The following is a 48,373-nucleotide window of genomic DNA, read 5'->3' as shown; positions in this document are numbered from 1 at the left end:
GCAGGGATAACAAAATCCATGACGGACCTTTCCCCGCCGATGCATCAAACTGATGCGACAGCAACCTGTCACACAACAGCCTGACACACACGGAGGTTCCCTGCGAAAGGGCGGTGTTCCGGCGAATTCAGCGCTCCAAGCGGAACGGGGCGGGCTAGGCTTGCACGCATGGGGGATAACAACACACTTGGGGAACACAACTCACCGCAGCCTGCACGCAAAGCCCGTGCCGCCGTCGTGCCTTTGTTGGCGCTGATCGCCGTGATTGTGGGGCTGATCGTGGCGTGGAACGGGAAGGACGAGCCGATTGGTTGGTTCGCCTACGCTCCACTCAGCGACACGGTCTTTCAACCAACCGGCGGGGCATTCGTCAGCCAAGGAACGCAGATCGGCCTCCTCATCGCTGTGCTGGGCCTGCTTTCCCTGACGTTCTGGTCCGGCTTCACCCTCGGACGCCGACGCCGCTCAGCAGCGGGCAGCTAAGCCCTGCGCCGAAACCGCCCGAAAACGACGAAATCGCCGGAACGTTCCCTGCGAACGGGTAGCGTTCCGGCGATCTCGGCGGCAGACTAGGTGAGCTTCACCTGGCGGTTCATGTCCTTGTACAGCAGGTACCGGAACTCGCCCGGCCCACCCGCGTAGCAGGCCTGCGGGCAGAACGCGCGCAGCCACATGAAGTCGCCGGCCTCCACCTCAACCCAATCGTTGTTGAGCAGGTACATGGCCTTGCCTTCAAGGACGTACAGGCCGTGCTCCATGACGTGGGTCTCCGGGAAGGGGATCACGCCGCCGGGCTGGAAGGTGACGATGTTGACCTGCATGTCGTGGGCGAGGTCGCTGGAGTCCGTGAACCGCGTGGTCTTCCAGACGTCGTCCGTGTCCGGCATGGAGGTGGGCTCCACGTCCTTCTCGTTGGTCACGAAGGACTTGGCCTCGTAGCCCTCGAGCCGCTCGTAGGCCTTGCGGATCCAGTGGTAGGAAACGATGTCGTCGGAGACGTTTTCCACGCCCCACTCGGCACCGGCCGCGAGGTAGGCGTAGCCGCCCTCTTCGAGGTGGTGCAGTTCGCCGTCGAGGGTCAGGTTCAGCTTGCCTTTGGTCACGAAGACCACGCCTTCGACGCCGGACTCGAACTCGGCCTTCGGAGCACCGCCGCCCGGAGCGATCTCCACGATCAGCTGCGAGAACGTGGTGGCGAAGCCGGAGATCGGACGGGCGATGATCCAGGAACGCGTGTTGGTGAAGCCCGGCAGGTTGCTGGTCACGATGTCCGTCAGGACGCCCTTGGGGATCACGGTGTAGGCCTCGGTGACGATGGCCCGTTCGGTGGTCAGGTGGGTCTGCGGCGGCAGCCCGCCCTGCGGGTAGTAATAGTTGCCCATACGGTGCTCCTAATCAGTGCGAAGTTGGTTGTGCGAGCCGCGGGTGCGCCAGCGCGGTCAGCTGGGAAAGTTCGACGCCGGCCAGCGCCTTGACCTCGTCGGTCCCCACCGCGCCGCACTGGACGCCGCGCAGGACGAATCCGGCCAGGGCACGCGCCGTGGCGGGCTCGTCCATGACGCCGCCTTCGGTGCGTTCGACGTAGTTGCGGAGGCGCAGCGCCGCGGCCGGCAGGCCTTCGCGGTAGAAAGCGTACGACGCCGAGAAGCGGCTGGGGAGCTGGGCGGCGTGGAGATCCCAGCCCTGGTAGTAGCCGTTCTCCAGGGAGCGGCGGACCAATCGACCGTGCAGCTTCCAGGCGTCTTCCACGGCGTCACCCACAGGGATGATGTTGGTGGAACCGTCGGAGAGACGGATGCCCGTGCCGGCAACGGCGAGCTGCATGACTTCCTTGGCGAAGTCAGCCACGGGGTGTTCCATGGACTGGTATTCCGCGGAAATTCCCAGCGAAGCGCTGTAATCGTACGTGCCGTAGTGCAGGGCGCTGATCCGGCCGGGAACAACGTGCGGGAGCTGGGCCACCGGCGAGGTACCGTCGGCGCCGAGGATGAGCTGCGGGGTTTCCACCTGCACTTCAAAGCGGAGCCGGCCAGCGGGGAGCCCGTGGACTTCCTCGAGCCGTGAGACCGCGTAATCCATGGCCTGCACCTGCGCCACCGTGGTGACCTTCGGCAGGGTGAGGATCAGCCCGGCCGGGAGTTCACCGGAAGCAGCGAGCGTAGACACAAACAAATCCAGGGTGCGGAGACCGCGTGCCCGGGTGGGAGCTTCGAAGCACTTGAAGCGGATGCCGATGAAGGGCGGAGCCGTTCCGGCAGCCACGGCGGCAGAAACCGCCTTGGCGGCAGCAACGACGTCGGCATCTTCCGCCTCATCGCCGCGGTCGCCGTAGCCGTCCTCGAAGTCCAGGCGGAGATCCTCGATGGGCTCTGACTGCAATTTGGCAGCAACCCGGGCCGCGACAGCGGCAGCGAGGTCGGGCTCCTGGCCCAAAAGCTGACCGAGCTTTTCGAGGCCGCCGTGGGTTTCCGCCGTCGCGAGTGCCTGGGCGCCCCAGTCCGCCACGAACGTGGGCGTGAAGCGGTCGGCCGGGACGTAGACGGTGTGGATGGGCTGGCGGGAGCCGTCGTCGCCGGGGTAGTTGCGGTCAAGCAACTGGTCAGTGGCGGCGAGCTGTGACTCGATGTGGGCCAGATCGGAAGACGAAAGTGAACCCATCTCAGCCCACCAGCTCATACGCGGGCGTGGTGAGGAAGTCCGTGTAGTCGTCGGAGAGACAAATGTCCTCGATGAGCTTGGAAGCCGGCTCGTAGTACTTGGTGAAGTTCTCGTCGCCGAATTCGATGCGCAGGCGTTCGGTTTCTTCGCCGAGGATGCGGGTCACGAGTTCGCGGGTGACTGTGTTGCCGGTGTCCGCGAGGATGGACTTGTTGCGCAGCTGCTGCCACACCTGGGAGCGGGAGATTTCCGCCGTCGCGGCGTCCTCCATGAGGTTGTGGATGGCTACTGCACCGCTGCCGGAGATCCAGACGCCCGTGTAGGCGACGGCGACGTAGAGGTTCAGGCGCAGGCCGGCTTCGGTGACGGTTCCGCCAGCGGAGGCGACGTCGATCAGTTGCTCAGCGGTGACGTTCACCTCGGGGCGCTGTTTGTCGGTCTGGTTCGGGCGGTCGCCCAGCACGGAATCGAACACTTCGCGGCAGGTGGAGACCAGGTCCGGGTGGGCAACCCAGGAGCCGTCGAAGCCGTCGTTCGCTTCGCGGGTCTTGTCGGCGCGGACCTTGTCGAACGCTGCGGCCGTGACATCGGGCTGCTTGCGGTTGGGGATCACTGCGGCCATGCCACCCATGGCGAAGGCACCGCGCTTGTGGCAGGTCTTGACCAGGAGTTCGGTGTAGGCGCGCATGAACGGAGCGGTCATGGCAACGGTGGCGCGGTCCGGGAGGACGAACTCTTCGCCGGCATCGCGGAAGTACTTGATGATGCTGAAGAGGTAGTCCCAACGTCCGGCGTTCAATCCGGAGGCGTGGTCGCGGAGTTCGTAGAGGATCTCGTCCATCTCGAAAGCGGCGGGGATGGTCTCGATCAGGACCGTGGCGCGGATGCTGCCCTGCGGGATGCCGAGGTAGTCCTGGGCGAAGACGAACACGTCGTTCCACAGGCGGGCCTCGAGGTGGCTCTCCATCTTGGGCAGGTAGTAGTACGGGCCATGGCCGTTGAGCAGGAGCTGCTTGGCGATGTGGAAGAAGTGCAGGCCGAAGTCGACGAGGCCGCCCACGGTGGGTTCGCCGTCGATCAGGAGGTGGCTTTCCTCCATATGCCAGCCGCGGGGGCGGGCCACCACGACGGCGAGGGGAGCGTCCGTGCGGAGCCGGTACTCCTTACCCTCGGGGGAGGTGTAGGCAAGGGTGCCCTGTGCCGCGTCGCGGAGATTGAGGATCGCGTCGATGACGTTGGGCCACGTGGGCGTGCTGGCGTCTTCGAGGTCGGCAAGCCACACCTTGGCGCCGGAGTTCAAGGCGTTGATGGCCATCTTGGCGGGGGTGGCCGGGCCGGTCATTTCAACGCGGCGGTCCTGCAGGGCGGTCGGTGCTTCGGCAACCTTCCAGTCGCCGTCGCGGATTTCCCGGGTTTCCGGAAGGAAGTCCAGGTGGCTGGTCTCGGCGACCTTCTGCCGCTTGGCCTTGCGGGCCTGGAGCAGTTCGTTGCGGGTGCCGGCGAAGCGCTTGTGCAGTTCCTCGATAAAGGCCAGGGCTTTGGGGGTGAGGATTTCCTCGGCGCGTTCGATCGGCCGGGGATCAGTGACTGTAATAGCCATGGGAGCGGATTCCTTTGTCTATAGTGCGCTGGTGCTAGCTGGCTGCGTTTGCGAGGGCTGCGGCTGCAACAGCGGCGGCCACATCTCCGGCAACGTGGGGATCGAAGACGCTGGGGATAATGTAGCTCGCGTTGAGCTCGTCGTCAGCCACCCGGTTGGCAATAGCCTCGGCTGCGGCCACCAGCATGTTCGGCGTGATGTCCGAGGCTCCGGCGTCCAGCAGGCCCCGGAAGAAGCCCGGGAAGGCCAACACGTTGTTGATCTGGTTCGGGAAGTCGCTGCGACCGGTAGCCACAACCGCTGCGTGCTTGGAGGCGATGGCGGGGTCGATTTCCGGAGTCGGGTTGGCCATGGCGAACACAATCGCGTTCTCGGCCATGGAAGCAACCTGTTCTTCGCCGATCACGTGCGGGGCGCTGACGCCGATGAACACGTCGGCTCCCTTGAGGGCGTCGTGGAGGCTGCCGGAGAAGCCTTCCTGGTTGGTGTTCGCGGCAATCCAGCTACGGTGCTCGTCGTCGTACTTTTCACCCGAGTGGATGGCGCCGGAACGTCCCGCGGCGACGATGTGCTGCGCGCCCTGCGCCTTGAGGAGCTGAATGATGGCGGAGCCGGCAGCGCCGACGCCGGAGACCACGATCTTGACCTCGGACAGCTTCTTGTCCACTACGCGGAGTGCGTTGACCAGGGCCGCGAGCGTGACGATCGCGGTGCCGTGCTGGTCGTCGTGGAACACCGGGATGTCCAGTTCTTCGCGGAGGCGGTTCTCGATCTCGAAGCAGCGCGGGGCTGCGATGTCTTCGAGGTTGATGCCGCCGTACACGGGGGCCATGGCCTTGGCGATCTTGATGATCTCTTCGGTGTCCTGGGTGTCCAGGCAGACGGGCCAGGCGTCGACGTTGGCGAACTGCTTGAACAGTGCGGCCTTGCCTTCCATGACGGGAAGCGCTGCGGCGGGACCGATGTTGCCGAGGCCCAGGACAGCGGAACCGTCGGTGAGGACGGCGATGGTGTTGCGCTTGACCGTCAGGTTGCGGGCAGCGGCCGGGTCTTCTGCGATGGCAAGGCAAACACGCGCGACGCCGGGAGTGTAGGCGCGGGACAGATCGTCGCGGTTGCGCAGGGCTACTTTCGGGACGACCTCGAGCTTGCCGCCCAGGTGCATCAGGAACGTGCGGTCGGAGACGTGCTGGACCTTGACGCCTTCGAGGGCGTTCAGGGCGTCCTTCACGCGTGCAGCGTGGTCATCGTCGGTGGTGTTGCAGGTGACGTCCACGACGATGGTCTCGTGGTGGGATTCCGTGACGTCCAGTGCGGTGATCGCGGCACCGGCTGCGCCTACCGCTGCTGCCAGTTCACTGGTCGCGGTGAAGCTCGACGGCGCGGAGACGCGCAGGGTGATCGAGTTACCGGGGCTCGGATTCGCCATTGAAATTCCTCCTGTTAGGCCCGTTCCCGGGCCGCCGTTCCAAACTGAATGTTTTCGTATTATGGATATTATTATCTACAAAGTGGAAACACAACCCCTTGCCGGGTCATGTTCGGTGTCGTCGCGCACCGCTGCCACGTGCTGTATCTTGGGTGTTCAAAGCAATTCTTTTCACGATGCGGATAAGAGTTGTCGGAATCTGAGTCATTGGAGACAAGGGAATGGCTGAAAAAGCCTCCGGAGGCGTGCAGTCCGTTGAGCGCGTCTTTGAACTGCTGGAACTGATCACGGATGCAGGCGGAGATGTCACGCTCAGTGAGCTGTCGTCGTCCACCGACTTGCCCCTGCCCACAATCCACCGCCTCCTGCGTACCCTTGTTGCGCTCGGCTACATCCGCCAGCTGCCCAACCGCCGCTACGCGCTGGGCCCCCGGCTCATCCGCCTCGGCGAGGCCGCCAGCAAGCAACTCGGTGCCGTGGCCCGCCCGCAGCTGAAGACCTTGGTTGAACGCCTGGGAGAGACGTCCAACATGGCCGTTCTCGATTCCGACATGGTGATCTACGTAGCCCAGGTCCCGTCCATGCACTCCATGCGCATGTTCACCGAAGTAGGCCGCCGCGCGCACACCCATGACACGGGCGTGGGCAAGGCCATCCTGGCGCAGCTCGACGACGAGGTGGTCCGCGGCATCGTGGCCCGCACCGGCATGCCCACGCCCACGGCCAAGAGTATCGGGGACATCGACTCGCTCCTGGCCGACCTGAAGCTCATCCGTGAACGCGGCTACTCCATCGACGAGGAAGAGCAGGAGCTCGGCGTACGCTGCTTCGCCATGGCCGTGCCGAACGCACCCACCCCCACGGCGATCTCCGTTTCCGGCCCGATCACGCGTGTGGACCAGACCTTCGCCGACCGCGCAGTTCCCATGCTGCGGGAGGCGGCTCTCGCGATCTCCGCGGAGCTCAACCAGAACTAGCGTTCCCCTCCCGGCCCTGCGCCGAGTTGGCATTTGATGGCAATGTTCCCCGCGAACATTGCCATCTTTTGTCATCTCGGCGTTGGGAGTTCGACGGCGGTAGTCACCCTGATGATCCGGCTCGCCGCATCCACGCCCACACCTACGGCGAAGTCCAAGTGCTTGTCCGGAAAATAGATCAGGGCCTCGTCGCCTTGCCGGTCCGACACTGCGAAGGTGTTCCTTGGTGCTTTGGGAACGCCGATCAGGGGGACCAGCGCCTGTCGAAGCATCAGCGCTCCGGCAACCCACTTGGGCATGGATTCCAGAGCGAACAGCCGGTTCGCCCATAAGGTGGGATCCGTGTCCGAACCCTCGGGAAGGGTGGCCAGGCAAACGTCCGCGTAATCCGGTTTCGGGATCTCTCGGAGGGCAAGTGAGCGGAAGCAGGGTAGCTCGGTCATGAGCCGAGCCTAGCGGCAGCGGATCCCGGTGGCGTGCGCCGCCGTCGTATGTTCTGCCCAAAGCGCTTTAACCCGGCGAAAGACGGCAGTGCCCCCAAGGAAACACTGCCGTCTTGCCGATCGGTCGTGAGCTAGTGCTCGGAAGCCGTGGTGTTCTTGAGCGGGACCTCGTTGCCTTCGGCATCGATCAGCTTGCCGTTCTCGAAGCGGTCGCCATGTTCCAGGCACTTGATGTCTTCGGGAGTGACCACGCGCTCCGTGCCTGCCACGAACACCGATTGGTTGTCCGAGTTGCCGGCCTTGAAGTGGTTGAACAGGATGTTCAGGATGATCGCCATGACGGCGGCCGAGCTGATGCCGGAGTGGAAGATCGTGGAGAACCAGGACGGGAACTGGTCGTAGAACTTCGGGGCGGCGATCGGGATCATGCCGAATCCGATCGAGGCAGCCACGATGATCAGGTTCATGTTGTTCTTGTATTCGACCTTCGCGAGGGTGCGGATACCGCTGGCGGCAACCGTACCGAAGAGCACGACGCCGGCACCGCCCAGGACTGGCGTCGGAACCGCTGCGACCACTCGGCCGAGGATCGGCAGGAGGCCCAGGACCACCAGGATGAGGCCGCCGGCGCTGACCACGAAGCGGCTCTTGATGCCCGTGATGGCCACAAGGCCCACGTTCTGGGCGAAGGCGCTCTGGGTGAAGGAGTTGAACAAGGGGGAGATTGCGCTGGAGAGCATGTCGGCACGGAGGCCGTTGCCGATCCGTCGGGAGTCAACCTTGGTGTCCACGATCTCGCCCACGGCGATGATGTCCGCGGAGGTCTCCGTCAGCGTTACCAGGATGACGATCAGCATGGAGATGATCGCGGCGACCTCGAACGTGGGAGCACCGAAAGCGAACGGCGTGGGGAAGGCCACGATGTCGCCCTGGCCAACCTTCGAGAAGTCGGCCATGCCGGTGACGGTTGCGATGACGGTGCCAATGACCATGGCCAGCAGGATCGAAAGGCGCGAGATGGCGGCGTTGCCGATCTTGCTCAGCAGCAGGACGACGCCCATGGTCAGTGCTGCGAGGCCGATGTTGGCCATGCTGCCGTAGTTGTCAGCCTTGGCGTTGCCACCCATGGCCCAGTTGGCGGCGACCGGCATGAGGGTCAGGCCAATGGTGGTGATCACTGTGCCTGTGACAACCGGTGGGAAGAACTTGATGATCTTCGAGAACAGGGGAGTGATGGCCAGTCCGATCAGCGAGGCCACGATCACCGAGCCGAAGACCGCCTGGATACCACCGCCGCCCTGCACGATCGCCACCATGGTGGAAACGCCGGCGAAGGAGACGCCCTGGACCAGCGGCAACTGCGAGCCGAACCACGGAATGCCAACCGTCTGGAGAATGGTGGCCAGGCCGCCGACGAAGAGGCAGGCGGCGATCAGGAGGCCGATGTCCTGCGAGGACATGCCCGCGGCCGCGCCGATGATCAGTGGCGGAGCGATGATGCCGCCGTACATGGTGAGAACGTGCTGGAAGCCGTAAGCGAAGGTGCTTCCGATCGAGAGCCGCTGGTCCTCGGGACGCGCGGCGGTGGTATTGGCGGGGCGGGACTTCTTCTTGGTGTTCATGGCAGACTTTCTGGGTTCATGGCAGACGCCTTCGTCTGGCTAACTGTGTCTGGCTAACAAAAGTGTGGGTGTTTTTGGGGTCGGGTTTGGGCGCAGGTTCCGCCGTTGTGGGGGCGTCCCTCGGGCGGAACCTGCACACGAACTCCGGGTGGCCAGGCCCGCGGTTGGTTCGCGGGCCTAAAACCTTGTGGTGCTTAGCAGAAGCCGGCGATGCCGCTCCAGGCAACGGGCGCGGCCGTGGTGTTGTCGCGCTGGACGGTTGCTTCGATAAGGCCGTACGGGCGGTCCGCGGCGTAGAAGACCTCGTTGGGGTTGTCCAGGCCGAACGGGCCAAGGTCAACCAGGAAGTGGTGCTTGTTCGGCATGGAGAACTTGATCTCGGCAACTTCGCTGTGTGCCTCGAGGACCTTCTTGCCCATGTCGAACAGGGTCTGCTGCAGTGCGTGCGAGTAGTTCTCCGTGAAGCCCTCAAGGAGGAGGGCCTTGATGTCCTCGTAGCTCTTGTTGAAGTCCGTGGCCGAGGCGTCCAGGTTGGTGTTGTAGCGCCAGCGGGCGGATACGTCGGTGGCGAGGATGCGGTCCGTGGTCTCGGGGAGGGTGGTGTACTTGTCGCGCGGGTAGCCGACAAAACCGGACTGCGTGGTCTTCAGGACGGTCAGGTCCTTGAGGCCGGAAACAATGTGGGTGGTTGCGCCATCGCGAACGACGACGGCGGTACGCACCTCTTGTCCGTTGCGGACGAAGCTGTGGTCGTGGCTTTCGCCGTGGGCCTGGATGCGGTCCCAGCTGTAGGACTCGGCTTCCCAGCGTCCACCGGTGACCCAGGAGAACTCGCCGGTGAAGTGGTTGGCGAGGCGCAGCAGGAAAGCCTCAGGGGAGCCCACGCCTTCACGTGCGAAGGCGTAAACGGTGTTCTTCTGGGTGTCGGTGGCAACGACGTGGCCGTTGTCGCCCTCGAGGTGGGCTGCCTCGAAGTCACCACGGAGCTGCGAGGTGACGTTCAGGTCTTCGATCTGGTGGCGGTCCGTATCCCGGGTGACCTTGACGACGCGGACTTCTGCTTTGCCGTACTGGTTTTCGCCGAGGACGATGTTGTTGCTCATGGTCATATCCCAACTTCTGTGCGGTGGAAACTACGTTCCATCAATGAAATTAAGCGCGTGTTTCCACTGCGTTTCTGGTGGAGCCGACCCCAACAAAAAAGAGCCGGCATCCATGGATGCCAGCTCATTACGACCCTGCCTGCTGCTCTCAGGTTACGTGACCTACGCCACGAACTCATTCGAGAGTAGCTTACGAAATCGGCTTGTGTATACGGGTTCCGGAAGATCGTTATGAAGCAGCCAAATGTGACCGGGGCAACTTCTTCAGGGCGAAAGTGGGTCTTGACGCTTGCTTCGCCTCTCTCCTAGACTTTCCATATAGCAATAAGAAGTTTCCGAAATGTGGAATCTTTTGAACCGATCGATCACTGGAAAGAGGAGGAACAGATGGACTCGAAGGATACGAACAACGTCGTGGAATTCCCGGCGCCGGGCCAGGAACTGTACCTGCCCTTCGGTGCGACGGATCCGGACTTTTACATTCCGGCCGACTGCGACCGCAAAGCGAGCGGATTCTCCCGCTGGCTGCGCGCCCTCCCAGTCTTCGGCCGGCAGCGCCCCTGACCTGCAACGGGGGCGCGGACTCTGCGCAACAGAGCCAACGAGGCGGGCGGCACCTGGGGAGGTGCCGCCCGCTTTGCTGTGCCCCCGCCCTCCCGCGCCGCGGGCACCCACGCCACGCCCGCCCACCGTCGGCCGTTTCGATGCCTGGCTGCCCATTAGACGGCAGGAATCGTCTACCGCGCAGGGAAGCCATCGAAGTGGTGTTGCCTGGGCGGCGTGATCCGCCAATGGGCCTTTCCCTTACCAGTCATCTGCAAGGTCTCGAGGAGCGCCGTCCAATCTTCCGCCGTGAGTTTTCGTGGCAGGTCGTGCCGTGCGGCCGCCTTTCTCCACATAGCGAGAGTCGAGTCTTTGCGCGCCCAGGACGGTCGAAGAGGCTTGTTGCATGGCTAGCAAGGCGCTTCGCGAACTCCCGGTCGGCATGAACCTTTGGCGTACGGCTGAACTGGAAGACTCCGGGTTCAATTCCAGAAAGATCGCGGCACTGGTTCGGGGCGGTGAGCTCGTAGGACTGAGGCGAGGCTGCTACATCAGGGGGACGGTGTGGTCGGCGCAAAAACCCTGGGTTCAGAGCCGCCAACTCATTGCTGCACATGCCCATGGGACGCTATCGACGTCGGGAGGTGGCCTGGTCTACAGCCACACCTCAGCTGCCCGACTCCATCGCTTGTTCCTTTGGAACGTCGACGATCGGATCCATATCACCCAAAAGACGCCGCCATCTCCCGTATCGCATGGCAAGGATGTGGTCCCGCATACGCGGGCTCTGAAGCAGGGAGAGATCGGGCTGGTCGATGGACTTCCATGTACATCCCTGGTCCGCACGCTAGTGGACTGTTGCCGCATGTTGGACTATCGGCAGGCGTTGATCCTGATGGACCATGCGCTGCGCAAGGGTGTCGATCGCAACGAGCTGTGGGATATGTGCCATGCGCTCGCTGGGCAGAACGGAGTACATACCTTGCGGCGCGCACTCAAGTATGCGGATCCTCGTTCGGAGTCTCCCGGCGAGACCCTCACCAGGGAGCTGATCGTCAGGCTTCGCATTGAGCTGCCCGATTTGCAGGTGAAGGTCCGGACGAATGAAGGAAACCATCGGATCGATCTGGCCTGGCCGGAAAAGCTGGTGGCGGTGGAGTTTGACGGGAAGATCAAGTATTTCGACTTTGCGCCCACTGACGAGGTCATATTCCGGGAGAGGCAGCGGGAGAAAGCCCTGATTGAACAGGGCTGGACGTTCATCCGGCTCACATGGCGGGATCTGTTCCGGGAACAGGAGTTGAAGGCGCGGATTGTGACGGCTCTTCGGAAGTCCGCTTAGACGACCCGCTGCGCATTAGGCGCCTCCTCCCGTCTAGCACGCAGGAAGCCGTCTAAGCGGGACGCGCCCTATCGCAATGGGGCGAATGTGATCCACGTAACAATCGGCAGGTTGCTGAGGGCTTCGCGTAAGCTGGGCAAACGGCCACCCTTCGGGTCTTAAAGGTCGCCGTGGCCCCTTTGTTTGGGCCGCACTTGCTGGCTCGATGGCGCCGGACAGCCGTTCGCACGTGTCGTACTGCAGCAGGTCGAGCAATGGCTGACGCTCGTCATCGGGCTGTGCCGGAACCTGGGATTTCCGGCTGACAACCCCTGCCCTGGCAGGTGGAAACAAAGAGCCGGACTGGGGGTCTGGCGCCGCCCAGCAGCAGCATGAAGGCTGCTTCCCCAAAGGAAAACAATGTCATTGAAACCCACCCTCGTTACGCTGGGGGCGGTGATTGCGTTGGCGCTTGCAGGATGCACGGACCCCGGCACGCCACCGCCCACCGAAAGCCCGACTGCAACATCGACGGCGGAACCGACGTCACAGCCGACATCGAGTCCCACAGACCCTACGACGGAACCGACGGCCAGCCCTACTACGACGGCGAGCCCGAGCCCGACGTCGACAGCGTCGCCGACTGGGGAGCCGACGTCGACCGCGAGCCCGAGCCCGACATCGACAGGGTCACCAACGGCAACGCCTACACCTACGGTCACCCCGACGGCAACGCCGACCCCGACAGCGACGCCCACCACAACTGCCTCACCGACTGCCACCCCGACGGCGACGCCGACCCCGACAGCCACACCGACAGCGACGCCCACCCCCACAACAACACCAACCGCCACACCTACCCCGACGGCAACGCCTACACCTACGGTCACCCCAACGGCAACGCCGACTCCGACGGCCACGCCAACCCCAACCCCCACCACGCCCCCATCGGGCGGCAGCCTGGCCAACCTGGCCCGCATTCCGTGGGACGGCGGACCTGCGTACTGGGCTAAGTTCCCGGGTGCAGCGAAGCTTAACAATCCGAATCTGTTCCCGATTGGTGTGTGGTACGGCAAGCCCGGCCATGCGGCGCAGCTCAAGGACATCGGCGTGAACGTCTATCACAACGCCGAACACGATGGATCAACCATGAAGTCCATCACTGACACCGGCATGTTGGTCATTCCCGGCGGGGAGTGGAAGCAGTCCGAGGTTGGTACGGACCCCGGAGTGGTCGGCTGGGATACGGATGACGAATGCGAGATGGTGGGCCTGGGCTGCGGCAGTGTGTCGGCCGAGCAGAACCTGCAAATCATGAAGCAGTTGGTCGCCAACATCCGGGCCAAGAACGATGGCCGTCCGGCCTTCGCAAACTACAGCAAGGGCATCTTTGGAACGTTCTGGGCGCCGGGCCTCATGGATGACTTCATGGCCGCTGTGGATGCGAGCAGCAACGACCAGTACTTCTATACCCGGGCCGACCTGCAGTTCGAGGCGGATCGGACGCCGTCGTGGCCTGATGGGGCGAAGGCTGCGAGCAGCGCTGCGTATGGCTGGGTCGCGGACCGTATGAGGGTCTACCAGTCAAGCCCGGGAATCCAGCCGAACTGGGTGTTCGTGGAATCGGCCCGACCGTTCCTTGAGAGCAACAATGACCGGACCATCACGCCTGAGCAGATGGAAGGTGCCATGTGGTCGGCCATCATCCATGAGGCACGCGGCATCAACATCTTCCAGCACAACAACGATCCCCAGTTCGGGACGTACAGCTTGGTGGATATCCCTGCGGATCGCAAGGCAAAGATCAAGGCGGCGCTGGCCGATATCCAGTCTCTTGCTCCAGTGCTCAACACACAGAGCTATGCCTGGAACGCGGGCGCTGCGGGCGCGGACACCATGCTGAAGGCCAAGGACGGCAGTGCCTACCTGTTCGCCGGCATCGGCCTGAACGGCAGCACGGGTTCCAAGACCTTCACCCTCCCGTCAGGTATCACGGGCACGCAGGTTGAGGTTGTTGGGGAAAACCGCACCATCACCGTGCAAAACGGCAAGTTCACGGATTCCTTCGCGAACGAGTACACCCACCACATCTATAAGATCGCGATCTAGCGAAGCCGCGCCGACGCTGGAGATCGACGCGACCTAACCAAACCCGCGAAAGCGGTGGAAAGGTGCCAGAACGCCGGAACGTTCCCCGCGAAAGGGCAGCGTTCCGGCGTTCTCGCGCCACAGGGTCGAACGGCGAAACCTACCCCGCAACCAACTTCCGGGCCGCGGCCGAGTGCTCCGCGATAAGCCCGGCCACATCAAGATCGGGAATCGCCCCATCAACCACGCGCCACGTTCCGCCAACCATCACCCGGTCGGCACGGTCGGCCCCGCACAGCAAAAGTGCAGCTACGGGATCGTGGCTGCCGGAGAAGCGCAAAGAATTCAGCTTGAACAGGGCAAGGTCAGCCTGCATACCCGGAGCCAGCTGCCCGATGTCCGAACGTCCAAGAACGGCGGCGGACCCACGGGTAGCCCATCCCAACGCCCGGGAGACGGGAACCGAGGCGCCGTAACGGAGTCGCTGAAGGTACAGGGCTTGCCGTGCTTCGAGGATCATGTTGGACGCATCGTTGGAGGCGGATCCATCCACGCCCAGCCCCACGGGAACGCCCGCGTCTTCAAGTTCCAGGACCCGCGCGGTACCGGAGGCCAACCTCATGTTGGAAGTGGGGCAATGTGCGACGGCGGTGCCCGCGGCTCCCAGCCTGGCGATCTCCTCGTCGTTGAAGTGGATGCCGTGTCCCAGCCAGGTACGGGATCCGAGCCAGCCAACGGATTCCAGATAATCGACGGTCCGGAGGCCGAACATGGACCGGCAGAAGTCTTCCTCGTCGATGGTTTCCGCGAGGTGCGTGTGCAGCCGGACGTCGTAGCGCTCGGCCATGGCGGCGGATTCGGCCATGATTTCCTTCGTCACCGAGAAGGGCGAGCAAGGTGCCAGCGCGATCTGCACAGACGCCCCGGGACCGGCTTCGTGATATGTGCGGATGAGTCGTTCGCTGTCCTCAAGGATCGCCTCAGGTGACTGGACCGTGGTCCTGGGCGGCAGCCCGCCGTCGTCCTCTCCCAACGTCATGGAGCCGCGCGTCAAGGTGGCCCGCATGCCCATTGAACGCACAGCGGCCACCTCAATGTCGATGGCGTCGTCCATGCCTTCGGGGAAGAGATAGTGGTGATCCGCGGCCGTGGTGCAGCCGGACAACAAGAGTTCGGCCAGGGCAACCTGCACCGCGAGCTCCAGGCTCCGCGGAGTGAGCCGCGCCCAGACGGGGTAGAGGTTCTGTAGCCATGGGAACAGGGGTGCGTTGGCCACGGGTCCCCAGGCGCGGGTGAGGGTTTGGTAGAAGTGGTGGTGCGTGTTGATCAGGCCCGGCAGCACCACGTGGCCTGATGCATCGAATTCGGTGCAAGGCATGGACGGGCGGGCGCCGGACGGCACCAGTTCAACGATCGTTCCGGAGTCGGAAACCACCAGGCCGTTGCCGGCGTCGAGGTTGTTTGCGGTGAAGATACCCAGGGGGTTTTTGATCCAAAGCATGAAGGGCTCCTTGTCTGGTCGGCATGAATGCGTTCCAGCTCAGTTCGGCCCTGTCTGCTGATCCAGGAACCGGCCACCCAGAAAGGCGCCGGTCCACCAAGCGTAAAAGCGCCCGACGGCGGCCGTCAACGCCCGCGGGAAAGGTTGCCGGTCACATTGGCGCGCCAGCGACGAGTCAGGCACGCTGGATTCGTAATTTCGCATGACGAAATAAAGTTTTCAAAAAACTATGGCGCGGCTCACAAATCTGGTGCTACGCTCTTACTGCCAAAGGCGGGCACCCGGACCTCGGGAAGCTATCTACCAGGCGCAACTTAACCTTCATCGCACATGCTGAAGCCTGGTAACCAAGCTGACTGGAGCTCTTTTTGCAGCGCCCCCAAACAGGTCACCCGGCTTCCACAGCACTAAGGAAGTCGCAACATGAGTACAACCGTCACGGCCGAGCAATTCCTGGCCACATCCATTGAGCTGGCAACGGCCAATGTCCTGAACAGTGGAGGCCCCTTCGGTGCCGTCATTGTTACCGCGGATGGACGAGCCTTCGAAGGCGTCAACCGCGTAACCGCCACGAACGATCCCACCGCCCACGCAGAAGTCACGGCCATCCGCAACGCCTGCCGCGAACTGGGAACCTTCGACCTGAGCGGTGCAACCCTCTACACCAGCTGCGAGCCGTGCCCCATGTGCCTGGCCTCCGCACTGTGGGCACGCGTTGAGCGCGTGTTCTTTGCCGCAGACCGTCATGACGCCGCATCCGTGGGCTTCGATGACGCAGTCTTCTACGAGTACTTCGAGAACGACAACCGGGACGCGCTGATGCCGGTAGCCAAGCTGGAACTGGGCGACCCCCAGGCTCCCGCGGCCCTCCAGCCGTTCAACACCTGGAACACGCTTGATTCCAGGATTGATTACTAGGGCCCGGTGGCTGACATGGAAATCCTGGAAAACGCAGAAATGCAGACAGCAGCTGAGAAGCAGGCTGCGCTCTTCCCCAACGGGGACAAGAACGCAGAGCCCACAGCGGCAAAGCACACGGCTACGGCCCTCGCCAACGGAGGCGGCAAGAAGCCGCCGAACTTCCTGGATAAGTTCTTCCAGATCACCAAGCGCGGCTCCACGCTGGCCCGCGAATTCCGCGGCGGCTTGGTCACGTTCTTCACCATGGCGTACATCGTCATCCTCAACCCGCTCATCCTGGGAGGCTTCTCTGCCGATAATGCCCCTACGGATGTTGCCGGGGGCTGGCTCTCCGCAGCACAGGTGGGTGCAGTTACCGGCCTGACCGCGGGCGTCATGACGATTGTCTTCGGCCTCGTGGCCAACCTTCCCTTCGGACTCGCAGCGGGCTTGGGCATCAACTCGTTCCTTGCCGTCGCAGTGATCCAGGAGGTCACGTGGCCCGAAGCCATGGGCCTGGTGGTCATCAACGGCGTCCTGATTGTCCTCTTCGGCGCCACGGGTGCCCGGACGGCGATCTTCAAGGCAGTACCCAAGGAACTCAAGGCCGCCATCACTGTGGGCATCGGCCTGTTCATCGCCTTCATTGGCTTCGTCGATTCCGGCTTTGTCCGTCCCACGGCAGGCGGCCCACCAGTCCAGCTCGGCAATGACGGATCCATCACTTCCATCCCCACCCTCGTCTTCATCGTGGGACTGCTGACCATGGGTATCCTCGTGGCCCGCAAGATCCAGGGCGGACTGCTCATCGGCATCGTCGCCACCACTGTCCTCGCCGCTGTTGCCGAGGCTGTGTTCCACATCGGTCCAGGCACCGCCGACAACCCCGGCGGCTGGCACCTCAACGTCCCCATCCTGTCCAGCCAGCTGGTCTCCGTTCCGGACCTGAGCCTGGTAGGCCAGTTCGATCTCTTCGGTTCGTTCGCCCGCATCGGCGGCCTGGCCGCCACCATGCTGGTCTTCACCTTGGTGTTCACCAACTTCTTCGACGCCATGGGCACCATGACCGGCCTGGCCAAGAGCGCAGGAGTGGCCCACAAGGACGGTACGTTCCCCAAGCTGAAGTCCGCCTTCATTGTCGAAGGCATGGGCGCGGTGGTGGGGGGCGCAACCTCCGGTTCGTCCAACACCGTCTACATCGACTCCGCAGCGGGCATCGGCGAAGGCGCCCGTACCGGCTTGGCCTCTGTGGTCACCGGCTTGCTCTTCCTGGGCTCGATGTTCTTCACCCCGCTCACCTCGGTGGTCCCGCTGGAAGTTGCAGCTGCGGCCCTGGTGGTGGTTGGCGCGATGATGATGGCACAGATCCGCGAGATCAAGTTCACCAAGTTCGCCATCGCGCTGCCGGCCTTCCTGACCATCGTGACCATGCCGCTGACGTACTCCATCGCCAACGGCATCGGCGTCGGATTCATCTCCTTCGCCATCGTCAACGCGGCGTCGGGCAAGGCCAAGAAGGTCCATCCGCTCATGTGGGTGGTCACGGCAGGCTTCGTGATCTACTTCGCCCGCGGTCCGATCAACGCCCTGATGGGCATTTAGCGGCCGCGCGAAACCCCGGGCCGGCGGGCAAACCGGCACCAAGATCGGCGGTCCGTTGGATCCCACCGCACGAATAGGCGCCCGCCGTCGTCGTCCCGCTCCATACGGGAACGACGGCGGGCGGCGGCTGGGTTCCGATGCTCCGCTATGGAGCGGGGGCAGGGAGATGAAGCCCTTGCCCCCGCACCTATGACTTCTTACCGATTAATCGCGACTACCCCTCAACAACCTTCGGGAATGAGAACATGGGGCAAGATCGCGCACTGCTCCGGCCGGACCACATGGCCGGGACACCTGGAAAAAGGACGTGTAGCCATGCTGGATCTGATGCCTTCACTGGGCAGCTGGCGGCCTGCGGTCTCCGGCCAGCTCTGCGCTGTGGCCACGATCGTCGGGACAGGCGGCTCCGTGCCGCGGCCCATGGGGACCTCCATGATGGTCTCCGAAAACGGCGAAATCCTGGGCAGCCTGTCCGGCGGTTGCGTGGAAGGCGCCGTGGTTGAAGCGGCCCTGGAAGCAATGCGCGACGGAGGCCCCCGCCTTGAGTCGTTCGGCTACAGTTCCGAGGACGCGTTCGCCGTCGGACTCACCTGTGGAGGGGAACTGGAAGTCCATATCCAGCCACTCAAGGCCGGAATGCCGGAGCTCTCCGCGTTCACAGGCCCCGCGGCCAACGATGACCAAACCCCTCCTCCCTTGGCACTGATCCGCAGGCTCGACGCCCACGGAGGTGCCGTCGTCGTGCATGATCCGGTCCGGTTCCGGGCCATGGAGTCCGAGGACCTCGCCAGGCTGCTGGGGGACCATCCGGCCACGCTCTTCGCTGCCGCTGCCCAGATTGAGCCGCTGCTCCAGGGCGGCCGCGCCGGCTTGGTCCGGCTCGCTCCACCCGAAGGCTGCATTGACGGCTGGGTCACGCTGGACCGATGGGACAACCCCCGTGAAGAACCCGAGCCGCAACCCATCACGTTGTTCGTGGAAAGCCGCCTCCCCGCTGCCCGGATGCTGGTATTCGGTGCCAACGACTTCGGTGCAGCGCTGCTCCCTGCCGGCCAACTTCTTGGCTACAACGTCACGCTCTGCGACGCCCGACCCGCGTTTGCCCAGCAAAACCGCTTCGCGGGCGCGGACCAGGTAGTGACGGACTGGCCGCACCGCTACCTCGAAGGCGAGGCCGCGGCCGGACGCATCGATGCCCGCACGGTGGTGTGCGTCCTGACCCACGACCCCAAATTCGATATCCCTTTGCTGCAAACGGCGTTGAACCTGAAGCTCGCCTACGTTGGCGCGATGGGTTCGCGGCGAAGCCACCGGCAACGCATCGATGCCTTGCTGGACAAGGGGACCCCGGCCGAGGCCCTGGAGCGTTTGCATTCACCGATCGGGCTGGAGCTCGGCGCCGTGACACCGGCGGAAGTCGCGGTTTCCATCACGGCGGAAATCGTGGCCTCCCGCGGGAGCCGGCCAAGAACAGGAGCGTTCCGCTCCCTCAAAGACAGCTCGGGGCCCATCCACTCGAGCGCTAACACAGACCCTGAAACCCAGGAGGACCCATGGACATGAACACCATCGAGGCCGTGGTGCCCACCACGGACCCTGCCGAGTGGCGTGAAGGTGACGCCTGGCTGGCTGGCGGGACCGTCCTCTTCTCCTACGGAAGCACCGTCCTGCAGCGGCTCCTTGACCTGGGGAACGCGGGCTGGCCGGCCATCACGGTGAGCGATGAGGGCATCGAACTCGCCGCGACCTGCACCGTCGCGGAGCTCTACGCGCTCCCGGAAGCCGCGGAAACCGCCCACCGCGAATGGCCCGGTCTTGCCCTGATCCGTCCCAGCTGTGACTCCTTCGTGGCGTCCTTCAAGATCTGGAACATGTCCACGGTGGGCGGCAACATCTGCACGTCCCTTCCGGCGGGCCCCATGATTTCCCTCTGCGCCGGCCTGGATGGAGTGGCTACCATCCTCAGCCCGGATGGCTCCAGCCGCTCAGTAAGCGTTGCGGACTTCGTCACGGGAGAGCTGCAGAATGTCCTGGCCCCGGGCGAACTCCTCCGGAGCATCCACCTTCCCGCTGAGGCACTCTCCGCCCGCGTGGCGTTCCGGCGTCTGTCCCTGAGCAATCTTGGACGTTCCGGCGTGCTGCTGATCGGCCGGCTTGATCCCGTCTTCGGACTGGTCATCACGGTGACCGCTTCCACCAAACGGCCGGTCCAACTCAGGTTCGCCGCGGACCGGGTTCCGGACGCCGCCACGTTGGCTGCCGCCGTCGAACATTCAATTCCCGCTGACCTGTACCACGACGACATCCACGGCCTGCCCGAGTGGCGGCATGACATGACGTTGCGGCTCGCCGAGGAAATCCGGGCGGAGCTGCTGGACGAATCCATGACCGTGTCCGGCGATTTCTGGCCGCCTCACGCCACATCGCCGCAGCCGTCCGCGCAACCCGAAACCCCAGGCACCTCGAAGGAGGCCTCCCATGGCAATTGAGATCAACGGCGCTGCCTCGCAGGCCACTCCCCGTCCCGGCCAGTGCCTGCGCACCTTCCTGCGCGAGCAAGGAAACTTCGGGGTCAAGAAGGGCTGCGACGGCGGCGACTGCGGAGCGTGCACAGTGCACGTGGACGGCACGCCCGTGCACAGCTGCATCTACCCGGCAGTCCGTGCCGAGGGCAAAGCCGTCACCACCATCGAAGGCCTTGCCACTGCTGAGGGACTCCACCCTGTGCAGGAGCAGTTCATGGAGGGCCAGGGCTTCCAATGCGGTTTCTGCACCGTCGGCATGATGATGACCGCCGCAACGTTCGACGACGAGCAGCGTGCCAACCTGCCGCGGAACCTCAAGGGAAACCTGTGCCGCTGCACCGGGTACCGCTCCATCGCTGACGCGGTGTGCGGGCATTCAAACGACGGTCATAAGCACGACGCCGGAACTGACGTTTCCGGGGCCCCGGCACCTGCCGCCGTGGAAGCCAAAGTGGGACAGCTCGGCGACAACGTCCCCGCACCCGCCAGCCAGGCCGTGGTCACCGGCACTGCCCGTTACACCCTGGATGTCCCGGCGGAGCAACTCCCGGGCCTGCTGCACCTCAAGCTCCTGCGCTCCCCGCATGCCCACGCCCGGATTGTGTCCATCAACAAGGCTCCCGCCCTGGCGGTGCCCGGCGTGGTCGCCGTCTTCACGCACGAGGACGCGCCACAACAGCTGTTCTCGACGGCACAACACGAGATCTACACCGACGATCCGGACGATACCCGGCTGCTGGACACCGTGGTCCGCTTCATTGGCCAGCGCGTTGCCGCCGTCGTTGCCGAATCAGTGGGAGCTGCCGAGGCCGGCGCCCGTGCGCTGGAAGTGGAGTATGAACTCCTGGAGCCCGTCTTCACCCCGCAGGAGGCCATCCTTCCGGGTGCTCCCGCGATCCACGGGGAGAAGGATGCCGTCCAGTCCCGGATTGCCCGGCCGCTGGACAATGTGGTGGCCGAGGTCCATGCGGAACTCGGCAGCGTGGAGGAAGGGTTCGCAGCCGCTGACTTCATCCATGAGCACACGTACCAGACCCAGCGAGTGCAGCACGTGGCGATGGAAACCCACGCGTCCATCGCCTGGGTGGATGAGGACGGTCGGCTGATGGTCCGTTCCTCCAGCCAGGTTCCGTTCCTGGTGAAACGCACCCTGGTGCGGCTCTTCAAGCTCCAGCCCGACAACGTTCGCGTGGTCGCAGGCCGCGTGGGTGGCGGTTTCGGCGGCAAACAGGAAGTGCTCACGGAAGACCTCGTGGCGTTGGCGGCCCTGGTCCTGAAGCGACCCGTGCAGGTGGAGTTCACCCGTACCGAGCAGTTCACTGCCACCACCACGCGCCACCCGTTCACCATCAAGCTCAAGGCGGGAGCCAACCGGGACGGCTACCTCACCGCGCTGCAACTCGACGTGGTCACCAACACCGGCGCTTACGGCAACCACGCGCCGGGCGTCATGTTCCACGGCTGCGGCGAATCCTTGGCTGTGTACAAGTGCGCCAACAAGAAGGTGGATGCCCAGTCCGTGTATACCAACACGGTCCCGGCGGGCGCCTTCCGTGGATATGGCTTGAGCCAGATGATTTTCGCCATCGAATCCGCCATCGACGAGCTCGCCGTGGGGATCGGCATGGACCCCCTGGAGTTCAGGCTTAAGAACATGGTCCGTTCCGGCGACCACATGCTCTCCACCACGCCCGAGCCGGAAGAAGACGTGCATTATGGAAGCTACGGGCTGGACCAGTGCGTGGACTTGGTGCGCGACGCGTTGGACCGGGGCAAGGAACGCTACCGTGCCGCGGGCCTCGACGACCTCGGTCCGGAGTGGGTCACCGGTGAAGGCGCGGCACTGTCCATGATCGATACCGTTCCGCCGCGCGGCCACTTCGCCCACACCCGCGTGAGCCTGGAAGCCGACGGAAGGTTCGCCGTCGACGTTGGAACGGCGGAATTCGGGAACGGCACCACAACGGTCCACGCGCAATTGGCGGCCACGGCGCTGGCTTCCTCGGCGTACAAGATTCAGGTGCGGCAGTCGGATACGGACCTCGTTGAGCACGACACTGGCGCGTTCGGTTCGGCCGGAACGGTGGTGGCCGGAAAGGCAACGCTTGCCGCGGCACTGGAACTCGCCACCCGGATCCAAACCGTAGCGGCGTCTTTGACCGGTGTTCCGTTGGCGGACTGCCGTTTGGTGGATGGAGCCGTGGAATGCGGCGACCGTTCGGTGCCGCTCAAGGAGATTTACGACGCCGGCACTCTCCAGGGCGTCCGGCTCGCCGCCGACGGCAACTGGGGTGGGACGCCGCGCTCGGTGGCCTTCAACGTCCATGGATTCCGGGTCGCCGTCAACACGGGAACGGGGGAGTTGCGGATCCTGCAGAGCGTCCAGGCGGCCGACGCGGGCGTGGTGGTCAACCCGCGGCAATGCCGGGGGCAGATCGAAGGCGGCATTGCACAGGCACTGGGTGCCACGTTGTACGAGGAAGTGAAGGTGGATGACCACGGCCAGGTCACCACGGACATCCTGCGCCAGTACCACATTCCGTCCTTTGCGGACGTGCCCCGGAGCGAGGTGTACTTCGCCACCACCAACGACTCCACCGGCCCGCTCGGCGCCAAGTCCATGAGCGAAAGCCCGTTCAACCCCGTGGCTCCCGCATTGGCCAACGCCATCCGGAACGCCACCGGGATCCGCTTCGGTCAACTGCCCATCGCCCGGGACAAGATCTACCTGGCCCTCCGCGACCGCACCACTGCACCCGTCTAACCCACCCTGCCCAACTGGCCCAACTGGGTCGCAGATCAGGTCGTTCCCAGCGCTGGGAACGACCTGATCTGCGACCTACTTGGGTGAAAGGGGGAGCTCCATGAACACGCTGTTCGGATCCAAGGTGTAGTCGGCAAAAGGAGCGCACTCCGTGAACCCGTGCTTGGCATACAAACGCCGCGCGGGAGCGAAGTACTCCTCGGTCCCCGTTTCCAGGGCAATCCGGTCATAGCCGCGGTTTCGTGCCTCCGCCAGAATATGGTTCAGCATCAACGTGGCTACGCCGCGCCCCCGGGCCCCGGAAGTGGTCCGCATCGACTTGATCTCCGCTTCGCCCGGCACCCCCAGCACCTTCAAGGCCCCGCAACCCAGGAGCTCCCCGTTCTCGCGTGCAGTCCAGAATGTGATGGACTCGTGCCGCAACGCCGAATGATCCAGGGCATGAACGCTCTCCGCGGGCGAGGTGGCGAACATATCGGCCAGGTGCTCGCTTAGGAGGGCATGGACGTCGGGGCGTGCGGGATCGTCGGTTTCGATGCGGATCATGCCCCCAAATTTACCCTTCCAGGAGGTGCAGCTGGTCCTTGGTATCCAGGTCCTCGCCGGAGCAGAGATCGCTGCAGTCCACCAGATCCACCAGGCCCGGGTGTGCCTTCAGGAAGGATCGCGCACCGGTATCACCGCTCGCTGCCGCAGCGGCTTCGGCGCGAAGCCCGACGTCGATAATCACTGGGTGCCGCCGCTTAAGCTGGCCCGACTCATCAGGGTAGGCGGCCGCGGTGATCCGACCGGGCCGGTGGCTGCCCAGCAACCTGCTCACCGCCGTCGGGGTTAAGCCGGGCTGGTCCACCAGCGCAACCATGATGCTGTTGCCCTGCGATGCCGCCTCGATTCCCGTGCGGAATGAGCCCGCCATTCCTTTTGCCCATGTGGCGTTTTCCACCACGGTGTAACGGTCCAGGTCCGTGCTGTTCCTGATGCGTTCGGCTTCGGCACCGAGTACCACCACAACCTCACGGCAGCCGCCGTCGAACAGGGTGTCGGCCACCACTTCAACCAGTGTGCGCCCGCGGAAAGGCAGCAGGGCTTTGGGGCCGCGGCCCAAGCGTGTGCCGGCCCCGGCAGCGAGCAGGACGCCGGTGATGGGCGCCTTGCCGGATTGAGTCATAAACACACCATACGCGCGGGGTTCCATGCGGTCTCTAGCTCCTTCAAGGCTTTCCAGTACATCTACCAAAATCGGTTGCAAACTACTCATGGGTAGGGCTGTTGGCGGCGTCCGGCGGCGATTACTGTCTGAAGGGACACGTTCAAATCAGCTCTGGTGCAATGACGCGTGGAGGTCAGCAAGATGGCGGGCAGTTTCGAAATTCTCAAGGCAGGAACCAACACCTTCCGTTTCCGGCTCACGGCCGACGATGGAACCGTTGTGGCAGTGTCGCCACAGTTCCCGAGCCTGGCAGCCGTGGTTGCCGGGATCAATGCAGTCCGGGAGAACGCAGCCACCGGATTCGTCGTGGACCGGAGGAATCTGGGGACGTAGCTTGTCCGGTTGAACGCAAAGGTGGCGGCAGTGTTCGTTGGGAACACTGCCGCCACCTTTTTCATGCGCTCTTACGGGCCGACTTGTCTGGCGTCGCCTAGTTACGCGTCTCCGCCGGCGCCACCCGTGGTGCCCGCGTTGACGTCGAGCAGTTTGTAACGGTCAATCGCGTACGACGGCGCGCCCTCCTCGACCTCGCCCCTCGCCGCCAGCATCTGCAGGGTTTTGGTGACGATGGAGTGGGTGTCGTTTTTGAAGTAGCGGCGTGCGGCTTGGCGGGTGTCGGAGAAGCCGAAGCCGTCTGCTCCGAGGGAGGCGAAGTCGTTGGGGATGTATTGGCGGATTTGGTCGGGGATGGCTTTCATGTAGTCGGAGACGGCGATGACGGGTCCGTGGTGGCCGTTGAGTTGTTGTGTGATGAAGGGGGTGGGTGCGGGTTGGCCGGGGTTGAGGAAGGCGTGTTCGTCGGCGGCGAGTCCGTCGCGTCGGAGTTCGTTCCAGGAGGTGACGGACCAGACGGTCGCGGCGACGCCCCAGTCCTCGTTGAGGATGCGGGCGGCGTCGAGGGCCCAGGGGACGGAGACGCCGGAGGCGAGGATTTGGGCGGTGGGCCGGTTTGGGTCTCCGTTGGTGGCTTGGGGGGCGTCTGCGAGTTTGTAGATGCCTTTGAGGAGCCCTTGGGTGTCGAGGTTGTCGGGTTCGGCGGGTTGGGTGATGGGTTCGTTGTAGACGGTGAGGTAGTACATCACGTTTTTATCCGTGCTGTTTTCGCCGTACATGGTTTCGAGGCCGTGGCGGATGATGTGGCCGATTTCGTAGCCGTAGGCGGGGTCGTAGGTGCGTACGGCGGGGTTGGTCGCGGCGAGCAGGGGTGAGTGTCCGTCGGCGTGTTGGAGTCCTTCGCCGGTGAGGGTGGTTCGTCCTGCGGTGGCGCCGATGATGAAGCCGCGGGTCATTTGGTCCGCGGCGGCCCAGAAGGAGTCGCCGGTGCGTTGGAAGCCGAACATGGAGTAGAACACGTAGATCGGGACCAGGGGTTCGCCGTGGGTGGCGTAGGAGGTTCCGGCGGCGGTGAACGCGGCGACGGCTCCGGCTTCGTTGATGCCGGGGTGGATGAGTTGGCCGGCGGGGGATTCTTTGTAGGCCAGGACGAGGTCGCGGTCTACGGAGAGGTAGTTCTGGCCTTTGGGGTTGTAGATTTTCGCGGTGGGGAAGAACGCGTCCATGCCGAAGGTGCGGGATTCGTCCGGGACGACCGGGACGAGGCGGTTGCCGAAGTTTTTGTCCCGCATCAGGTCCTTCAACAAACGGACGAAGGCCATGGTGGTCGCGGCTTGTTGTTTGCCGGAGCCGCGTTTGGCGATCTCGTAGGACTTGGTTTCGGGCAGGGTCACGGGGGTGTGGGAGGGGCGGCGTTCGGGCAGGAACCCGCCGAGGGCTTTGCGGCGTTCCATGAGGTACTGGATTTCGGGGGCGTCCATGCCGGGGTGGTAGTACGGGGGCCGGTAGAGGTCCGCGTCGAGTTGTTCGTCGGTGATGGGGATGCGCAGGTGGTCGCGGAAGGCTTTGAGGTCTTCCATGGTCAGTTTCTTCATTTGGTGGGTCGCGTTGCGGCCCTCGAAGTGCGGTCCCAGGCCGTAGCCCTTGACGGTTTTGGCGAGGATGACGGTGGGTTTGCCCTTGAACTCCGTTGCTGCCTTGTACGCGGCGTAGACCTTGCGGTAGTCGTGGCCGCCGCGTTTGAGGTTCCAGATCTGTTCATCGCTGAGGTCCGCGACCATGTCCTTGGTTTGCGGGGTGCGGCCGAAGAAGTGTTCGCGGACGAACCCGCCGGATTCGGCTTTGTAGGTTTGGTAGTCACCATCGGCGGTTTCGTTCATGAGCTTGACCAGGGCGCCGTCGGTGTCGTTCTCCAGGAGGGTGTCCCATTCCCGGCCCCAGACGACCTTGATCACGTTCCAGCCCGCGCCGCGGAAGAACGCCTCCAGCTCCTGCATGATCTTGCCGTTGCCGCGGACGGGTCCGTCGAGGCGTTGGAGGTTGCAGTTGATGACGAAGTTCAGGTTGTCCAGGTTCTCGTTCGCGGCGAGCTGGAGCAGGCCACGGGATTCGGGTTCGTCCATTTCCCCGTCACCGAGGAACGCCCAGACCTGCTGGTCGGTGGTGTCCTTGATCCCGCGGTTGTGCAGGTACCGGTTGGACTGGGCCTGGTAGATCGCGTTCATCGGGCCGATACCCATCGACACGGTCGGGAACTCCCAGAACCCGGGCATCAGGCGCGGGTGCGGGTAGGAAGACAGGGCATGGCCTTCCTTGGACTTCTCCTGCCGGAACCCGTCCAGATCCTCCTCCGTGAGCCGGCCTTCCATGAACGCCCTGGCGTACATGCCCGGAGACGCGTGGCCCTGGAAGAACACCTGGTCCCCGCCCGAGGGGTGGTCCTTGCCGCGGAAGAAGTGGTTGAACCCCACCTCATACAACGTCGCGGCCCCGGCGTAGGTGGAGATATGCCCGCCCACACCAATATCGGCCCGCTGCGCCCGGTGCACCATCACGGCCGCGTTCCACCGCATGTACGCCCGGTACCGGCGCTCGAACTCCTCGTTGCCCGGGAACACCGCTTCCTGGTCCACCGGGATCGTGTTCACGTAATCAGTGGTCGTCACCATCGGAACACCCACGCTCCGGGCACCAGCACGCTGCAACAACGAACGCATAATGTACTGCGCCCGCTCCGTACCCTGCTCCGCGATCAACGCATCAAGGGACTCAATCCACTCCGCGGTCTCTTCCGGATCACGATCAGGCAACTGGGCAGTCAACCCACTAAGGATGTGTGAGGTCTCTTCTCCTGCAGCCACGTCCAACCTCTCTTCATTGAATGTCTGGGCGCTTGCTCTGTGGGGGCGCTCATGGAATTTCGTATTGTGAGAATAAAATTCTGCAATTCGAGATTACGCACGCCTGCTGGGCAGCGTCAATACGGATTGCGGGACCGCTACAGTCAACTCCTGTCTGTCGAGCCAATCAACAGAATGTGACCCGTCATACAGTTCAACCCTTGACGTGACGTGACCTGAGTCATAGAGTTCTTTCACTATTCAATAACTTGTTTTCATAATGTGGAAACAGTACGAAGTGGAGATCCACGATGCAGACGACTTCATCAGTCGGCGTCACTGGGACTCCGGAAGAAGATGAGCACCAAGGCGGGCACCACCTGCTTTCCGTAGGAAATACGGAACTCTGTGCCATCGCTTCCGAAGCCTCAGGCCGTACCATCAGCCCCAGCCTCTACAACATTGACCTCGCACCCACCAAGGCCAAAGGCCGAAAGTGGACCAGTTACAGCATCTTTACCCTCTGGGCCAACGACGTCCACAGCCTGGGTAACTATGCCTTTGCCATCGGCCTGTTCTCGCTGGGGCTGGGCGGTTGGCAGATCCTGGTTGCCTTGGGCATTGGGGCCGTGTTGCTCTTTGCCCTCCTGAACTTCTCCGGCTTCATGGGCCAGAAGACGGGTGTTCCGTTCCCCGTCATGAGCCGCATCAGCTTTGGTATCCGTGGCGCCCAGATCGCCAGTCTGGTCCGTGGCGCCGTCGCTGTCGCCTGGTTCGGTATCCAGACGTACCTTGCCTCCGTGGTACTGCGCGTCCTGCTGGTCGCTATCGCGCCGGGCCTCAAGGACCTGGACAGCAATTCCATCCTTGGCCTTTCCACGCTTGGCTGGTTCTCCTTTGTTGTCTTGTGGATCGTCCAGTTGGTCATCGTGAGCTTCGGCATGGAAATGATCCGTAAGTACGAGGCCTTCGCCGGGCCCATCATCCTCGTCACCATGGCCGCCATCGCCGTGTGGGTCTTCATCGAAGCAGGCGGCGCCATCCAGTGGTCCGGAATCAAGGGCCTCGAAGGTACCGAGATGTGGCTGACCATCTTTGCCGGCGGTGCCCTCTGGGTTTCCATCTACGGCACGTTCGTCCTGAACTTCTGCGACTTCACGCGGTCCTCCACCTCCAAGAAATCCATTGTCAAGGGCAACTTCTGGGGCATTCCCATCAACATGCTGGTCTTCGGAGCCATCGTCGTGATCATGGCCGGCGGACAGTACAAGATCAACGGCACGGTCATCGAGAGCCCTTCGGACATTGTCCAGAGCATCCCGAACACGCTCCTGCTGGTCCTCGCCTGCCTTGCCCTGCTGATCCTGACCATCGCCGTGAACCTGATGGCCAACTTCGTGGCTCCCGTCTACGCGCTGACCAACCTGTTCCCGCGGCACCTGAACTTCCGCCGGGCTGCCTGGGTCAGCGGCATCATCGGCCTGGTCATCCTTCCCTGGAACCTGTACAACAACCCGATTGTCATCGTGTACTTCCTCGGTGGCCTCGGCGCACTCCTCGGCCCGCTGTTCGGCGTGGTCATGGCTGACTACTGGCTGGTCCGTCGCGGCAAGGTCAACGTCCCCGAGCTGTACACCGAGGATCCCAAGGCTGCGTACTTCTACAAGCGCGGCGTGAACCCCAAGGCGATCATCGCCATGATCCCGGCAGCGGCACTGGCCATCGCCATCGCCTTCCTCCCGGGGCTGGCAGCCGCGGCTCCGTTCGCCTGGTTCATCGGCGCGGGCCTCGCCGCACTCACGTACTTCGCCGTGGCTGACAAGAAGCAGCAGCACGAAGACGTCTCCGGCGAGCCGATCGCCGTCGCCAGCACCCACTAAAGCATCAGCAACGGTGATGCCCGCCCTCCCGGCCTCCGAATCCCTGCGGACGCCGGCGAGGGCGGGCATGGCCATTGAGAGGAAACCATGCGCATCCTGGTCGCAAACGTGAACACCACCCAGTCCATGACCGATTCCATTGCAGCCCAGGCACGGGCCGCCGCCGCGCCCGGCACGGAAATCATCGGCATCACCCCGCGCTTCGGCGCTGATTCCTGCGAAGGAAACTTCGAAAGCTACCTGGCTGCCATCGCCGTCATGGACGCAGTGGTCAACTATCCGGAGCCGTTCGACGCCGTCATCCAGGCCGGTTACGGCGAACACGGCCGGGAGGGTCTCCAGGAACTCCTCGACGTCCCGGTAGTGGACATCACCGAGGCCGCCGCCAGCACAGCGATGTTCCTCGGCCACAAGTACTCCGTGGTCACCACCCTGGACCGGGCCGTTCCGCTCATCGAAGACCGCCTCAAGCTGGCCGGACTCGATGCCCGTTGCGCGTCGGTGCGGGCCAGCGGCATGGCCGTACTGGAGCTGGAAGAACATCCGGACCGCGCCGTGGAAGCCATCGTCGGCCAGGCCGAGGAAGCCGTCAGTAAGGACCACGCCGAAGTGATCGTCCTGGGCTGTGGTGGCATGGCCGGACTGGATGACCAGATCCGCCAGCGCACTGGCGTTCCCGTGGTGGATGGCGTGGCTTCGGCCGTCACCATCGCCGAGTCCCTCGTCCGCCTGGGCCTCTCCACGTCCAAGGTCCGCACCTACGCCGCACCGCGCCCCAAGACTGTCATAGGCTGGCCGATAACTCCCGCGGCCCAGACCGCCGCACGCTAAGGCAACCCCGAAAGGCAACCATATGACTGACCCAAGCCTGCCCTCCGACCCGAGGGTCGCCGTCGTTACCGGGGCCGGTTCCGGTATCGGCAGGGCGGTTGCCCGGCTCATGCTCGCCGAGGGCTATCGTGTTGCCCTGGCGGGCCGCCGCGAGGCGCAGCTGCTGGAGACGGCGGAGGGTCACCCCGAGGCGCTTGCGGTTCCGTGCGACGTAACAGTGCCCGACGACGTCGCCCGCCTTTTCGGTGAGGTGCGCCAGCGCTGGGGTCGGGTGGATGTCCTCTTCAACAATGCAGGCATCTTTGGGCCCTCCGGCGACGTGGGGGACTTGGATGTGGCGGAATGGGAAGCAACGCTGCGGGTCAACGTGACGGGCTCCATGCTGTGCGCCGCCGAGGCGGTCCGGACCATGAAAGCCCAGTCGCCGCAGGGTGGGCGGATCATCAACAACGGATCCATCTCCGCGCACTCGCCCAGGCCCAGGTCCGTGGCCTACACCGTGACCAAGCATGCGATGACCGGCCTGACCAAGAGCATCGAATTGGACGGCCGTGGCTTCGGCATCACGTGCGGGCAGATCGATATCGGCAACACCCGCACCGAAATCATGGACACCATCGGTGTTGGATCGGGTGCGCTGCAGGCCGACGGGTCACGCAAGGTGGAGCCGATGTTCCCCGTGGACGACGCCGCCCGGGCCGTGCTCCTCATGGCCAACATGCCGGCCTCGGCCAGCGTGGGTTCCCTGGTGGTGACTGCGGCAGGGATGCCCTTCGTAGGCCGCGGCTAGGGGAGCGGCCCGCAACCTTCACCCCGAGTGGCCCAACCCGGCAGCTCAGCCTGATCCACTCTGGCCACGCGGCTGCTCAGCCTGCGCCACCCTTGATCCACCCCAGCGGCCCACCCGTGCCGCCGCGACCAACTTTGCCGCTGCCAGCCCCCGAATCGCCGTATTTCCCGGCGATTCGGGGGCTTTCCCATGCCAAAGAAGGTGGTGGCGGCACACCATCCTTGGCATACCAAACCAATCATGACTTCCATATTATGGAAAAGCTTTCTCCCCTTGCGGAATCATGTGAGCAGGATTACATTGAAAAACATCCCCCGAAAATGAGGGGCTGTTCCCAAACTGATTGGTTCAGATCAATGAAGATCCCAGACTCTGCGGCGCTGAAGGCGAGTTCGGCCCCGCGGAAGAAGAAGCCACTGTATAAGTCGCTCTTCTTCCAAATTCTGATCGCCGTCGTCGCAGGTGTACTCATCGGCCACTTTTGGCCGACCATCGGGTCCACCCTCCGGCCGTTGGGCGATGGATTCATTCAACTCATCAAGATGATCATCGCCCCGCTGATCTTCCTCGTGATCGTCACGGGCATCTCAGCGGTCGGCGACGTCAAGGCGGTCGGACGGGTCGGGGTCAAAGCGCTCCTCTACTTCACCGGCGCTACCCTCTTCGCCCTGGTCTTCGGGCTCATCGTGGCCAACATTGTCCAGCCCGGTGCCGGCCTGAACATCGATCCGGCAACCCTTTCCCAGGACGCCCTCAACGCCAAGACCGGCAACGCTCCGCCCAAGGACGCCGCTGCGTTCATCCTGGATGTGATTCCCACCAGTGTGATCGGTGCCTTCGCCAACAACAGCCTGCTCCAGGTGCTGTTCTTCTCGGTGTTCTTCGGTGCAGCAATCGTAGTGATCGGCCGTGAGCGTTGCATGCCCGTCATCAGCCTCATGGAAACCGTGCTGGAACTGATCTTCAAGATCATGTCCTGGATCATGAAAGTTGCCCCGATCGGTGCCTTCGGCGCCATGGCCTTCATCATCGGCCAATACGGGCTGGGTACCCTCAGCACCTACGCACTCCTGATTGCTGCCTGCTACGGGGCTGCAATCGTCTTCATCGGCCTGCTGTTCCTGGTGGCCTGGGGCTTCGCCCGCGTTCCGCTGTGGAGCTTCCTCAAGTACACCCGCGAGGAATTCCTGCTGGCACTCGGCACGGCCTCCACCGAGGCTGTTATGCCCCGCATCATGACCAAGCTGACCAATGCCGGCTGCTCCCGGGCCACCACCGGCCTGGTGGTTCCGACGGGTTACTCCTTCAACCTGGACGGCGCAGCGATCTACCTCTCGATTTCGCTGCTGTTCCTGGCACAGGCTTTCGGCCACAACCTGGATCTCGGCCAGCAGTTGGCTGCCTTGGGTGTGCTGCTCCTGACCTCCAAGGGCATGGCCGGCGTCCCTGGCTCATCGTTCCTGGCACTCTCTGCAACGGCTGCGGCCCTGGGTATCTTCCCGGTCGCCGGCGTGGCGCTCCTCCTCGGAGCCGACCGCCTCATGGACTCCATGCGCGTCGTGGTGAACCTGTTGGGCAACTGCGTGGCCACGTTCGTGGTGGCCAAGTGGGAAGGCCAGTTCGACCGCAGCGTCATGCTCCGCGCCTTCAAGGGTGAAATCACCAACGAGGACTCCGCCATCATGCTCGGCAAGGAAGACGTGTATGAAGAGCAGGAACTCGAGCGCATCAGCGGAGGCCAGAACCCGTCGCCAAAGTTCCGCGGTGGCCCCACCAAGGACAACATCCCGCAGTTTGAGATGAGCAAGAAGGGCCCGGCCGAAACCCCGGTCTGCCCGGACTAAGCCTGACTGACGGACCAGCAGCCGGCGACCCCTTCACCAAGGGGCGTCGGCCGCCGTCGTTAAGGGCAGTTACAAGGGGAGCAGCGCCGAGAGGTCGGCCCGCAGTCCGGAGGCGGCCACCCGACCGGCGGCTACTGCTTCTCCCCACGAAATCCGTCCCGTCACCAGCTCGAGCCAGGTGGCGCCGTCGGTCTCGATGACGTTCGGGGGAGTGCCGCGCGTGTGCCGCGGGCCCTCAACGCACTGCGTCACGCCGAACGGCGGCACGCGGACCTCCACGGAATTGCCCGGCGCGCGGGCTGTGACTTCCTCCAGGGAGTAGCGGACCGCCGTCGCAATGGTAGGGCGCGACGGCGGGGTGGCACCTTTCGCAGTGCCGGAACCGCCGGAGGGCCCGACGGCGGTTTGCCAGGCTTCCAGCGCGGCGCGGCCCTCCTGGATGTCGATGCGGCGTCGTGCAACTGCCATGGTGAAAACTCGCTCCTTCTGTCTGACGAAATTAGTCGGGTTAGCCGAGCATTGCGGACACGGCGTGACCCAAACGGATCTTTCCCACTTGCCGTCCGCCGCCAAGCACTGGTTCCACGACGCGCTCCAGGACGTTGGACACAGCGGGAATATTCACGGCGCCGCTGACGGCCAGGAGCGTCAGGCCTATCAAGGAGGTGGCGCGGAGGTTGCCGTCCAATACCTTGACGGCAACAGTGGCGCCCGTTGGGGTGGCGAGGACCAGCACGCCTTCCGCGCCGATTTTGGCCAGGACCTCCAACTCTTCCATGACGATCGTGTTGGCCTCGCCCTTGCCCTGCACGGCCCACGGGTAGTCCAGCATGGACGTGGCGATGGTGGCGGCGCGGGCGTTGGACGCAGGGTCGCCAGGGGCCTTCGCCAGCCTGGAGTAGGCCCGCGCCAGGCCCGTGAGGGAGATTGCTGCAACGGGGGCTCCACAGCCGTCGATGCCCAAATGGGAGATGGCCTCGCCGCTGTATTCCTCGATCACGGCGCGTACGCGTTGCTGCAGGGGGTGGTTCGGCTCAAGGTAGCTGCGGAGGTCCCAGCTGTTCTCCACGCAGGCCCACAGGAAGGCCGCGTGCTTGCCGGAACAGTTGAACGCGAGTTTCGACTCTCCGCGTTCGGAACGGACCAGCCAGTTCCGGGCCGTCTCGTCCTGCGGCCAGGCAGCGGGGCATTGGAGTTGGTCCACGCGAAGCCCGGCGGCCTTGAGCATGCCCTCCACCACGTCCATATGGTCCAGGGAACCGGTGTGGCTGCCGCAGGCGACGGCCACTTGGGCGCCCCGCAGCGGAACGCCGGCCTGCATGGCCGCGAGTGCCTGGAAAGGCTTGAGGGTGGAGCGGGCCATGATGGGGGCGTCGATGTCGCCGAGGCTCGTGACCACATTGCCGTCGCCGGACAGGACTACCGCTGCGCCGATGTGCCGTGATTCGATGAAACCGCTGCGTTCGATCACTGCAAGTTCGACGGCGGACTCAACAGTAAACGTTTCATGGGAACTCAGTGGCATGTGCCAAGTCTAGGGCGCAGGGCGGGTTCATCCCGTTCCGCCCATCGACACACCTTAGGACTCGCGCGGCTTCACAAAGTACCCTTGAGGACTGTGAAGGTACTCGTCATTGGCCCAGGCGGCCGCGAACACGCCATTGTCCGCTCTCTGCTTGAAGACCCCAACGTTTCCGAGGTCCACGCGGCACCCGGCAACGCAGGCATCAGCAAACTGGTCCCCACGCACGCAATCGACGGGAACAACCCTGAAGCCGTGTCTGCCCTCGCCACCAAGCTGGCCGTGGACCTGGTGGTCGTAGGTCCGGAAGCTCCCCTGGCCGCAGGTGTCTCGGATGCCGTGCGCGCTGCTGGTATTCCAGTCTTCGGTCCCAGCAAGGAAGCTGCCCAGCTCGAAGCCTCCAAGGCGTTCGCCAAGCAGATCATGGCGGAAGCCGGCGTCCCCACCGCGATGGCCCGCGTTGCCGTGAACGCCGAGGAAGCGGCCGACGCCCTGGATACCTTCGGCGCTCCCTATGTTGTGAAGGACGATGGCCTCGCAGCAGGCAAGGGCGTGGTTGTCACGCGCAACCGGGACGAGGCCCTGGCCCACGCGCAGGCTTGCTTCGACGCCGGCGGAACCGTGGTGATCGAGGAATTCCTTGATGGTCCGGAAGTCTCCCTGTTCGTCCTCTGCGACGGCCGCACCACCGTGCCGCTGTCCCCGGCGCAGGACTTCAAGCGCATCTTCGACAACGACGAAGGACCCAACACCGGTGGCATGGGTGCCTACACTCCGCTTGAGTGGGCTCCGGAAGGCTTGGTCCAGGAAGTCATCGACCGCGTGGCCCAGCCCACCGTGGACGAGATGGCCCGCCGTGGCACCCCGTTTGTCGGTGTCCTCTACTGCGGCCTCGCCCTGACCTCCCGCGGGACCCGTGTGATCGAGTTCAACGCACGCTTCGGCGACCCGGAAACGCAGGCTGTCCTGGCCCGCCTCAAGACGCCGCTCGGTGCCCTGCTCCTGGCAGCCGCCAAGGGCGAACTGGACACCGCAGAAGAGCTGCGCTGGTCCAAGGACACGGCTGTCGCCGTCGTCGTTGCCGCCGAAAACTACCCGGACACGCCCCGCACCGGCGACCGCATCCGCGGCCTGAAGAAGGTTGACGAGCTGGACGGCGTCCACGTTGTCCACGCCGGCACCAAGCTGGACGACGAAGGCAAGGTTGTCTCCGCCGGTGGCCGCGTCCTCGCGGTGGTGGCGCTCGGTTCCGATCTGGTTGAGGCCCGCGAAAAAGCGTACGACGGCGTGGAGCTGGTTCAGCTGGAAGGCTCACAGTTCCGTACGGACATTGCAGGCAAGGCCGCACGCGGCGAAATCCGGGTGCCGTACACGGCTACCGGCACCATCCCGAAAGTACAGGCCTGAGCATGACTGAATCCCTTCCCACCGGCGGTTTCGAAACCGAGGCGCTGCAGCTTCCGGGCTGGACGCACGTCTATTCCGGCAAGGTGCGCGACCTCTACGTTCCGGCCGATGAGTCCATTACCGAAAAGTTCGGCCAGGATTGCGTCCTGGTGGTGGCCAGCGACCGCATCAGCGCCTACGACCACGTGCTGAGCAGCGAAATCCCGGACAAGGGCCGCATCCTCACGCAGCTGAGCCTGTGGTGGTTCGAGCAGTTGGACGTGGAACACCATGTCCTCGCTTCCACTGTTGAGGGCGGCGTACCGGCCGAGGTTGAGGGCCGGGCCATGATCTGCAAGAAGCTGGACATGTTCCCGGTGGAGTGCATCGCCCGCGGGTACCTTACGGGTTCGGGCCTGGCTGAATACAACGTGTCCCGGACAGTCTGCGAGATTCCCTTGCCCGAGGGCCTCGTTGACGGCTCGCGCCTGGAGACCGCGCTGTTCACGCCGTCCGCCAAGGCCGAGGTGGGCGAACACGACGAGAACATCACCTACGACGACGTCGTGGCGATGGTTGGCGACGACATCGCCGCGCGTCTCAGTGAGCTCACGCTGAAGATCTACACCCGCGCCGAGGAGATCGCCCGTGAACGCGGCATCATCCTTGCGGACACCAAGGTGGAGTTCGGCATCGATGCGGGCACCGGCGTGATCACGCTCGGTGACGAAGTCCTGACCCCGGATTCTTCGCGGTTCTGGGATGCGTCCACGTATGCGCCGGGCAAGTCGCAGCCTTCCTACGACAAGCAGTACGTCCGCGACTGGCTGACGTCCGCCGAGTCGGGCTGGGACAAGGCCTCGGACACTCCGCCGCCGGCTCTTCCCGCGGATGTCGTGGAGCGCACGCGTGCCCGCTACGTTGAGGCTTACGAGAAACTGACGGGCCGCACCTTCGCGTAACCCGCACCCAACTGGGGGACAGCACTGGCTCCACTGAGCACTCACTGGAGCAAGTGCTGTCCCCCAGTTGGCTTTAAACGGCTTCCGTGTGCGACGCAGCCGCGCGGCGTTCAGCGAGACGGATCTCCAGCACGGCGTCCATGGCCTGCTGCACCCGGTCCGAAGCGCCGGCGGCACTGAAGTCGTGCTGGGCTTCTTCCAGGAAATGCAGGGCCTCGGACGTTTCGCCGGCAGCCTTCAACGACTTGCCCAGCAGCAACGACACCTCCCCGGCGGTGTGGCGGGCAAGGGCCTTGCGGTCCTGGTAGATTTCGCGGAGCTTTTCGACGGCGGCAGGAATGTCCCCGGTCAGGTACAGCCAGCGGGCGCGAATGAAGGCGACTTCCAGCTGGTCTGTCTTATTGCCGCCCACAATCGACAACGCCAACTCCGCCCGCTCGATCGCGGACAGCGTTTCCGGCTCCACAATGCCCGACGACAAGCGGACCGCCGCGGAGGCCTTGTTGAAACGGGCCCACAGCTCAATGTCGTTGGCAGGGGAGAGGAGCTTTGCCGCACGTTCGTGGTGCTTGATGCCCTCGGCGTAGTCATGGCGCATGAAGGCTACGTTGCCCACAACCCATGCCACCTCGCCGGCCAGTTGCGACATGGAGTGCTCGTCCATGTGCTCGATCATGGCCAGGCAGTATTCCCACGCTTCGTCCAGCTTGCCGCTCTCCGCCAGGGCGCCGATCAGCGCGCGGTGCGCACCAATGATCAACGTGGAACCCTTGGGCAGCTGCTCGCACAGTTTCACGGCTTGCTTTGCATGCTCGACGGCGGTGGCCAGCTGACCTTGCCCGTGACACACTGCGGCAAGCATCTGCCAGGCACGAACTCCGAGGCCGGCGGATTCGGTGGCCATGGGGTGCTCCAGCAGGTGTTCCACGATCTGCTGGCATTCCTTGAGCAGGCCTTGCTTCATCACGCACTCGGCCTGCATGTACGTCATGTTCCACCAGGCACTGTTGTTCTTGGCTTCCAAGGCAATCTGCGCGGCGGTGGCTGCATGCGTCGCGGCGAGCGGATAATCACGCAAGTCCCACGCTTGCCGGGCGTAGAGACCCGCCAGGACGTATTCAGCATCGCTGACGGAGACGGGTTGGCTCCAGGCTTCCAACGCCTTGGGGGCCAGTTCGAGTCGGCGTGCGAGCTCTTCGATGACCTCGGCCGTAGGCTCACGCCGACCGGTCTCCAGAAGGGAGATGTAGCTCGGGGAATACAGGTTCTTGCCCAGCTCAGCCTGGGTCAATCCGCGTTCGAGCCGTTCGGCACGCAACTTCTCGCCGAATCCGTTTCCCACGGGTCCCTCCTCCTGAACATGTCTCTGCGACAGATACCCTTGACAGTCTCTGTGGAAAACATTTTACAATGTATGTCAACAGGGACCGTGTAATTTCCGTAACGAATCCGACTCGCATTGGGGAACACTATGTTCAAGAAAATCGCCGCTTCGGTGGCATTGGCAGGCGCTCTTGCGTTCACGGTTGCGGCTCCCGCAGTCGTCTCCGCGGCATCGTCCGTGGATTCCAACTCTTCCGTAAGTGCCATTGGCAACTGGCCGGATCCGATGCGCGCCAGCGTGTCGACACCGACGAAGTCAACGGACACCACCTACACCCCATCATCGATCGGCAACTGGCCCGACCCGATGTAAGCAACACCTTCGAAGAAACCCCGGAGCAACGAGCTGCTCCGGGGTTTCTTTTTGCCTCCGTTGTTGGGCCCGAACTGCGGCGGAAAAGACCGAGCATGGGGCGCAAGCAGGCCCGCGATGCTCGTCCGGTAAAGATTCCGGGAGCTGGATAAACAAAAATGGCGCCGATTTCTCGACGCCATTTTCGTTATTGGTCGGGATGACAGGATTTGAACCTGCGACCTCTTCGTCCCGAACGAAGCGCGCTACCAAGCTGCGCTACATCCCGATCCGCTGCGAAAGCAACTGTTCAAGGATAGCTGAATCGATGCCGGATGCGAAATCGGGGGAGCGGTGTCACTCGTCACAACAGCACCGCCAGCCCCAGCGACGGACAGCTAGACCAGCGAGTCCCGCCAAGCCCCATGCAGCCGTGCAAACCGGCCGCCACCCGAGATGAGTTCGGCAGGCGTTCCGTCCTCCACAATGCGGCCGTCATGGACCACCAGCACGCGGTCGGCGGTCTCAACCGTAGACAATCGGTGCGCGATGATGATCGCGGTCCGGGCGCTGTTGGAGCCGGCAACTCCCTCCAAAAGGTTCGCCAGTCCCTGCTGCACCATTCGTTCCGAGGGGATGTCCAGGGAAGAAGTGGCTTCGTCGAGGATCAGTACCGCGGGAGCTGCAAGGAATGCGCGGGCGAAACCGATGAGCTGCCGCTGTCCCGAGGAGACCCGTCCGCCGCGCTTGTTCACGTCGGTGTCGTACCCGTCGGGAAGTCTCATGATGAACTCGTGTGCACCCACGGCCGCAGCTGCTGCCTCGATCTCGGCCCGTGAGGCTTCAGGACGGCCAAGGGCGATGTTGTCCGCCACAGATCCGCTAAAGAGGAAGGCCTCCTGCGTCACCATCACCACGGCGCGGCGCAGGTCGGTGGTGGAGAGATCGCGCAGATCCACGCCGTCCAGGGTGATGGATCCGGACGTGACGTCGTAGAAGCGGGCAACCAGCTTCGCCAGGGTGGATTTGCCGGCACCCGTCTGACCGACCAACGCGACGGTCTGGCCAGCCGGGATATGCAGGTCAAGGGTCGGGACGACAACTGAGCTGTCGTTGTAGCCAAACTCCACGCCGTTGAAGTCGATCTCCCCGCGCGGCTGCTTCAGGGCCACGGCGTTCTTCGGTGGCCGCACCGTGGGGACTTCTTCCAACAGGCCCGACACCTTCTCCAACGCGGCCTGCGCGCTCTGGAACGAGTTGTAGAACATGGCCATCTGGTCCACCGGCTGGAAGAAGCGCTTGGTCGAGAGAATGAGCGCGAGCAGCACACCCACGGCCAGCTCGCCATTGAGGACCCGGAAGCCGCCGAACAACAGCACAACAGCCACGCACACGTTGCCGATCAGTACCAGGCCGGGCTGCAGTACACCGTTCAGGAAGATGGAGCGAACGGTGTTCTTGCGGTAGGCCTCCGCCACCTCGCCGTACTGCTCAGCGTTCTCCCGTTCCTTGCGGAAGGCCTTGACGGCACGGATACCGGTCATGGTCTCCACGAAATGCACGATCAACCGGGCAGAAACAACCCGGGACTCACGGAAGGCGATCTGCGAATGCTTCTGGTACCAGCGGGCAAGGAAGAACATGGGCACGCCGGCCGCGAGCATGATCAAGCCACTTCGCCAGTCCAGGGCGAACACCGTAAAAGCGGTGAAGAGCATGAACAGGATGCCGGAAGCCAAGGAGCTCACGCCGGAATCGAGGAGTTCGCGAAGGGCTTCCAAGTCAGACGTCTGCCGGGCGATGATCCGGCCCGAGGTGTACTTCTCGTGGAACTCGAGGCTGAGCCGCTGCGTGTGGCGGAATACCCGGACCCGCAGATCCAGCAGCATGGCCTGGCTCAGCTTGGCCGTTGAGGTCACGTAGAGGGCGGTCATTCCTGCGGTGGCAACGGCCGCAGCGATGTACAGAATCCCCACCAGCACCAGCGGCCCGTTGTCCCCGGATTGCAAAGCGGGCAGCGCGTTGTCGATGCCGAAAGCAATCAGTGCCGGCCCCGCCACCCTGGTGAGCTGCGAAACAACAACCATCACGATCGTCAGCCAAAAACGCAACCGCACCGGGCGGATCAGCGAGGCAAGCAAGGCGAGCGACCGGCGTCGTACGGCTTTGCTGTCTGCTTTCGAGAGGAGGGTGTTGTCCTCGTTCGCGGTTCCAAACGTTGTGGCGCTCATCGGGTGGCCTCCTCAGCGTCTTCGAGATCCTGCAATTCGCTGTCCAGGTCCTTGGGGCCGGTATCCAGGCTTGCGATGACGTAGCGGTAGTGGGCGTTGTCGGCCAGCAATTCCGTATGGGTCCCGACGGCGGTGATGGTTCCGTTTTCGAGCAGGGCCACCCGGTCCGCCAAGGCCACGGTGGAAGGCCTGTGCGCGACGATGAGCGTGGTGGTGTCGCGCAGGACATCGCGCAGCCGTGCCTCGACGCGCTCCTCCGTGTTCACATCCAAGGCCGAGAGGGGATCGTCCAGAACCAGGATCTTGGGCTTGGCCGCGATGGCGCGCGCCAAGGCGATCCTCTGCCGTTGACCGCCGGACAGGCTGAGCCCTTCTTCGCCGATGAGCGTGTCCACGCCCTCGGGCAGGGAGTAGGCGAACTGGGCTTGGGCGACATCGAGTGCCTCGTCCAGCGCCGCGTCAGAGGGTTCCGGCGCGCCGAGCAGAACGTTGTCCCGCACCGAGCTGGAGAACAGCGTGGTGTCCTCGAAAGCCACGGCAACTATCCGGCGGAGTTCCTCAAGATCGAAGTTCCGAACATCAACGCCGTCGATGGTCACGGTTCCTTCAGTAACGTCGTAGAGCCGGGGGACCAGCTGCAGCAGCGCGCTCTTTCCGCTTCCCGTGATGCCCACCAGGGCCATGGTTTCGCCGGGCCGGATGTCCAGGTTCAGGTCGCGCAGGAGGGTCCCGCCGTCGTCGAATCCGAAGCCCGCGTGTTCAAAGCGCAAGGCACCCTTCACCGCGCCCGGTACCGCGGTCTTTTCGGGCGAAGTGATGGTGTTCTTCGTATCCATGACCTCGAAGTGGCGGTCCAATGCGGTCTTCGCCGTCAACGCCATGGCCAGGAGCATGCCCGAGAATTCCACCGGTGTGGCCACCACGGCGGCGGTCGCGAAGAATGCCACGAGCGAACCGATGCTCAGCTGGCCGCTCGCCGCGAGCATGATGCCCACCACCAGCCCCACGCCCAGCGCGAGCTCCGGCAGCAGCGTCACCACCAACGTAAAGCCGGCCTGCTGCTTGGCCTTGGCGATCTCGGTCTGCCTGAGTTCCTCGGCTTGCCCGTTGAAGTTCTCCAAGGCCTCCCGGCTGCGACCAAAGGCCTTCAAGACGCGGATCCCATGGACGGATTCCTCAACCGTGGTGGCGAGGTCGCCAGCCTGGTCCTGGCTCAAGCGGGTGACCAGGCTGAAGCGGCGACGGAACCGGAACGAGTTGATCATGATCGGCACGGCGGCAGCGAGGAAGATCAGCGCCAACTGCCAGCTCATGGTGAACATGACCCCGACGCCGATGATCACCGTAAGCGTCGTGACCACCAGCATGATCGCGCCGAACGCCATCCAGCGGCGCAGGAAGCTGAGGTCCGTCATGGCGCGGGACAGCAGCTGCCCCGAACCCCATCGGTCGTGGAAGCTGACGGTGAGTTGCTGCAGGTGACCGTACAGGGAGACGCGCATTTTCGTCTCCACCGTGGTTGCCGGGTTGATCACGAACTGCCGGCGCAACGCCACCAGTCCGGCTTCCCCCACACCAAGCGCAAGAATCACGACGGCGGCAATCCAGACTGCGCCCGGGTCACCGCCTGGTTCAAGGGAGTTGTTGACGAGGACCCTCAACACCTGGGGGATGGCCAGGGCAACAATGCTGGCCAGGAGCGCGCAGAGGAGGCCCATGAACAGCCGGGGCAGGATGGGCCGAACATGGGGGTAGAGGCGGCCGACGGAGGTAAAAAATGACGTTTGCTTGGACATGCCCGCTTCTCAACAGCTGGATCTTCAGATGGTGCGGAGGTAGTTTCCCGTAGCAACTACCCTATGCCATGCCGTGATTCGTTTCACAGGTCCGCGCAACGTCGGTGAAATGTTTGACCCAGTTATTCGGGATCGTAATGCTGGGGCAGGTTCAGTTGCGGGACGTGGATCTGCGCTTCGTGAGACGCCGACGACGAATCGGGGCCCTGACAGATCTCGACACCGGGGCGGATGACTCCATTTTGTTCAAAGGTTGTTTTTCCCCAGTGAGGCCTCGCTCCAACTGTCTCCAGAAGTTATCCACAGGGCACCGTGACGTGACTTTTTGTCGAGAAGACGAAGCTGCTAGGCTCGGCCCGCTATATTCGCTCTGATACTTCAGAATTACGTTTAGGTTGGGGAATGCGTAAGATAACAAAATTTGCCGCGGCGGCAGCCATTGTTGCTTCGACGGTGCTGATCGCTCCGGCGGCAAATGCTTCGGCATCACACAACGGGCTGGATCCCATAACTACTGGCTGTACGTCGGGCGCCTACGCCGTCTCGACGTGGAACATGGTCAACCAGAAGTACAACGAGGTGCAGGGGAAGATCCAGCTCATGTACTCGCCGGGGTGCCAGACGAATTGGATCAACGTCTACGGCTATGTAGCCGGAAACCGCTATGCTGCTGGGATTTTTGTCGGCAGCGTTCCCGGAGGAAGCATGAAGGCCTCAGTCACCAACGCGGGAACGGCCTACTCGCGGATGGTTTATGCTCCTGGCAGCACCTGCGTAACGGTCGGTTCGAACATTTTCGACAACGCAACGGGCGCTGTTGAAATGAACGAAACCCGTTATTTCTGCTAAGGAATTTTCTTCGCAATAGGCGCCCGATATTATCGGGCGCCTATTGCGTTAGTGTCAGCAGGACCGCTTCCGGGCGGCAGGCAATGCGCACCGGGGCGAAGCGGGAGGTGCCGATGCCGCCCGAGACGTTCACCGGTGTCACAAATCCATCGCTTTCCCAGTCGTGCAAGCCCTTAGCTCGCCATGTCGGGAGGTCGCAATTGGAGACTAGGGCACCGTAACCCGGAATGCAGATCTGGCCGCCGTGAGTGTGTCCGGCGAGAATCAGATCAGCTTCGGCTTCGGTGAAGTGGTCGAGGACGCGTTGGTAAGGAGCATGGATGACCGCGACCTTCAAATGCGGGCGGGCGTCCTGGTTCCTGGTGCCTCGGGGCCAGCCAGCGTAGCGCTCGCGCTTGAGGTGCGGATCATCGACGCCGGAGAAATCGAAGCGCAGACCGTTCAGCACCACTGACTGTGCGCGGTTGGTCAGTTCGATCCAGCCACCCATTCCAAAGGCGCTGCGTAGCTTGGGCCAGTCGAGCTTGATGGGATCAGTCTTAGGCCTGGACGGACCGCGGAAGTAGCCGGCCGGATTCTTGATTCGAGGAGCGTAGTAGTCGTTGGAGCCCGGCACGAAGACGCCGGGGAACTCCATCAGCGGACGAAAGGCTTCGACCAAAGGATCGATCGCTTTGGCATGGCTCAGGTTGTCGCCCGTGTTGACCACGAGGTCTGGCTTGAGTTCGGCCAACGAGCGAAGCCATGCAGCCTTCTTCTCTTGGCCGGGCACGAAGTGGATGTCACTGAGGTGGAGGACCCGGAAGGGCTCGAATCCGTCCGGAAGGATCGGCAAAGTCTCGTGCCTGATCCCGAACTGGTCCTTCTCCCACCAGCCGTAGGCAGCGGCCGCTGCGCCTGCCGTGGCACCGATTGCGGTAGTGACGGCGAAACCGCGCCCGACGGTGCGGACGCGGTTTGCCAATGAATCACGGAAGGTCACTCTTTAGTCCTTGCCGGGGCCGTCGTTGTTGCCATTCCCATTACCGTTATTGCCGTTGTTACCGGTCCCCGTAGAGGGGGCCGTGGACGGGGTGTTGTTGGACGGGGTGGAGCGCTGGGTCGGAGCCGGAGCCGTTCCGAGGAGGTTAGACGGTGGCTGCTGGAACGGATTGGTGCCATAGGCTGGGGCCACGGACAGCATGTAGTTGGTGAACTGCGGACCGGCGATCATGTAACCGTCGATCGACTGGTAGAACTTGCCGTTGACGGTGATGTTCCGTCCGGGACGAAGCTGGTCACCGAGCGGATCACCAAACCAGGAAGCAGTGGCCAGGCCGGTGGTGTAACCAACAACCCACGTGGAGCCGTTGGAGTCGTTGGTACCGGTCTTGGCAGCAACAGGGAAGTTGCTCGAATTCAGAGCTGGGCGGATCAACGAGCCGGAGCCCTCGTCGAGTACCTTCCCCATGGCATATGCCACGCCGCGGGCGACCTCGGGCTTAACCGCATCCTTGCAATTCGAGGACTGGGCCGGCAGGTCAGCTCCGGCCTGATCCTTCACAGAAGTGATCGCGATCGGCTCGCAATACTTGCCGTCGGCAGCGAACGTCGCGAAGGCTGCAGCCATCGTCAAAGGCGCTGTTTGGGTGGCCCCGATGAGGTTTGAAAGCCGTGTCATCGTTACCTGCGGATTGGGGTCAGTGACCTTTCCGGTGTCGTCCCGAGCAGGAAGGCCTCCGTGGATGCCCGTTGCGTCAACAATCTTTTGGATGCCACAAAGGTCCAACTGGGCGGCGGACGCGAAGGTAGCTGTGTTGATCGAGTTCTTAAGACCCCAGAGCACTGTCATGGTCCGGTAGTAATTGGGCTCGGCGTTTTGCAGGTCGAAGCTGCCGGGCACATTGGCATCATAGAAACCGTCCGTGGGAGTTGGACACGTATTTCGCCAGGGGTAGTTGACCCCATATTTACGCTGTGCCGCGTTGATGTTCTGGTTCATCGACTTGCCCTCGTTCAGCCACTCGGCGAACGTAAAGGGTTTCATCGTCGAACCGGGTTGGAAGCCACCGATGCCGTTGAGGTCATTGCCCTTGGCATCCATGACATCGACGTTGAAGTTCTGGGTTTGATCGAACTTGCCCTCTTGCGGGAGCCACACGGTGTTCTGGGCCATGCTGACGATCTGGCCCGTACCCGGCTGGACTGAGGTGATCGAAGCCCCCCACTTGTCCGGGTTGGCGCCAGCGGTGCCGTCTACCTGCTGCTGCGCAACGGCCTGGGCTGTGGGGTCGAGGGTGGTACGGATGGTCAGGCCGCCGCGCATGATGCGCTTCTCGCGGTCTTCCTGGGTGTCTCCATAGGCCGGGTTGTTGAAGAGCAGGTGCAGCACGTAGTCACAGAAGTACGGAGCCATGGTGGCGTAAGCGCAACCCTGGCGGGCCGGGGTGACCTTGGTGGTGACCGGCGTGGCTACAGCTTCGTCGTGCTCAGCCTGGGTGATCTTCTTCTGGGCGAGCATCGCGTTGAGGACAAGGTCGCGCCGCTTCTTGGAGTTGTCCGGGTTGGTGATCGGATCGAACGCGGAAGGGCTGTTCACAAGGCCGGCCAACAGGGCAGCCTGTGGAAGTGTCAGGTCCTTGGCCGTGGTGCTGAAGAAGAACTTGGAGGCTGCTTCAATGCCGTAGGCGTCACGGTTGAAGAAGACGATGTTGAGGTAACCCTCAAGGATCTGCTCCTTGGAGAACTTCTTCTCCAGGGCGATCGCGAGCTTCATTTCCCGAAGCTTGTCTCCTACGCCCTTGTTAACACCGTTGAGCAGGACGTCTTCACTCTTGCCGGAAGAAACCAGTGATTCGTTGATGACGTTGTTGACGTACTGCTGGGTGATGGTGGACGCGCCCTGCTTGTTGCCGCGGGCCGTGCTGACTATGGCTCGCATGATGCCCGTGGTATCGATGCCGCCGTGCTCATAGAAACGGCTGTCCTCAATGGCGATAACAGCGTCCTTGATGTACGGGCTCATCTGGTCCAGCGGAACCTTGGTTCGGTTCTCCGCGTAGATGGACGCAATGGGCGATCCATCCTTGGCCAGAATCGTGGTGTTCTGGCTGGGCGGGTCCACCTGGAGTTCCGCCGGCAGCGTGTCAAAGAACTGGATGGAACCACTGGCGGCACTGCCCGAGACGGCGGCGGCCGGGACCAGGAGTCCGGCCACCAGGACGCCACAAATCGCGCTCACGCCAAGGAAACCAAGAATCTTTCCGAGGGTGGTGGCAGTGTCGAATATGGGGTTCTTGCGAGTCACCATGTTTTCCACTTTACCGGCAAGGGCTAGGCTTTCTGTCATGACCAAATGGGAGTACGCCACGATTCCGCTCATCATCCATGCCACAAAGCAGATCCTGGACCAGTGGGGCGAGGACGGCTGGGAGCTTGTACAGGTCGTCGGTGGACCCGATGGCAAAGGCCTTGTCGCATACCTTAAAAGGGAGAAGCAGTAACCATGACCACCCCCGCAGAAACCACGTCTGCCGCGGAATCCGGCGCTCCGACGTCCGCCGTTGAACAGCGCCTCGCCGAGCTCGGACTGACCCTCCCCGAGGTGGCCGCTCCGGTTGCCGCTTACGTTCCGGCCGTCGTCTCCGGCAACTACGTTTACACCTCCGGACAGCTGCCCTTTATTAACGGCAAACTCGAAGCTACGGGCAAGGTCTCCACCGGAGAACTCGGCCACTCCGACGAGCCCACTGTGGACCCCGAGGACGCCAAGCGCTACGCCGCGGTCTGCGCCATCAACGCCCTCGCCGCGGTCAAGAGTGTCATTGGCGACCTCGACCGCATCACCCGGATCGTCAAAGTTGTTGGATTCGTCTCATCGGACCCGACGTTCACTGGCCAGCCCGGCGTCATCAACGGTGCGTCCGAGCTCCTGGGCCAGGTCTTCGGTGACGCAGGCAAGCACGCACGTTCCGCCGTCGGCGTTTCCGTCCTGCCGCTCGACTCGCCTGTCGAGGTCGAGCTCATTGCTGAATTCAGCTAAGGAACCGGTTCACCCAATTGCCGCAACTTGCTCGTCGCCTGTTTGTCTTGCCTCCGGAACTCGAAGGCGCAGCACAGAACTGGCTTGAACTTGGTGAGCGGACCCCCAGGGCCGCCCGCTACGCATCATCTGTTGTCCTTTTGCGCGATTCGCCCACCGGCTTGGAGACGTGGCTGGGTTACCGGCCCGGCTCCTCGCCGTTGGGCGTTCTCGCCTTCCCCGGCGGGTCCTTGGACCCGTCCGACGACGATCCGGTTGGTTGGATTGGTCCCTCGCCCCAGCATTGGGCTGAGCAGATGGGAACGGACGACGTCGGACTCGCCCGCCGTCACGTGGTGGGCGCCATTCGGGAACTCTTTGAAGAAACCGGCGTCCTCCTCGCTGGCCCGGACGCTTCCTCAACGGTTGAGGCCAACTCCACCGTTGAATGGATGAAGGCCCGTGAGGCCGTAGCGGCCCAGGAAAAGTCGTTAACCGAGGTACTGGCCAAGCGCGGCCTGTCCCTGCGGACCGATCTCTTGAAGCCGCTGGTCAACTGGCTCAGCCCGGATTTTGCGCACTTCCGTTTCAACACCCGCTACTTTGCTGCCACGGTGCCCATCAACCAGCAGCCCAGCATCCTGGGCAGCAAGGGCGTGTGGGGCCGCTGGGTGAATGCCGCAGAGGCCATCTCCCTCCGGGAAACCAGTGCGTTGGGCGACGAGGTGGCCCAGGCGAACACGGTTGGTCTCACCCTCGGGCAGCTTCTGGTTCCGGGTTCGGAGATCATGCTGGAGAAGATGGCCCACGCCAACGGCTGCATCGCGTACCTCAGCTACAAGCGCAAGGCCCATGTGTACCAGCCGCAGTTGGTGGACCAGGCCGGGGAGCTGATGCTCGAGGTCGAAGCCGCCCGAACGGTAGCCGGCGAACCCCAGCGCGAACGCTAACCCCACCCGGACGCTCTCTCACGACACCCCGGCTTGGGACGGACGCTCTCTCACGACACCCCGGCTTGGGACGGACGCTCTCTCACGACACCCCGGCTTGGGACGGACGCTCGTTACCTTTTTCGTAGCCTGTTTCCTGGTGCAGGATATGGGTGTGCTGGCCTGCCGGCTCCGGCATGATTTTGACGCTCTGTCGCT

Annotated in this window: 41 protein-coding genes and 1 tRNA gene; 23 read left to right on the top strand and 19 right to left on the bottom strand. The window is 63.5% G+C overall.

All coding sequences use genetic code 11. From position 1 onward, the window contains the following. Positions 1-168: 168 nt before the first annotated feature. Positions 169-483, top strand: coding sequence for a hypothetical protein (locus ACIPV6_RS21635; RefSeq protein ID WP_400272870.1), 315 nt, complete (start codon positions 169-171; stop codon positions 481-483). Between the two features lie 86 nt (positions 484-569). On the opposite strand, the gene ACIPV6_RS21630 is transcribed toward ACIPV6_RS21635, so the two are convergent. The 4 genes from ACIPV6_RS21630 to ACIPV6_RS21615 are packed head-to-tail and all read right to left on the bottom strand — an operon-like array spanning position 570 to position 5,687. Continuing rightward, the gene (locus tag ACIPV6_RS21630) at positions 570-1,382 is read right to left on the bottom strand and encodes a bifunctional allantoicase/(S)-ureidoglycine aminohydrolase (protein WP_400272869.1); all 813 of its coding nucleotides are present in this window, start codon (positions 1,380-1,382) and stop codon (positions 570-572) included. Between the two features lie 13 nt (positions 1,383-1,395). Further along, entirely contained in the window at positions 1,396-2,658 is a 1,263-nt protein-coding gene (locus ACIPV6_RS21625; protein ID WP_400272868.1) for a DUF6986 family protein, read from the bottom strand. A gap of 1 nt (position 2,659) precedes the next feature. Beyond that, positions 2,660-4,258, bottom strand: coding sequence for a malate synthase A (gene aceB, locus ACIPV6_RS21620; protein WP_400272867.1), 1,599 nt, complete (start codon positions 4,256-4,258; stop codon positions 2,660-2,662). 34 nt (positions 4,259-4,292) lie between these two features. Beyond that, positions 4,293-5,687: an NAD-dependent malic enzyme gene (locus ACIPV6_RS21615; protein ID WP_400272866.1), complete on the bottom strand. Its 1,395-nt coding sequence runs from the start codon at positions 5,685-5,687 to the stop codon at positions 4,293-4,295. A 221-nt stretch (positions 5,688-5,908) separates the two neighbouring features. On the opposite strand from ACIPV6_RS21615, the gene ACIPV6_RS21610 reads away from it, so the two are divergent. Beyond that, positions 5,909-6,664 (top strand): IclR family transcriptional regulator, encoded by a 756-nt coding sequence (locus ACIPV6_RS21610; RefSeq protein ID WP_387439358.1) that lies wholly within the window; start codon positions 5,909-5,911, stop codon positions 6,662-6,664. 71 nt (positions 6,665-6,735) lie between these two features. On the opposite strand, the gene ACIPV6_RS21605 is transcribed toward ACIPV6_RS21610, so the two are convergent. From ACIPV6_RS21605 to pucL, 3 genes are all read right to left on the bottom strand, one after another. Further along, positions 6,736-7,107, bottom strand: a complete 372-nt coding sequence (locus ACIPV6_RS21605; RefSeq protein WP_400272865.1) for a DUF2867 domain-containing protein — start codon at positions 7,105-7,107, stop codon at positions 6,736-6,738. Positions 7,108-7,238: 131 nt separating this feature from the next. Then, positions 7,239-8,729 (bottom strand): nucleobase:cation symporter-2 family protein, encoded by a 1,491-nt coding sequence (locus tag ACIPV6_RS21600; protein ID WP_400272864.1) that lies wholly within the window; start codon positions 8,727-8,729, stop codon positions 7,239-7,241. A gap of 194 nt (positions 8,730-8,923) precedes the next feature. Further along, the gene (gene pucL / locus ACIPV6_RS21595; RefSeq protein ID WP_397323343.1) at positions 8,924-9,838 is read right to left on the bottom strand and encodes a factor-independent urate hydroxylase; all 915 of its coding nucleotides are present in this window, start codon (positions 9,836-9,838) and stop codon (positions 8,924-8,926) included. A gap of 381 nt (positions 9,839-10,219) precedes the next feature. Here pucL and ACIPV6_RS21590 point away from each other — a divergent pair, with 381 nt between their 5' ends. The 4 genes from ACIPV6_RS21590 (at position 10,220) to ACIPV6_RS21575 (ending at position 13,805) form a co-directional block, all read left to right on the top strand. Beyond that, on the top strand, positions 10,220-10,396 hold the full coding sequence (locus tag ACIPV6_RS21590; RefSeq protein ID WP_397323341.1) for a hypothetical protein: 177 nt from the start codon (positions 10,220-10,222) through the stop codon (positions 10,394-10,396). Between the two features lie 385 nt (positions 10,397-10,781). Further along, positions 10,782-11,717 carry a hypothetical protein gene (locus ACIPV6_RS21585; RefSeq protein WP_400272863.1) on the top strand — a complete coding sequence of 312 codons (936 nt, stop codon included), beginning with the start codon at positions 10,782-10,784 and terminating at the stop codon, positions 11,715-11,717. Positions 11,718-12,175: 458 nt separating this feature from the next. Then, on the top strand, positions 12,176-12,709 hold the full coding sequence (locus ACIPV6_RS21580; protein WP_400272862.1) for a hypothetical protein: 534 nt from the start codon (positions 12,176-12,178) through the stop codon (positions 12,707-12,709). Between the two features lie 97 nt (positions 12,710-12,806). Continuing rightward, positions 12,807-13,805, top strand: a complete 999-nt coding sequence (locus tag ACIPV6_RS21575; RefSeq protein ID WP_400272861.1) for a hypothetical protein — start codon at positions 12,807-12,809, stop codon at positions 13,803-13,805. A 139-nt stretch (positions 13,806-13,944) separates the two neighbouring features. Here ACIPV6_RS21575 and ACIPV6_RS21570 read toward each other — a convergent pair whose 3' ends face one another. Continuing rightward, complete coding sequence (locus ACIPV6_RS21570) at positions 13,945-15,285, bottom strand: 8-oxoguanine deaminase (RefSeq protein WP_400272860.1); 1,341 nt, start codon at positions 15,283-15,285, stop codon at positions 13,945-13,947. Positions 15,286-15,708: 423 nt separating this feature from the next. Here ACIPV6_RS21570 and ACIPV6_RS21565 point away from each other — a divergent pair, with 423 nt between their 5' ends. The 5 genes from ACIPV6_RS21565 (at position 15,709) to ACIPV6_RS21545 (ending at position 23,076) form a co-directional block, all read left to right on the top strand. After that, positions 15,709-16,203 (top strand): nucleoside deaminase, encoded by a 495-nt coding sequence (locus ACIPV6_RS21565; RefSeq protein ID WP_400272859.1) that lies wholly within the window; start codon positions 15,709-15,711, stop codon positions 16,201-16,203. A gap of 6 nt (positions 16,204-16,209) precedes the next feature. Continuing rightward, complete coding sequence (locus tag ACIPV6_RS21560) at positions 16,210-17,787, top strand: NCS2 family permease (RefSeq protein WP_400272858.1); 1,578 nt, start codon at positions 16,210-16,212, stop codon at positions 17,785-17,787. 315 nt (positions 17,788-18,102) lie between these two features. Beyond that, entirely contained in the window at positions 18,103-19,350 is a 1,248-nt protein-coding gene (locus ACIPV6_RS21555) for an XdhC family protein (protein WP_400272857.1), read from the top strand. Next, complete coding sequence (locus ACIPV6_RS21550) at positions 19,341-20,276, top strand: FAD binding domain-containing protein (protein WP_400272856.1); 936 nt, start codon at positions 19,341-19,343, stop codon at positions 20,274-20,276. The genes ACIPV6_RS21555 and ACIPV6_RS21550 overlap by 10 nt, the downstream gene beginning before the upstream one ends. Then, the gene (locus ACIPV6_RS21545; RefSeq protein ID WP_400272855.1) at positions 20,266-23,076 is read left to right on the top strand and encodes a molybdopterin-dependent oxidoreductase; all 2,811 of its coding nucleotides are present in this window, start codon (positions 20,266-20,268) and stop codon (positions 23,074-23,076) included. Before ACIPV6_RS21550 ends, ACIPV6_RS21545 begins: the two co-directional genes overlap by 11 nt. A 75-nt stretch (positions 23,077-23,151) precedes the next feature. Here the strand turns inward: ACIPV6_RS21545 and ACIPV6_RS21540 are convergent, their stop codons facing one another. Together ACIPV6_RS21540 and nboR are read right to left on the bottom strand one after the other, a co-directional pair. Beyond that, positions 23,152-23,622, bottom strand: a complete 471-nt coding sequence (locus ACIPV6_RS21540; protein WP_400272854.1) for a GNAT family N-acetyltransferase — start codon at positions 23,620-23,622, stop codon at positions 23,152-23,154. 10 nt (positions 23,623-23,632) lie between these two features. Then, the gene (gene nboR / locus ACIPV6_RS21535) at positions 23,633-24,271 is read right to left on the bottom strand and encodes a nicotine blue oxidoreductase (protein WP_400272853.1); all 639 of its coding nucleotides are present in this window, start codon (positions 24,269-24,271) and stop codon (positions 23,633-23,635) included. 156 nt (positions 24,272-24,427) lie between these two features. Here nboR and ACIPV6_RS21530 point away from each other — a divergent pair, with 156 nt between their 5' ends. After that, positions 24,428-24,619: a YegP family protein gene (locus ACIPV6_RS21530; protein ID WP_397323327.1), complete on the top strand. Its 192-nt coding sequence runs from the start codon at positions 24,428-24,430 to the stop codon at positions 24,617-24,619. A 101-nt stretch (positions 24,620-24,720) separates the two neighbouring features. Here ACIPV6_RS21530 and aceE read toward each other — a convergent pair whose 3' ends face one another. After that, positions 24,721-27,480, bottom strand: coding sequence for a pyruvate dehydrogenase (acetyl-transferring), homodimeric type (gene aceE / locus ACIPV6_RS21525; protein WP_400272852.1), 2,760 nt, complete (start codon positions 27,478-27,480; stop codon positions 24,721-24,723). Between the two features lie 290 nt (positions 27,481-27,770). Between aceE and ACIPV6_RS21520 the strand changes: the two genes are divergently transcribed. The 4 genes from ACIPV6_RS21520 to ACIPV6_RS21505 all read left to right on the top strand — a co-directional run bounded on the left by ACIPV6_RS21520 (position 27,771) and on the right by ACIPV6_RS21505 (position 32,804). After that, the gene (locus tag ACIPV6_RS21520; protein WP_400272851.1) at positions 27,771-29,339 is read left to right on the top strand and encodes an NCS1 family nucleobase:cation symporter-1; all 1,569 of its coding nucleotides are present in this window, start codon (positions 27,771-27,773) and stop codon (positions 29,337-29,339) included. A gap of 87 nt (positions 29,340-29,426) precedes the next feature. Continuing rightward, positions 29,427-30,170 (top strand): aspartate/glutamate racemase family protein, encoded by a 744-nt coding sequence (locus ACIPV6_RS21515; protein WP_397326538.1) that lies wholly within the window; start codon positions 29,427-29,429, stop codon positions 30,168-30,170. A gap of 22 nt (positions 30,171-30,192) precedes the next feature. Continuing rightward, the gene (locus ACIPV6_RS21510; protein WP_400272850.1) at positions 30,193-30,960 is read left to right on the top strand and encodes an SDR family oxidoreductase; all 768 of its coding nucleotides are present in this window, start codon (positions 30,193-30,195) and stop codon (positions 30,958-30,960) included. Between the two features lie 356 nt (positions 30,961-31,316). After that, a complete protein-coding gene (locus ACIPV6_RS21505; protein WP_400272849.1) occupies positions 31,317-32,804 on the top strand; it encodes a cation:dicarboxylate symporter family transporter in 1,488 nt (495 codons plus the stop codon). Between the two features lie 69 nt (positions 32,805-32,873). Here the strand turns inward: ACIPV6_RS21505 and ACIPV6_RS21500 are convergent, their stop codons facing one another. Together ACIPV6_RS21500 and ACIPV6_RS21495 are read right to left on the bottom strand one after the other, a co-directional pair. Next, positions 32,874-33,272, bottom strand: coding sequence for a sterol carrier family protein (locus ACIPV6_RS21500; RefSeq protein WP_400272848.1), 399 nt, complete (start codon positions 33,270-33,272; stop codon positions 32,874-32,876). A gap of 40 nt (positions 33,273-33,312) precedes the next feature. After that, a complete protein-coding gene (locus ACIPV6_RS21495; protein WP_400272847.1) occupies positions 33,313-34,329 on the bottom strand; it encodes an asparaginase in 1,017 nt (338 codons plus the stop codon). A 93-nt stretch (positions 34,330-34,422) separates the two neighbouring features. Here ACIPV6_RS21495 and purD point away from each other — a divergent pair, with 93 nt between their 5' ends. Both purD and ACIPV6_RS21485 read left to right on the top strand, forming a co-directional pair. Next, a complete protein-coding gene (gene purD, locus ACIPV6_RS21490) occupies positions 34,423-35,733 on the top strand; it encodes a phosphoribosylamine--glycine ligase (RefSeq protein ID WP_400272871.1) in 1,311 nt (436 codons plus the stop codon). A 2-nt stretch (positions 35,734-35,735) separates the two neighbouring features. Next, complete coding sequence (locus ACIPV6_RS21485) at positions 35,736-36,674, top strand: phosphoribosylaminoimidazolesuccinocarboxamide synthase (protein ID WP_397326545.1); 939 nt, start codon at positions 35,736-35,738, stop codon at positions 36,672-36,674. Positions 36,675-36,747: 73 nt separating this feature from the next. On the opposite strand, the gene ACIPV6_RS21480 is transcribed toward ACIPV6_RS21485, so the two are convergent. Next, a complete protein-coding gene (locus ACIPV6_RS21480; protein WP_397326546.1) occupies positions 36,748-38,016 on the bottom strand; it encodes a helix-turn-helix domain-containing protein in 1,269 nt (422 codons plus the stop codon). Positions 38,017-38,145: 129 nt separating this feature from the next. On the opposite strand from ACIPV6_RS21480, the gene ACIPV6_RS21475 reads away from it, so the two are divergent. Continuing rightward, the gene (locus ACIPV6_RS21475; RefSeq protein WP_400272846.1) at positions 38,146-38,370 is read left to right on the top strand and encodes a hypothetical protein; all 225 of its coding nucleotides are present in this window, start codon (positions 38,146-38,148) and stop codon (positions 38,368-38,370) included. 191 nt (positions 38,371-38,561) lie between these two features. On the opposite strand, the gene ACIPV6_RS21470 is transcribed toward ACIPV6_RS21475, so the two are convergent. The 3 genes from ACIPV6_RS21470 to ACIPV6_RS21460 form a co-directional block, all read right to left on the bottom strand. After that, a tRNA-Pro gene (locus ACIPV6_RS21470) sits at positions 38,562-38,638 on the bottom strand. A 109-nt stretch (positions 38,639-38,747) separates the two neighbouring features. Further along, positions 38,748-40,580, bottom strand: a complete 1,833-nt coding sequence (locus tag ACIPV6_RS21465) for an ABC transporter ATP-binding protein (RefSeq protein ID WP_400272845.1) — start codon at positions 40,578-40,580, stop codon at positions 38,748-38,750. After that, positions 40,577-42,376: an ABC transporter ATP-binding protein gene (locus ACIPV6_RS21460; protein ID WP_400272844.1), complete on the bottom strand. Its 1,800-nt coding sequence runs from the start codon at positions 42,374-42,376 to the stop codon at positions 40,577-40,579. Before ACIPV6_RS21460 ends, ACIPV6_RS21465 begins: the two co-directional genes overlap by 4 nt. A gap of 402 nt (positions 42,377-42,778) precedes the next feature. Between ACIPV6_RS21460 and ACIPV6_RS21455 the strand changes: the two genes are divergently transcribed. Beyond that, a complete protein-coding gene (locus ACIPV6_RS21455; RefSeq protein ID WP_400272843.1) occupies positions 42,779-43,225 on the top strand; it encodes a DUF2690 domain-containing protein in 447 nt (148 codons plus the stop codon). Positions 43,226-43,265: 40 nt separating this feature from the next. Here the strand turns inward: ACIPV6_RS21455 and ACIPV6_RS21450 are convergent, their stop codons facing one another. Further along, the gene (locus ACIPV6_RS21450) at positions 43,266-44,207 is read right to left on the bottom strand and encodes a metallophosphoesterase (protein ID WP_400272842.1); all 942 of its coding nucleotides are present in this window, start codon (positions 44,205-44,207) and stop codon (positions 43,266-43,268) included. 3 nt (positions 44,208-44,210) lie between these two features. Further along, positions 44,211-46,514 carry a transglycosylase domain-containing protein gene (locus tag ACIPV6_RS21445; protein WP_400272841.1) on the bottom strand — a complete coding sequence of 768 codons (2,304 nt, stop codon included), beginning with the start codon at positions 46,512-46,514 and terminating at the stop codon, positions 44,211-44,213. 37 nt (positions 46,515-46,551) lie between these two features. Here ACIPV6_RS21445 and ACIPV6_RS21440 point away from each other — a divergent pair, with 37 nt between their 5' ends. The 3 genes from ACIPV6_RS21440 to ACIPV6_RS21430 are packed head-to-tail and all read left to right on the top strand — an operon-like array spanning position 46,552 to position 48,175. Further along, positions 46,552-46,707: a DUF4177 domain-containing protein gene (locus ACIPV6_RS21440; protein WP_011775990.1), complete on the top strand. Its 156-nt coding sequence runs from the start codon at positions 46,552-46,554 to the stop codon at positions 46,705-46,707. A 2-nt stretch (positions 46,708-46,709) separates the two neighbouring features. Beyond that, positions 46,710-47,246: a RidA family protein gene (locus ACIPV6_RS21435; RefSeq protein ID WP_400272840.1), complete on the top strand. Its 537-nt coding sequence runs from the start codon at positions 46,710-46,712 to the stop codon at positions 47,244-47,246. Positions 47,247-47,263: 17 nt separating this feature from the next. Continuing rightward, the gene (locus ACIPV6_RS21430) at positions 47,264-48,175 is read left to right on the top strand and encodes an NUDIX hydrolase (protein ID WP_400272839.1); all 912 of its coding nucleotides are present in this window, start codon (positions 47,264-47,266) and stop codon (positions 48,173-48,175) included. Positions 48,176-48,373 lie beyond the last annotated feature (198 nt).

This window comes from Paenarthrobacter sp. NPDC089988, assembly GCF_044748465.1.
Classification (GTDB): domain Bacteria; phylum Actinomycetota; class Actinomycetes; order Actinomycetales; family Micrococcaceae; genus Arthrobacter.
This window is presented reverse-complemented; position numbering and strand designations above follow the sequence as displayed.

Excerpts from the sequence above, each read along its gene's own strand:
- ACIPV6_RS21635 (WP_400272870.1), top strand. The coding sequence starts at position 169 with ATGGGGGATAACAACACACTTGGGGAACACAACTCACCGCAGCCTGCA.
- ACIPV6_RS21630 (WP_400272869.1), bottom strand. The coding sequence starts at position 1,382 with ATGGGCAACTATTACTACCCGCAGGGCGGGCTGCCGCCGCAGACCCAC.
- ACIPV6_RS21625 (WP_400272868.1), bottom strand. The coding sequence starts at position 2,658 with ATGGGTTCACTTTCGTCTTCCGATCTGGCCCACATCGAGTCACAGCTC.
- aceB (WP_400272867.1), bottom strand. The coding sequence starts at position 4,258 with ATGGCTATTACAGTCACTGATCCCCGGCCGATCGAACGCGCCGAGGAA.
- ACIPV6_RS21615 (WP_400272866.1), bottom strand. The coding sequence starts at position 5,687 with ATGGCGAATCCGAGCCCCGGTAACTCGATCACCCTGCGCGTCTCCGCG.
- ACIPV6_RS21610 (WP_387439358.1), top strand. The coding sequence starts at position 5,909 with ATGGCTGAAAAAGCCTCCGGAGGCGTGCAGTCCGTTGAGCGCGTCTTT.
- ACIPV6_RS21605 (WP_400272865.1), bottom strand. The coding sequence starts at position 7,107 with ATGACCGAGCTACCCTGCTTCCGCTCACTTGCCCTCCGAGAGATCCCG.
- ACIPV6_RS21600 (WP_400272864.1), bottom strand. The coding sequence starts at position 8,729 with ATGAACACCAAGAAGAAGTCCCGCCCCGCCAATACCACCGCCGCGCGT.
- pucL (WP_397323343.1), bottom strand. The coding sequence starts at position 9,838 with ATGACCATGAGCAACAACATCGTCCTCGGCGAAAACCAGTACGGCAAA.
- ACIPV6_RS21590 (WP_397323341.1), top strand. The coding sequence starts at position 10,220 with ATGGACTCGAAGGATACGAACAACGTCGTGGAATTCCCGGCGCCGGGC.
- ACIPV6_RS21585 (WP_400272863.1), top strand. The coding sequence starts at position 10,782 with ATGGCTAGCAAGGCGCTTCGCGAACTCCCGGTCGGCATGAACCTTTGG.
- ACIPV6_RS21580 (WP_400272862.1), top strand. The coding sequence starts at position 12,176 with ATGCACGGACCCCGGCACGCCACCGCCCACCGAAAGCCCGACTGCAAC.
- ACIPV6_RS21570 (WP_400272860.1), bottom strand. The coding sequence starts at position 15,285 with ATGCTTTGGATCAAAAACCCCCTGGGTATCTTCACCGCAAACAACCTC.
- ACIPV6_RS21565 (WP_400272859.1), top strand. The coding sequence starts at position 15,709 with ATGAGTACAACCGTCACGGCCGAGCAATTCCTGGCCACATCCATTGAG.
- ACIPV6_RS21555 (WP_400272857.1), top strand. The coding sequence starts at position 18,103 with ATGCTGGATCTGATGCCTTCACTGGGCAGCTGGCGGCCTGCGGTCTCC.
- ACIPV6_RS21550 (WP_400272856.1), top strand. The coding sequence starts at position 19,341 with ATGGACATGAACACCATCGAGGCCGTGGTGCCCACCACGGACCCTGCC.
- ACIPV6_RS21545 (WP_400272855.1), top strand. The coding sequence starts at position 20,266 with ATGGCAATTGAGATCAACGGCGCTGCCTCGCAGGCCACTCCCCGTCCC.
- ACIPV6_RS21540 (WP_400272854.1), bottom strand. The coding sequence starts at position 23,622 with ATGATCCGCATCGAAACCGACGATCCCGCACGCCCCGACGTCCATGCC.
- nboR (WP_400272853.1), bottom strand. The coding sequence starts at position 24,271 with ATGGAACCCCGCGCGTATGGTGTGTTTATGACTCAATCCGGCAAGGCG.
- ACIPV6_RS21530 (WP_397323327.1), top strand. The coding sequence starts at position 24,428 with ATGGCGGGCAGTTTCGAAATTCTCAAGGCAGGAACCAACACCTTCCGT.
- ACIPV6_RS21520 (WP_400272851.1), top strand. The coding sequence starts at position 27,771 with ATGCAGACGACTTCATCAGTCGGCGTCACTGGGACTCCGGAAGAAGAT.
- ACIPV6_RS21515 (WP_397326538.1), top strand. The coding sequence starts at position 29,427 with ATGCGCATCCTGGTCGCAAACGTGAACACCACCCAGTCCATGACCGAT.
- ACIPV6_RS21510 (WP_400272850.1), top strand. The coding sequence starts at position 30,193 with ATGACTGACCCAAGCCTGCCCTCCGACCCGAGGGTCGCCGTCGTTACC.
- ACIPV6_RS21505 (WP_400272849.1), top strand. The coding sequence starts at position 31,317 with ATGAAGATCCCAGACTCTGCGGCGCTGAAGGCGAGTTCGGCCCCGCGG.
- ACIPV6_RS21500 (WP_400272848.1), bottom strand. The coding sequence starts at position 33,272 with ATGGCAGTTGCACGACGCCGCATCGACATCCAGGAGGGCCGCGCCGCG.
- ACIPV6_RS21495 (WP_400272847.1), bottom strand. The coding sequence starts at position 34,329 with ATGCCACTGAGTTCCCATGAAACGTTTACTGTTGAGTCCGCCGTCGAA.
- ACIPV6_RS21485 (WP_397326545.1), top strand. The coding sequence starts at position 35,736 with ATGACTGAATCCCTTCCCACCGGCGGTTTCGAAACCGAGGCGCTGCAG.
- ACIPV6_RS21475 (WP_400272846.1), top strand. The coding sequence starts at position 38,146 with ATGTTCAAGAAAATCGCCGCTTCGGTGGCATTGGCAGGCGCTCTTGCG.
- ACIPV6_RS21465 (WP_400272845.1), bottom strand. The coding sequence starts at position 40,580 with ATGAGCGCCACAACGTTTGGAACCGCGAACGAGGACAACACCCTCCTC.
- ACIPV6_RS21460 (WP_400272844.1), bottom strand. The coding sequence starts at position 42,376 with ATGTCCAAGCAAACGTCATTTTTTACCTCCGTCGGCCGCCTCTACCCC.
- ACIPV6_RS21455 (WP_400272843.1), top strand. The coding sequence starts at position 42,779 with ATGCGTAAGATAACAAAATTTGCCGCGGCGGCAGCCATTGTTGCTTCG.
- ACIPV6_RS21445 (WP_400272841.1), bottom strand. The coding sequence starts at position 46,514 with ATGGTGACTCGCAAGAACCCCATATTCGACACTGCCACCACCCTCGGA.
- ACIPV6_RS21440 (WP_011775990.1), top strand. The coding sequence starts at position 46,552 with ATGACCAAATGGGAGTACGCCACGATTCCGCTCATCATCCATGCCACA.
- ACIPV6_RS21435 (WP_400272840.1), top strand. The coding sequence starts at position 46,710 with ATGACCACCCCCGCAGAAACCACGTCTGCCGCGGAATCCGGCGCTCCG.